This window comes from Phocaeicola coprocola DSM 17136 (genome assembly GCF_000154845.1).
Lineage (GTDB): Bacteria > Bacteroidota > Bacteroidia > Bacteroidales > Bacteroidaceae > Phocaeicola > Phocaeicola coprocola.
The window spans coordinates 1-43,078 of the sequence record NZ_DS981473.1 but is presented as its reverse complement, the minus strand read 5'-3'; the positions used below and the strand labels follow the sequence as shown (position 1 = coordinate 43,078).

Annotated in this window: 35 protein-coding genes, 1 tRNA gene and 3 pseudogenes; 13 read left to right on the top strand and 26 right to left on the bottom strand. The window is 39.3% G+C overall.

Translation table 11 applies throughout. The features are described from left to right. A pseudogene (locus tag BACCOP_RS08950) lies at positions 1 to 441 on the top strand (transposase); the annotation flags it as partial. Between the two features lie 83 nt (positions 442 to 524). Here BACCOP_RS08950 and BACCOP_RS08945 read toward each other — a convergent pair. Beyond that, positions 525 to 1,688, bottom strand: a complete 1,164-nt coding sequence (locus BACCOP_RS08945; RefSeq protein WP_007568430.1) for an IS4 family transposase — start codon at positions 1,686 to 1,688, stop codon at positions 525 to 527. A 105-nt stretch (positions 1,689 to 1,793) separates the two neighbouring features. Here BACCOP_RS08945 and BACCOP_RS08940 point away from each other — a divergent pair, with 105 nt between their 5' ends. Beyond that, entirely contained in the window at positions 1,794 to 2,177 is a 384-nt protein-coding gene (locus BACCOP_RS08940; RefSeq protein ID WP_040311970.1) for a VanZ family protein, read from the top strand. A gap of 83 nt (positions 2,178 to 2,260) precedes the next feature. Here the strand turns inward: BACCOP_RS08940 and BACCOP_RS08935 are convergent, their stop codons facing one another. From BACCOP_RS08935 to BACCOP_RS08920, 5 genes are all read right to left on the bottom strand, one after another. Next, on the bottom strand, positions 2,261 to 2,764 hold the full coding sequence (locus tag BACCOP_RS08935) for an RNA polymerase sigma factor (RefSeq protein ID WP_007568428.1): 504 nt from the start codon (positions 2,762 to 2,764) through the stop codon (positions 2,261 to 2,263). Positions 2,765 to 2,951: 187 nt separating this feature from the next. Beyond that, a complete protein-coding gene (locus tag BACCOP_RS08930) occupies positions 2,952 to 3,428 on the bottom strand; it encodes a CYTH domain-containing protein (protein WP_007568427.1) in 477 nt (158 codons plus the stop codon). Between the two features lie 15 nt (positions 3,429 to 3,443). Continuing rightward, positions 3,444 to 3,581: a hypothetical protein gene (locus BACCOP_RS20655; protein WP_007568426.1), complete on the bottom strand. Its 138-nt coding sequence runs from the start codon at positions 3,579 to 3,581 to the stop codon at positions 3,444 to 3,446. A gap of 70 nt (positions 3,582 to 3,651) precedes the next feature. Further along, on the bottom strand, positions 3,652 to 4,767 hold the full coding sequence (gene prfB, locus BACCOP_RS08925) for a peptide chain release factor 2 (RefSeq protein ID WP_007568425.1): 1,116 nt from the start codon (positions 4,765 to 4,767) through the stop codon (positions 3,652 to 3,654). A 122-nt stretch (positions 4,768 to 4,889) separates the two neighbouring features. Next, positions 4,890 to 6,695: an AMP-dependent synthetase/ligase gene (locus BACCOP_RS08920; RefSeq protein WP_007568424.1), complete on the bottom strand. Its 1,806-nt coding sequence runs from the start codon at positions 6,693 to 6,695 to the stop codon at positions 4,890 to 4,892. 96 nt (positions 6,696 to 6,791) lie between these two features. Between BACCOP_RS08920 and BACCOP_RS08915 the strand changes: the two genes are divergently transcribed. The 3 genes from BACCOP_RS08915 to BACCOP_RS08905 are packed head-to-tail and all read left to right on the top strand — an operon-like array spanning position 6,792 to position 9,334. Then, the gene (locus BACCOP_RS08915) at positions 6,792 to 7,856 is read left to right on the top strand and encodes a M20 family metallo-hydrolase (protein WP_007568422.1); all 1,065 of its coding nucleotides are present in this window, start codon (positions 6,792 to 6,794) and stop codon (positions 7,854 to 7,856) included. Between the two features lie 24 nt (positions 7,857 to 7,880). Next, a complete protein-coding gene (locus BACCOP_RS08910) occupies positions 7,881 to 8,909 on the top strand; it encodes a M20 family metallopeptidase (protein WP_007568420.1) in 1,029 nt (342 codons plus the stop codon). Beyond that, the gene (locus tag BACCOP_RS08905) at positions 8,906 to 9,334 is read left to right on the top strand and encodes a SufE family protein (RefSeq protein WP_007568418.1); all 429 of its coding nucleotides are present in this window, start codon (positions 8,906 to 8,908) and stop codon (positions 9,332 to 9,334) included. The genes BACCOP_RS08910 and BACCOP_RS08905 overlap by 4 nt, the downstream gene beginning before the upstream one ends. A gap of 69 nt (positions 9,335 to 9,403) precedes the next feature. Here BACCOP_RS08905 and BACCOP_RS08900 read toward each other — a convergent pair whose 3' ends face one another. Continuing rightward, positions 9,404 to 10,624, bottom strand: a complete 1,221-nt coding sequence (locus BACCOP_RS08900) for a class I SAM-dependent methyltransferase (RefSeq protein ID WP_007568416.1) — start codon at positions 10,622 to 10,624, stop codon at positions 9,404 to 9,406. A gap of 44 nt (positions 10,625 to 10,668) precedes the next feature. Between BACCOP_RS08900 and BACCOP_RS21075 the strand changes: the two genes are divergently transcribed. Further along, entirely contained in the window at positions 10,669 to 11,160 is a 492-nt protein-coding gene (locus tag BACCOP_RS21075; protein WP_083779568.1) for a hypothetical protein, read from the top strand. 271 nt (positions 11,161 to 11,431) lie between these two features. Here BACCOP_RS21075 and BACCOP_RS08895 read toward each other — a convergent pair whose 3' ends face one another. From BACCOP_RS08895 to BACCOP_RS08865, 7 genes and pseudogenes are all read right to left on the bottom strand, one after another. Further along, positions 11,432 to 11,653: a DUF2795 domain-containing protein gene (locus BACCOP_RS08895; RefSeq protein ID WP_007568411.1), complete on the bottom strand. Its 222-nt coding sequence runs from the start codon at positions 11,651 to 11,653 to the stop codon at positions 11,432 to 11,434. Between the two features lie 63 nt (positions 11,654 to 11,716). Then, positions 11,717 to 12,286 carry a cob(I)yrinic acid a,c-diamide adenosyltransferase gene (locus BACCOP_RS08890; RefSeq protein WP_007568409.1) on the bottom strand — a complete coding sequence of 190 codons (570 nt, stop codon included), beginning with the start codon at positions 12,284 to 12,286 and terminating at the stop codon, positions 11,717 to 11,719. A gap of 15 nt (positions 12,287 to 12,301) precedes the next feature. Further along, positions 12,302 to 12,982 (bottom strand): O-methyltransferase, encoded by a 681-nt coding sequence (locus BACCOP_RS20265; protein ID WP_040311969.1) that lies wholly within the window; start codon positions 12,980 to 12,982, stop codon positions 12,302 to 12,304. A 107-nt stretch (positions 12,983 to 13,089) separates the two neighbouring features. Further along, positions 13,090 to 13,575 carry a ferritin gene (locus tag BACCOP_RS08880; protein ID WP_007568407.1) on the bottom strand — a complete coding sequence of 162 codons (486 nt, stop codon included), beginning with the start codon at positions 13,573 to 13,575 and terminating at the stop codon, positions 13,090 to 13,092. A gap of 254 nt (positions 13,576 to 13,829) precedes the next feature. Beyond that, positions 13,830 to 15,214 (bottom strand): annotated as a pseudogene (locus BACCOP_RS08875) (cytochrome-c peroxidase). Between the two features lie 52 nt (positions 15,215 to 15,266). Continuing rightward, positions 15,267 to 16,049: a cytochrome c biogenesis protein gene (locus tag BACCOP_RS08870; protein ID WP_007568404.1), complete on the bottom strand. Its 783-nt coding sequence runs from the start codon at positions 16,047 to 16,049 to the stop codon at positions 15,267 to 15,269. A 33-nt stretch (positions 16,050 to 16,082) separates the two neighbouring features. Next, positions 16,083 to 16,982: a cytochrome c biogenesis protein ResB gene (locus BACCOP_RS08865; protein ID WP_007568403.1), complete on the bottom strand. Its 900-nt coding sequence runs from the start codon at positions 16,980 to 16,982 to the stop codon at positions 16,083 to 16,085. A 395-nt stretch (positions 16,983 to 17,377) separates the two neighbouring features. On the opposite strand from BACCOP_RS08865, the gene BACCOP_RS08860 reads away from it, so the two are divergent. The 5 genes from BACCOP_RS08860 (at position 17,378) to BACCOP_RS08840 (ending at position 22,905) form a co-directional block, all read left to right on the top strand. Continuing rightward, positions 17,378 to 17,617: a hypothetical protein gene (locus tag BACCOP_RS08860; protein ID WP_007568402.1), complete on the top strand. Its 240-nt coding sequence runs from the start codon at positions 17,378 to 17,380 to the stop codon at positions 17,615 to 17,617. A gap of 261 nt (positions 17,618 to 17,878) precedes the next feature. After that, positions 17,879 to 19,204, top strand: coding sequence for a TolC family protein (locus BACCOP_RS08855; protein WP_040311975.1), 1,326 nt, complete (start codon positions 17,879 to 17,881; stop codon positions 19,202 to 19,204). A 51-nt stretch (positions 19,205 to 19,255) separates the two neighbouring features. Then, positions 19,256 to 20,350 carry an HlyD family secretion protein gene (locus BACCOP_RS08850; RefSeq protein WP_007568398.1) on the top strand — a complete coding sequence of 365 codons (1,095 nt, stop codon included), beginning with the start codon at positions 19,256 to 19,258 and terminating at the stop codon, positions 20,348 to 20,350. Positions 20,351 to 20,354: 4 nt separating this feature from the next. Continuing rightward, positions 20,355 to 21,995, top strand: coding sequence for an MFS transporter (locus BACCOP_RS08845; protein WP_007568396.1), 1,641 nt, complete (start codon positions 20,355 to 20,357; stop codon positions 21,993 to 21,995). 37 nt (positions 21,996 to 22,032) lie between these two features. Continuing rightward, a complete protein-coding gene (locus tag BACCOP_RS08840) occupies positions 22,033 to 22,905 on the top strand; it encodes a helix-turn-helix domain-containing protein (RefSeq protein WP_007568394.1) in 873 nt (290 codons plus the stop codon). Between the two features lie 131 nt (positions 22,906 to 23,036). Here BACCOP_RS08840 and BACCOP_RS08835 read toward each other — a convergent pair whose 3' ends face one another. Together BACCOP_RS08835 and BACCOP_RS08830 are read right to left on the bottom strand one after the other, a co-directional pair. After that, positions 23,037 to 23,846 (bottom strand): Fic family protein, encoded by an 810-nt coding sequence (locus tag BACCOP_RS08835; protein ID WP_007568392.1) that lies wholly within the window; start codon positions 23,844 to 23,846, stop codon positions 23,037 to 23,039. A gap of 175 nt (positions 23,847 to 24,021) precedes the next feature. Further along, a tRNA-Leu gene (locus BACCOP_RS08830) sits at positions 24,022 to 24,105 on the bottom strand. 183 nt (positions 24,106 to 24,288) lie between these two features. On the opposite strand from BACCOP_RS08830, the gene BACCOP_RS08825 reads away from it, so the two are divergent. After that, positions 24,289 to 25,332 (top strand): mannose-1-phosphate guanylyltransferase, encoded by a 1,044-nt coding sequence (locus BACCOP_RS08825; RefSeq protein WP_040311968.1) that lies wholly within the window; start codon positions 24,289 to 24,291, stop codon positions 25,330 to 25,332. Positions 25,333 to 25,576: 244 nt separating this feature from the next. Here the strand turns inward: BACCOP_RS08825 and BACCOP_RS08820 are convergent, their stop codons facing one another. The 4 genes from BACCOP_RS08820 to BACCOP_RS08805 all read right to left on the bottom strand — a co-directional run bounded on the left by BACCOP_RS08820 (position 25,577) and on the right by BACCOP_RS08805 (position 30,295). Then, on the bottom strand, positions 25,577 to 27,946 hold the full coding sequence (locus BACCOP_RS08820; RefSeq protein WP_040311974.1) for a TonB-dependent receptor: 2,370 nt from the start codon (positions 27,944 to 27,946) through the stop codon (positions 25,577 to 25,579). A 98-nt stretch (positions 27,947 to 28,044) separates the two neighbouring features. Then, positions 28,045 to 28,449, bottom strand: a complete 405-nt coding sequence (locus BACCOP_RS08815) for an HIT family protein (RefSeq protein ID WP_007568387.1) — start codon at positions 28,447 to 28,449, stop codon at positions 28,045 to 28,047. 53 nt (positions 28,450 to 28,502) lie between these two features. Next, the gene (gene greA / locus BACCOP_RS08810; protein WP_040311973.1) at positions 28,503 to 28,967 is read right to left on the bottom strand and encodes a transcription elongation factor GreA; all 465 of its coding nucleotides are present in this window, start codon (positions 28,965 to 28,967) and stop codon (positions 28,503 to 28,505) included. 182 nt (positions 28,968 to 29,149) lie between these two features. Continuing rightward, positions 29,150 to 30,295, bottom strand: coding sequence for a DUF4369 domain-containing protein (locus tag BACCOP_RS08805; RefSeq protein ID WP_007568385.1), 1,146 nt, complete (start codon positions 30,293 to 30,295; stop codon positions 29,150 to 29,152). 261 nt (positions 30,296 to 30,556) lie between these two features. Here BACCOP_RS08805 and pnp point away from each other — a divergent pair, with 261 nt between their 5' ends. Continuing rightward, positions 30,557 to 32,740, top strand: a complete 2,184-nt coding sequence (gene pnp / locus BACCOP_RS08800) for a polyribonucleotide nucleotidyltransferase (RefSeq protein ID WP_007568384.1) — start codon at positions 30,557 to 30,559, stop codon at positions 32,738 to 32,740. 71 nt (positions 32,741 to 32,811) lie between these two features. Here pnp and BACCOP_RS08795 read toward each other — a convergent pair whose 3' ends face one another. From BACCOP_RS08795 to BACCOP_RS08770, 6 genes and pseudogenes are all read right to left on the bottom strand, one after another. Beyond that, complete coding sequence (locus BACCOP_RS08795) at positions 32,812 to 36,849, bottom strand: hybrid sensor histidine kinase/response regulator transcription factor (RefSeq protein WP_007568383.1); 4,038 nt, start codon at positions 36,847 to 36,849, stop codon at positions 32,812 to 32,814. A 273-nt stretch (positions 36,850 to 37,122) separates the two neighbouring features. Then, positions 37,123 to 37,968 (bottom strand): alpha/beta hydrolase, encoded by an 846-nt coding sequence (locus BACCOP_RS08790; protein WP_007568382.1) that lies wholly within the window; start codon positions 37,966 to 37,968, stop codon positions 37,123 to 37,125. Between the two features lie 20 nt (positions 37,969 to 37,988). After that, a pseudogene (locus BACCOP_RS08785) lies at positions 37,989 to 40,119 on the bottom strand (TIM-barrel domain-containing protein). 173 nt (positions 40,120 to 40,292) lie between these two features. After that, positions 40,293 to 40,733, bottom strand: a complete 441-nt coding sequence (locus tag BACCOP_RS08780; RefSeq protein WP_235776956.1) for a glycoside hydrolase family 76 protein — start codon at positions 40,731 to 40,733, stop codon at positions 40,293 to 40,295. A 226-nt stretch (positions 40,734 to 40,959) separates the two neighbouring features. Then, positions 40,960 to 42,246 carry an IS1380-like element IS615 family transposase gene (locus BACCOP_RS08775; RefSeq protein ID WP_007567149.1) on the bottom strand — a complete coding sequence of 429 codons (1,287 nt, stop codon included), beginning with the start codon at positions 42,244 to 42,246 and terminating at the stop codon, positions 40,960 to 40,962. 113 nt (positions 42,247 to 42,359) lie between these two features. Next, on the bottom strand, positions 42,360 to 43,078 hold a 719-nt coding region (locus tag BACCOP_RS08770; RefSeq protein ID WP_007568377.1), incomplete at its 5' end, for a glycoside hydrolase family 76 protein.

Here is a 43,078-nt window from a genome sequence, read left to right as displayed (position 1 = left end):
GAGGGTATATGCAAAAGCTCTCAAAGGTATGTTACCTTAGCCGTCTGGTATCCGATGGACGGGAGGACAGACAAGTGGCAGCTTTACTTCTCTACAGACGATTCCATGGATGGACGTGAGGTGCTGGATTATTACAGAACCAGGTTCCAACTGGAATTTTGCTTTAGAGATGGCAAGCAGCATGCAGGAATCACCAACTGCCAGTCAACCGACTTCAGGAAGTTGGATTTTCACTTCAATGCATCGCTCGCAGCTGTCAACTTGGCCAAAGCGGCATGTAAGAGGCTCGGAATAGCCTATTCCATATCCTCTTGCAAGTCATTCATACACAATGCTTATATGCTTGAACGATTTATTTGCGTGTTCGGGATTAACCCAGACATGCAAGTTATTGACAAACTTTTCAAAGAACTCATTTTATTTACTGCCAGAGCCGCTTAGGCTTGGCGAATTTTTAACGAACTATTAATGTATTACATAAGGACTTATCCTCTATCACTACTGTCCACTAAAAATGGACAAGGTTAAAAATTAAATAAATTCGGTTCACTTGAATCATATCGGTCTTTGACATTTTTGAAATTCGATTTGTCAAACAAGTCACTGAGATGTGTTTTGTCGGTCAGAGAGATTCCGAGTATTTGGAGAATTTCATAGACGCTACGTTCTAATTTCATATCGTGTTGGACTATTGCTACTAAGCAGTAAGTGATTATCGCACAATAGATTTGCATGCGTACAGCGTTTTCCGATGTTCCCCAGAACTTCTTAATCCTGAGGTGGTGTTTTATCCATTTGAAGAACAGTTCAACACTCCATCTGTTTCTATAAAGCGATGATATAAACTCTGCAGATGCGTCAAGATTATTTGTCAGGAAGATGTATCGTGTACCGTCTTCAGGATTTTCAATGATGAGTTTTCTAAGTTCCTCAGGGTAATCCTTAGAACTTTTATAAACCGTAAAGCATCCGATTACATCCGATACTACACCTTCTGGCAATCTTCGTTTCCAGGTTTTAGGCTTGATCCGTACATTTGTTTTGGCTCGTACAAGGAAGAAAGCACCTATACGATTTATTGTATTAAGGTTGCTGAAATCGTTATACCCTCGGTCGAATATATAATGCGCTCCTGATTCATATGGAATCTCAGGCATAGCCTTTGAATCGTGAATATTGGCAGGTGTAATATGCACAAATGCAGGTACTTCCGCTTCAATATCGTAGAGCGTATGCAACTTTATTCCGCCTTTATGTTTGCGAAATTTAGCCCATTCAAACACTGACAGGCACAGATCAATCGTTGTAGAGTCAAATGCATAAACATGACCGTCAAGTTCGAATATTTTATTGATTCTACGCTTGCGGGCCTCGGCAATCATGAATGTTGCGTACTCTTCGAAGATGCGGTAGTTACGTTGCTCATTAGCCTTACTAAGATTGCTCCGAGTTACAGACTTCCCGATTCCGAGATGGTAAAGTTTTCCAGCATGAGCTTCCATAGCCACAATCAAATCTCTAAGACTATCTCGATTGGATAGCTGACCGAACATCATCGTAAGCAGCTGATTCCAACAGGTATAGCTCTTGATATACTTATCGCCTTCATACTTTGTAACGATACGATTGAATTTACTTCGGTCAAGGAACTTAACTAATTGGGCAAAAATATATGGGTCTTTATGCATAACGGTCTGAAAATTACCACAAAAGTAAATTCAAATCCGTTCTCCCAAAAATCTCCTATAACAAATTGAATTTCAATAATTTCAAAGAACTTCTATGATTTTTTAGTGGACACTAATGATCCTCTATCAATAATAACAATCACCGTAATCTGTTATTTATCTTTCTTTACTCCTCCTCAAACAGAATTAAACAACGTTCCGTTTATTGATAAAATAGTGCATATTTGTATGTATGGAGGCCTGACCATGGTCATTTGGTTCGAATACCTAAGACTGCATAAGTTCATCGTATGGAAAAAACTAATCACAGGAGGTATTATATTGCCAATCTTCATGAGTGGATGTATTGAACTGTTACAAGCTGCATGCACAGACAACCGAAGTGGTGACTGGCTAGATTTTCTAGCCAATAGCCTGGGAGTAGGATTAGCATTGCCAGTCAGCTATTATATACTCCGCCCTATAATAAAGAGATTCCTGCAAAAATGAGAAACTCCGGGAACTTCACAGCCCCCGGAGTCAATGAAAAACGTTATTAATTATTTTTAAAGATAGAGAGTTTTTTCACAATTTCAACGGAAGTCCTTCAGTTCTTCCTGCAACTTTTGCCGGGTAAAATAAATACGGCTCTTTACAGTACCAAGTGGAAGCCCCAGCTTATCTGCTATCTCACGATACTTGAACCCTGATACGTACATAGAAAATGGAATGCGATATTCCTTAGGCAAAGCATTAACTATGCGACGCATTTCCTTCAAATCATAAGAACCTTCAGTTGAATCACCTTCAATGTCTATATTCTGATTCAAATAAAATTGATTATCGGTCTGGTCTACATAAGTCTGATCGCGTAAAGCCTTACGATAATTATTAATAAAGATATTACGCATGATGGTATAGATCCATCCCTTGAAATTTGTTTCAGCTGTATATTTATCTTCATTGTCTAAAGCCTTCAATGAAGTTTCCTGAAGGAGGTCATTTGCTTCTTCGCGATCTGCTGTCAACTTATAAGCAAAATTCAATAATTCTGTCTGAACGCTCAACAGATCCTGAGCAAAATTAGCAGTTCTCATAATTTTATAATTGGTGTTTGAGATTAATATTCTTGTTTCGTTTGGTACTGCAATATTAGCTCATAAACGGACAACCAATTTCATAAAATCAGATTATACACAGGGGAATATCTATCATATAACAGTTTTTACCCCCTTCTGTAACAGTTTACAGGTGGTTTTTGAAGGTTTCAGAAAAAATAAACTGTTATTTTTTCCATGTAGAGTATGGTTCTTTCATCAGAAAAGAATTGTAATATCTCACCTGCCCTGTCACTTCTTCTCCAAGAAAAGCAGGAGATGAAAATGTTTCTTCCGCGGTAGAGAGTTCTACTTCGGCAACAACGAGTCCATCATTTTCGCCATAAAACTCATCTACCTCGAAAGTATGATTATCAAAGTTTACCAAATAACGTGTCTTATCGATAAGTCCAGGCTCGCAAAGTTTCATCAATTCTTCTACTTCGTGAAGCGGAATCTGACGTTCCCACTCATAGCGACTTAACCCCGACTCATCCGAGGGCCCTTTTATTGTAAGAAAACCTTCCTTATCGCGGATACGTACTCTCACAGTTCTCCCACGAGCACTACAAATATAACCTTGCTTTATCCGGCTTTTACTGTCAGCCAGCTGACGATAGGAATCATCCTTCACCAAAAACTTACGTTCTATTTCCTGTGCCATCGTGGTTATCGTTTTTTAAGACAATGAATAAAGGGTCATAATCAAGACAGCCAAAATAATTAAAGCTACACACAAATACTTTATCAAACGATTTGCTTTTTCTTCTTCACGCTTGCTGTAATCTTGCTTCTTGTTATGTTTTTTATTTCCCATAGCTAGTATATTTAGATTAAACTTTAAATTTGAATGTGCGACATATTATATCAAAAAGAATCTATTCTTCTTATGCCTCGCTATCGGAGAATTCCATCAGATATGCCTTGATGAAACCATCAATTTTACCATCCATGACTCCATTCACATCGGATGTCTGGTAATTAGTACGATGATCTTTTACACGACGGTCGTCAAATACATAACTGCGAATCTGTGATCCCCATTCGATCTTTTTCTTTCCGGCCTCAACCTTTGCCTGTTCTTCCATACGATGCTGCAATTCTTTATCGTACAAAATAGAACGCAACTGACGCATTGCATTTTCTTTATTCTTAGGCTGGTCGCGAGTTTCGGTATTTTCAATCAAAATTTCTTCTTCCTCACCAGTATAAGGATCTTTATACTGATAACGCAAACGTACTCCTGATTCTACCTTATTGACGTTCTGTCCACCGGCACCTCCACTTCGGAAAGTATCCCATGACAAACGAGCAGGTTCTACAACTACTTCAATGGAGTCATCTACCAATGGAGTAACAAATACCGATGCAAAAGAAGTCATTCGCTTACCCTGAGCATTATAAGGTGAAACACGAACCAAACGATGCACACCATTCTCTCCTTTCAGATAGCCATAAGCATATGCACCTTCTATATTCATGGTAACAGTCTTAATTCCAGCTTCATCACCTTCCTGTAAGTTTGCTACCGAAAGCTTGTAGCCGTTACTTTCAGCCCAACGCATATACATACGCATCAGCATAGACGACCAGTCCTGACTTTCTGTACCGCCAGCTCCTGAATTGATTTTCAATACACAATCCATCTGATCGGCCTCAGAACGAAGCATATTTTTCAATTCCAATTCTTCAAGAGCCTGTAAAGATTTAGCATAAGCCTCATCAACTTCCTCTTCAGTCACTAATTCATCTTTATAAAAATCGAAAGCCAGTTCCAGTTCATCTGTCAATGTCTTTACTGCATTATAGCCTTCAATCCATCCCTGCAAGCTCTTCACCTTTTTCATCTGTGCTTCTGCTTTCTTAGCATCATCCCAAAATCCTGGAGCTTGCGTACGAAGTTGTTCTTCTTCTACCTGTACCTTTTTATTTTCTATATCCAAATAACGATAAAGGGCTTCAGTACGTGTCTTTACATCTTTTAGCTGTTCTATTGTTATCATATTGAATCTCTTGTCTTTTATTCGAATTGCAAAATTACATATTTCGTCTGTTAAGTAAAAACAGAAGATAAAGATTTTGGCAGCCCTAAAAACAAACCGGTTTTATTGCAGCCTTACATCCTTTACTCTTCGTACATTTTTTCTATTTCCTTAGCATAATTTTTCATCAATACCGGACGCTTTATTTTCAGCGTATTAGTAAGTTCACCCTTTTCCATACTGAAAGGTTCTGGCAGCAGAGTGAAACGTTTTATCTGCTCGTAGTGGGCGAACTCCTGTTGCAATGTATCAATACGCAAACGGAACAGATCCAGTATTTCCTGCTTCTGCAACAAATCTTTCATATCAGTATACGCTATATGATGTTCTTCCGCATACTTCTTTACTTGCCCATATTCAGGTACAATCAAAGCCGAAACAAATTTACGCTGGTCGGCTATAATAGATATCTGATCTATATAACGATCTACGACCAATTTTGTTTCGATGGCCTGGGGGGCAATATACTTTCCGTTAGAGGTTTTAAACAAATCTTTAATACGTTCTGTCAAAAATAAGAAGCCGTCTTCTATATAACCGGCATCCCCTGTATGAAACCATCCATCTTCAGTCAACACTTGACGTGTCATTGCTTCTTTCCGATAATAACCTTTTGTTATTGTCTCGCCCCGAAGAAGAATCTCATTGTTTTCCCCTATCTTTATTTCCAGATTTGGCATGACACGACCTACAGAACCAATACGGAAACTATCAAACCAGCAACAAGATACTGTAGCCGTAGTTTCTGTAAGTCCATAACCTGCAATCATATTTATGCCTACTGAATGAACGAATTCTTCCACCGCACGCGGAATGGCAGCTCCTGCAGTCGGGAAGAAATTTCCATTCTCAATACCAATTGTCTTTTTCAGTAAGCTATAAATTGTTTTTTCATAGAACTTATATTTCATATGCAACAATGGAGGAGGAGTCTTACCATTCATCAGATAAGTTATATTATGCTCTTTTCCCACCTTTAAGGCATCAAGCATTAAACTCTTCTTCAACCCTGTTGTCTCATTTATTTTTTCCTGAACTCCTGCATATACTTTCTCCCAAAAACGAGGAACACTGCACATTGCAGTAGGACGAATCTCCTTAATAGTTTTCTGTATATCCTGCGGACGTAGATTAATACAAAGTAAACATCCCTTATTTATACAATAATAACTCCAAGCACGTTCGAAAATATGAGTAAAAGGAAGAAAATTCATAACGACATCCGATTCTCCTAAGGTCGTCAACCGACCATCATGTGCCGCAAAAGCAGCTTCATAACACGAATGATGCAACATGACTCCCTTCGACTCTCCTGTTGTTCCAGAAGTATAAAGGATATTGACCAAATCTCCGTTTCCCGACTCAGAGGTGCGTTTGTCTACTTCTGCCTGGAACTTTCTCTCCATTCCTAACTTCAGGAAATCCGAATAATATATAGAATTTGTATCAGAAGCAGAGCGCTTTACCTTCGGATCGAATATAATAATCTGTTTCAGTGTTTTACATAAATTCTGCACACGACAGGCTACGTCATACTGGTATTGTTCTCCCACAAATAAAAAACGGATTCCAGCATCCTGCAATATATAGTGTACCTGTGCTTCCGAACTCGTAGCATATAATGGAATGGTAACAATCCGACTTCCGAACGCACCAAAATCCGTATACAAGCATTCCGGCATATTCTGAGAAAAAACGCCGATATTTTCCTGAACTTCTGCCCCCAATGCAATCAAAGCATTCGAAACCCAATTTACCTTTTCAGCAAACTGATTCCATGAAACAGATATCCAGCTTTCAGTTTCATAGTCACGATATTTTAAGGCTATACGGTCACCATATTTTTTTGCCTGCCGGCAAATCAAAGTAGATAAATAAGAATTACTCATTTAAAATTTAGTTATTTTATTATCGCTAAATGCAAAGATAGAGTTTAATTTGGAATAAATGAAGTATCTTTGCTGCACAAAACAGAATCTTTTTTTATGTTAGACATTGGTTACTACACATCTGAAGCATTAACATTACTTCAAGCTCTAATCGGTATCCCTTCTATCAGCAGGGAAGAAGAAGCTGCTGCCGATTTTTTACAAAACTATATAGAAGAAACCGGTATCATGACCGGCAGATCAGGAAATAATATCTGGTGTATCAGCCCGATGTTCAATACTCAACGCCCAACTATATTGCTTAACTCGCATATAGATACCGTAAAACCAGTTAACGGCTGGCGCAAACAACCTTTTACTCCTAAAATGGAAAACGGTAAGCTCTACGGCCTAGGAAGCAACGATGCAGGCGCCAGTCTGGTATCTTTATTTCAAGCATACCGGTACTTGTGTGCGACTGAGCAAAATTACAATCTCATCTTCCTTGCTTCATGCGAAGAAGAGGTTTCCGGCAAAAACGGAATAGAAAGTGTTTTACCACAATTACCTCCTATTACATTGGGAGTCGTTGGCGAACCGACAGAAATGAATCCTGCTATTGCAGAAAAGGGGTTGATGGTACTTGATGTTACTGCACGTGGAAAAGCCGGTCATGCAGCACGCGAAGAAGGCGATAATGCAATATATAAAGTACTGAGCGATATAGAATGGTTTCGCACGTTCCGCTTCCCGAAAGAATCTTCTTTACTGGGACCTGTCAAAATGAGTGTTACACAGATTAATGCAGGTACACAACATAACGTTGTGCCAGACATATGTACTTTCGTTGTTGATATCCGAAGTAATGAATTCTATTCTAATGAGGAACTGTTCAAGGAAATCACTTCTCATATCAGCTGCGAGGCAAAAGCACGTTCATTCCGTCTCAACTCCTCACGTATAGACATTAATCATCCGTTTGTACAACGGGCTGTTGAACTTGGAAAGACGCCTTTCGGATCTCCTACACTTTCCGATCAGGCGCTTATGCCTTTCCCTTCGGTAAAAATAGGTCCGGGCAAATCTTCACGTTCGCACACTGCTGATGAATATATCATGGTAGCCGAAATAGAAGAAGCTATCGGCAACTATATCTCAATATTGGACGGACTAAAATTATAAACCACTCATTTAAAAAAGAAAACTATGCAATTACTCCGAAAGATATTCAATTTGTTTTATCTGTTGTTGGCAGGAATACTCCTTCTTACAGCTTGTGGCAGCAGTAACAATAAGAATAGCCAAGAAAACGAAAACAACAGTACGCCTTTAGTCAAAGCTCCTGACTTCAATGCTGACAGTGCCTACATCTATGTAAAAAAACAAGTAGATTTTGGTCCCCGTGTTCCAAACACGGAAGCCCATCGTGCCTGTGGTGATTATTTGGCTAAACAATTGGAGAGTTTCGGAGCTAAGGTTTACAGCCAATACGCCGACCTTATGGCCTACAACGGCACAATATTGAAATCACGTAATATTATTGGAGCGTATAATCCTGATACTAAAAAGCGTGTTCTGTTATTTGCACACTGGGACACTCGCCCGTATGCAGATGCTGGCGAAGAGAAACATCACCATACTCCTATCGATGGAGCAAACGATGGAGCCAGCGGCGTTGGTGTTTTACTGGAAATAGCACGCCACTTACAACAGCAGGCTCCAGCTATCGGAATCGATATCATATTTTTTGATTCGGAAGATTACGGCACTCCAGATTTCTATGACGGTCCTTATAAAGCAGACACATGGTGTCTGGGATCCCAATATTGGGGACGCATTCCACATACTCCCGACTATAAGGCACGCTTCGGTATATTGCTTGACATGGTAGGAGGGAAAAATGCGACATTCTATTACGAAGGATATTCCAAACGTACAGCCAGCCAGCCAATGCAAAAGATTTGGGATATAGCCCACAACCTAGGATACTCCAAACATTTCATCAAAAATGACGGTGGAGAAGTAACCGATGACCATGTATATGTAAATCGTTTCAGACAGATACCATGCGTAGATATCATTGACTTCAATCCTAATAATGGAGAAGGTTTTAATCCTACCTGGCACACCATAAACGACAACATGGATAATATTGACAAAGCAACTTTACAAGCTGTTGGTCAGACTGTCATGACAGTAATATATAACGAAAATAATAACAAGAATAAAGTATGAAAACAATCAACGAACTTCAAGACGAGGTAATCGAAGAATTCAGTGACTTCGACGACTGGATGGATAAATACCAGTTACTTATCGACTTGGGAAATGAACAAGAACCACTCGATGAAAAATATAAAACAGAGCAAAATCTGATAGATGGCTGTCAAAGCCGTGTATGGCTTCAGGCTGATATGGAAGATGGAAATGTAGTCTTTCAGGCAGAAAGCGATGCCTTAATAGTAAAAGGTATCATTGCTTTATTAATCAAAGTTGTATCAGGACATACCCCCGATGAAATTTTAAATTCCGATCTCTATTTTATTGAAAAGATCGGGTTAAAAGAACATTTGTCACCAACTCGTAGCAATGGCTTACTGGCTATGGTAAAACAAATGCGTATGTATGCTCTGGCCTTCAAAGCAAAACAAGCTGAATAAATATAATCAATCTTCAAGACAATAAAAATGCCGCTTTTCATTTTAGATAGAAAAGCGGCATTTTTATTGTCAGCTAATATTCTTTTCAGAGTTAAGTTTCTCACATTTAATCAATACTTTATCTCCATTGGCAAGAGTTGTGGCAAATAGATAAACATCCCCACCCTCTTTTAGCTTCAGCTTCTTACGGAGCTCGGCCACCGTAGAAGGGAAATTACGTACTGTCAGATTTGCCTTCTCTACACCTTGCAAAAAACTTTTCAATTCCTTTTTCCCAAATCCCGATACAGCCAATACCCGGAAACAACGACCGGGAAAATCTACTTCCACATCCGAAGTATACAAATGACTATTAGCGTGAAGTTTTTTCACACCATATCTCTCTGACAAAATACGGTAAGCTCCTGCTTTCAATAAAGCGGCTCCCGGTTCATAAAGATAGCTCTCTACCTTTTCAGCCAACGTACATACAGCTTTCTTCTCCTCCGAAATCGTAAAATCGAGGTGTTGATGAACGAAGTTATTAACAACCTGTTTACAACTTATAACAACCTCATTATCAATACCCTTACCCTCACTTTCCCCTTTATCAAGAATAATTATCAACTCTTTACACTCGTTATTAACAGCTACAATATGTATTTCACTCACATACTTCAGTTCGTTTAATGCCGAAGCCATATCAAGCATTGGGGAAAGCTTTATCATTACCGTATGCGCTCGTTCAACCAACAAATCCTCGAGTGCACATACATCCGGTTCACAATCAGCAATCAAAACAGTCTTACCACCATTACTGTCGCGACGAGCTGGATCAAGAAACAAACAATCTACTGGTTTCATTGTTTTAAGAAACTCAGTTCCATCTGCTTGATGTATCCTCACATGGTTCAGACCTAACAACGGAAAATTATGCTGTGCCAGCTCACACAATACTTCCTGTCGTTCTACATAGTCTGCCTGATTAAAGTTACGAGCTATAAACGAAAAATCTACTCCTAAGCCTGCTGTTAAATCTGCAAAGCTATCTCCTTTTACTAATGAAGCCTTATATCGTGCAGTAACTTCCGATGAACATTGTTCCATAGACAAATGCTGCGGATAACGTACCCCTTCGGTCTGCGCCCATAGAGGAATCTTCTTTTCAGCAATCTGCCATCCCGCTATCTGTACAACAGCCTCAGCCATATTTACATCTGGATACTTTGAGGCTTGTAAAGCAAGTTGCCGTACATCTTCATGACGATTTTTACAAATAAAACAGGATGTTTCAGGAGATATTTCTTTCATTTGATTTTATGTTTTCAGAGAAATAAAACAACTTCACTTTTCCAATAAAAGTAACAAATAAACGAGTAGGAGGAAAACGAAGTAGTTTTCTTCCTACTTTCGTTTTCCGACCTCTCACACCACCGTACGTGCCGTTCGGCATACGGCGGTTCTTTACTATGGATGCCTTTCGTATTCTTCGAAAGACACTTCCACGACATCTTCTTCAACCATCCATTTGTAGGTCTGCGCTCCTTTATACCCTTCGGATTCCGTCCTATCTCTTTAAAGGTAGCCCAATACTTCTGTTTTGGTTTTATGCATTCGTTCCAACAAACGGTAGTTTTCAGTTATGCCGTTTAAATAAAGTTTGGTCCTTCCCTATAGGCATACATGCCTTGGGTACTACGACCTCTGCTGACTTCTCACGGCAAGCTTTACTCCATCATGGTACTTCGAATCATTCATCCTCACCATATGTCCGTGAGACCTCCTCGGATAAGGGTATTAACTTTCAATCTTATGTCTGCTCCATTTACACTAACCGTCCCGAATAGCTATAGGGCTTTAGTTTGTTTCGCAACCTTACCCACGGTCATATGCCTTATATGAAGTTTCTGTTCGTCAGACCAGATGTTTGCCGCCAGCTTCTTTCAGATTCCAACTCGCGATGGACACCCTTGCTTTTGGCTGTATGATTCCCGCTATTAGGGCTCATTGGGGACTTGCACCCGTTAGCTAATACTCATGCCGAGCATACAAAAAATATCCCACTAAAAATAATTTTTAGCGGGATATATAAAAACAGGAACGGAAGTATACACTTCCTTAATATTCTTCCTCGTTGAAGAAAAAATCTTCTTTACTCGGATAATCCGGCCAAATATCTTCTATGCTTTCATAAATTTCGTCTTCATCTTCCATCTCCTGCAAGTTTTCAATAACTTCCAGCGGTGCTCCTGAACGCATAGCGTAGTCGATTAACTCATCTTTTGTAGCAGGCCATGGTGCATCTTCCAGCTTTGAGGCCAATTCCAATGTCCAATACATAGTATCTTAGTTTTAAAAAGTTTTACATTCTATTATTGAGCCACAAAAGTATAACAAATTCTTTCATTTGCAACTCTTATCCCAATAAATTTCATCATGCTGTGTTAATTGATTTAACTTTCTGGAAAGAATAAACAAATAATCAGACAATCTGTTCACAAATTGCTTTATTTCAGGATCAATTATACAATTTTCATGTTCTTCCAGTGCCAATATTCTACGCTCAGCACGGCGACATACCGTACGGCAAACATGACACAACGATGCAGAGAATGCTCCTCCCGGAAGAACAAATGCCTTCAATGGGGGCAAAGAGTTATCCAGTTCGTCAATAGCAGTCTCCAAACGCTTTATTGCTTCAGCAGAAATCTGACTTTCTACATGCAGTTCAGTCACAGACTGGTCTGTTGCCAAATAGGCCCCGAGTGAAAAAAGCTTGTGCTGGATATATAAAAGAAAGTCACAAATCGCAACATCCTCTACACAGGTTGCTAAAACACCAATATTAGCATTCAGCTCATCCACTGTACCATATGCTTCCAAACGTATATGTGTTTTAGGAACTCTCATTCCTCCAACCAGCGAAGTTGTTCCACCATCTCCCGTCCGGGTATAAATTACACTCTTTTTCATAGTACAAATATGTTATTAAAGGAAATTCACAATGCGATGTTCTTTTATCCTTTTTTTATCAAAAAAGACCAAGCCCACATCATACAAGTCGAACGTCACTCCAGTTCTTGAATCAGCTACAACCTGCTTCCACCATTGACGTTTTTCTTTAGTTGCATAAGGCGAGCCTATAAAAAAACAAGTCCTTGAAGTAACATAAGGAAGAAGCATGTCAAATGCTTCCTTATAATAAGGAGTAAAAGCAATATGCACGATATCCGGACAAGACTGTCCCTCTACACGACTTCTCAACAGAGAGAGGACATTTCCGCAACGATAATCTACCTCAGGAGCATCTTTCAGCAAAGATATAACTTCTTCGTGTTCTTTCCCTTCATCAAATGTATACAAAGGCACATGCTTCGCTTCACTCATATACCTAGCCGATAAACCACTACCGGTTCCTACTTCAAGCATATTCCGAGGCTGCAAATGATTCACCAAACGAAATAACAACCGATCCGTTTTTTCACGATAATGAGGCAAGTTTTCAACTTGTTTTCTTTTGGCATGCAACAAATTATAGGCATAAAATGCCAAACGCTCATAAACGACAAAAGTTATCAGAAAAAAATCGGAAGGAGAATGTACTCCATATCCACACCGATGGCGGAAACGACAGCACCAATTCCATCCACGTAAAAACAGGTTCGGCATAAATTATCTTCTTTAGTACGGTGAACAAAGATAGAAAAAATATTGCCATCCGAAAATTATCGGATGGCAATATATCAATAGACTAAAAAAAACAATCTACATCTTTTTTACTTGCGTGAGCCCAGTTTATCATCCAGATACAAAATACCTGCATGATCACCGCATTTCTTCAGCTTTTCAACGATACCCTGAGCTGTAGCTTCTTCTTCTACCTGTTCACGAACATATCCCCACAAGAAATCTTGAGAAGCCTTATCTTTAACCTCAGAAGCTACATTTACCAAATTGTCAATCAATTCAGAAACGTGGCATTCATGTTTGTAAACATGTTCGAACACTTCGAGTACGCTACCCCATCCTTGTGGAACAACATCGATTTTATCAACCAACGCAACTCCACCACGTTTTGCTACGTAATCAGCAAGATCATAAGCGTGTTGCAGCTCTTCCTGAGACTGTAGCTTCATCCAATGTGCAAAGCCATCAAAACCTTCTTTCTTCAAATAGAAAGACATAGACAAATAAAGATTAGACGACCACATTTCAGCTGTAATCTGATCGTTGATTGCTTTTTGTAATTTTTCTGAGATCATAATATCTTTAATTTTAAAAGTAGTAATCTTACACTACTTTATAAACAAATGAAATGCCAACAATCTTTCTCTACAGTAAGTTTTTATGAAATATTAAGTCACCAAGGTTATCTTTGAACAATTCTGCCAAGTTGTCACAGTTCAATCTGAAACAAAGATAACAGAGGTTTGACAAAAAGGCACGGCAGAGAAAGACAAACAGAGAAGAAATATCCCATCATCAAATGACAGGATATTTCAAGATACAAATAGTCTTAGTGCACGTCATTGTCATTAACCAGCAACTTACCTTGATATTCACCGGTTAATGTATGCAGGAATGCAACAAGCTGCTTAACTTCCTGATCATTCAAATCGACACCTATTTCATATTTAGCCATTGCCTTGACGGTTTCATCAAGAGTAGCCTGTGTTCCATCATGGAAATAAGGAGCAGTCAGAGCTACATTACGCAAGCCAGGTACTTTGAAACGATGTCTGTCTCTTTCATTTTTTGTTTCCTTAAAACGTCCATTATCCTCAATGGTCAACTCAGTACCTCTGTCTGCGAAATAGTCATGCTTAATACCCAACAATTCATACGATTGTCCTCCCATATTTTCTCCAACATGACAAGTGGCACAGTTATATTTCTTGAACAAATCGTAGCCAGCCAGTTCATCTGCAGTCATAGCTGTTTCATCTCCTTTCAGGTATTTATCGAAACGAGAGTTAGGAGTAAGCAATGTTCTTTCAAATTCCTGAATAGCATCGGTAATATTCGCCTGATTAAAGCCGTCAGGATATACTTCCTTAAAAGCTTTCGAGAAGTCAGCATCTGCATTCAATTTTTCACAAATCTCATCAAACGAAGTACTTGCCATTTCCACAGGATTCAAAGGAGGACCAGCCGCCTGATCAGCCAAAGTTGCTGCACGTCCATCCCAAAACTGCACAAAATTATAATGTGCATTATATACCGAAGGAGCATTTACACCACCAAATTGTCCACCAACTCCTTCAGAATATTGCTTATTATCCACTCCTCCGGTATTCAGACCATGACAAGAAGAACAAGAAACCGTATTGTCTGAAGACAAACGTACATCATGGAAAAGCAAATTTCCTAATATAACCTTACGAACGTCGACAGCCACTGAATTCTGAATCGGGCGAATGGTTTCATTATTCCATTTCGCATCAGCAAGTAAATTCGGATAAAAAGCAGCACGCTGTTCTTTCGCCCAATTTAATGCCATCTGCTTTTCAGTATCACTCAGTGAAGCTCCCCAATGTATCAAATAATATTTGACCATAGGCATAGACCCATCAAGAATTACTTTTTCCACCTTTGCCAAATCTACTTCACTGATTTTTTCCCTTTCTTCAGCGCTTCCATCATTGGATCCATGTCAAAAGAACGATACGCCAACCGAATATCTTCCTTTACCAATTTACCGGCAAAAGGGAAGTTCGCATAAAACGGGAGTTGAGGATTTGCTGTATGACATGCCATACACCCACTGCTCTCAATGATTTCCGCCATCTGAGCATTACTGTCCAAACTGGTTGAAGGAGCCTTATTCACAATCCGGTATGTACCGAAAAGTACTACAGCCACCACCAACACTGACAGAATAATCTTAGAACTTTTCTTCATAATTTGTTAGTTAGAGTTAAACAACTTGGTCTATTTATCACTATTTTAATATTCAGGAACGGTTATATAAATGTATGCTTTGCTGGGCAGAAGGAAGATAATTCACACCATACCAGCACATTTGAAGAGAAAGAAAAGAAACAATCAGGACCCAATACAATGTACGTGGAGACGAACGTCGGAATAGCCGCAAATGTATATACAACAAATATCCCGCCCAGGTAAAAGCAGCCCAAGTTTCTTTGGGATCCCAACTCCAGTAATGCCCCCACGCAGCTTTTGCCCAAATAGCTCCGGTAAGCATACCGATAGTAAAAAAAGCAACCCCGGTATACACCAGGTTATCAGCAGCCTCCAGATAATTTTCCCGATGACGGTAAAGCCCCATACAAGAAAGAATAAAAGCACATCCCAATACGGAATAAGAAAACATATAGACTGTGACATGGGGTACAAACCAAAAGCTTTGCAAAGCAGGCATCAACGACTGGTCATGAATTTCAGGCTTCAAAATATTAAGTAAAACAAACACAGTTCCTACTATTGTAGAAAAAGCCAAAATCCAACGGTACTTCCACCGAAGATAAGTAAGCAGTCCAGACACTCCCATAAAAAAAGAATACCAAAGCCGTGTTTCTCCCATGGTACGTAGCGGAGGGCGCTGTAAACTAATCCAGAAGCCAGCTATAAAAACGCTCAAAGTTATTGTGCCCAACACACTCAATATGACTGCCATACGACTTTTTACGTTGGAAAACAAAGCAAATCCAGCTCCCAATATCCATAAAGCCACAGCAACGATAGCAAACAAATAGAAATTATCCCAGGTTATCATTTCCAAAATCGGTTAACTTAAATAAACAGACAACTAATTTTGCTTTTCAGCAGAAGATGCATCACTTCTCTTCGGTCCTTCCAGAAACAAAAGAAATCCTCCCACCAGCATCATTATAATTCCGGCCAACATGACATATTTTAGCGGTTCACGCACTATTTGTACTACGCAATATGCTGGTTCAGGCGAATGCATATCATACGATGTAAGGTAATAATCCTCTCCCCAACCTGCACTATATGGATGGTTTACCTCCAAACGAATTACTTGTTCATCAACAATAATATCTGCAAAAAAATGCCGTGGAGTGCCATTAGCATAATGTTCGACTGCAAACTCTTTCAGTTGAAACGGTTTATCTAAAAAAACGGTTCTTCCCTGAGAAGTAAATGCTTCATTATTGGGCTTATCACGAAAAACAGGAAGACGCAATGTTTGTTCACTGGCACTTCCCACAAAACCGGCAAACAAAGCCAGCCATAATCCAGCATGATTCAGAATAAAACGCCAATGTTTTTTTCCAGACAGCAGATAACGACGAACGGTAATCATTCCCAAATGGGTAAGCAAACTAAAAAGTCCGGCTACAAATATCCAGGATGACATAAAATTATAACACCCCAACATTGCAAATGGCCCTTGTTTTCTGGTAGCATCTTCAGGCGACAACTGTGGAAATAAACCAATCACCAGACATCCGGCCAAAAACCAACCTAATGTCCATCGTGTAGCAGAGGAAGAAAGTAAAATACGGACTATAACCCAATTGCGCAATTCTTTATAGCCATACCATATCAGAACTATCCATAATAATGCTATTACAGCATTCAATGGAAAAGCAAAAAACTCAAATGAAAAATTTCCAAATATGCACTGTAATACTACCGATAGCAGAAACAGCAATGAAAATAATAGGCTAGTCGTTAAGTTCATTCATCTTTGGTTGGTGAAATAAACACAAAGATAATACATATTTGCTATTATTACATTTTTAATATAAAAAATAATACAGACTCTTTTAAATAAAATGCATCTGGCTCAAACCAATTAACATATATACTAAAACAAGAATCTCTCGGCTCTCTTTGAAGAAAGCATTTCTATCTATGATGGATTTCAAAAAGGCTGGTTAAGTTACCAACCCCTATCATTCTATATTTTCCAATTAATTGATTGGATTGCTCCTATAGGACTTATATTATTCATTTTTAATTTTAAAAAAAGACTCAGATAATGGACGAAGTAAAAACGCACTGGGACTCAATGAGAATTCCCCCAAAAATGAAATATCTAATGCCCATTCAACACAACCCAATACATCATCATCCTTGGGCGATAATTCGGCAGAATCAATTCTCACATTCTTCTCCTATGCAGTATTAGTTTTAGGACTTATAGGTTCTATCATTATTGGCATTGTTGTAGGTGATGACAATGAAGCATTAGGCTGGGGCTGTTTCTTCGGTGGAGTAGTTTCTGTAATCATTACTTGGGCTGTATGTATGGTGATTATTAACATTTCCAATAACATACGGCAAATAAAAAAACATCTTCAAGGAAGAATTTGACAGATAGGATTGAGCGCATCAACCGCCATACCAATTAACCAATAAACAAAGTTCATATGAACATCAAGCAATGCATCTATTTATTTGCCGCAATTGCATTTTCACTCTCATCTTGTAGCGATGACAGCGGCATGGAAAATGATTTTGAGCCTAAGACTCATCTCTAGAAAAAAGGCAAAAATGAATATTATCTTCTTAAAAGTGAATATTGCCCTATTTGGAAACCCCTCTATCTTTGCAGTTGATTATGAAAGTATTGATATGAAACAACTAATATTCATTTTTACCGTTGCATGGGGTGCTGTAGCAGGCAGCCGTGCGCAAGAGGTGCTTACTTTGGATGATTGTCTTCGTTGGGGTATTGAAAATAACCTTTCTCTCCGGGGACAGCGCAATGAGATTCAAAAAAGCAAATATGCTATTTCTGAAAACCGTGCCAAGTTATTACCGCAAATTAATGGAGTGGCTAATTTTAACGACAACTTCGATCCTCCAGTGTCCGTAACAGACGGTTCTGCTTATGACAAACCTTATAATGTAACCCAGACGCTGCAGTATAATGCCGCAGCCGGATTGCAGCTTCAAATGCCACTCTATAATCAGACGGTTTATACCGCTCTTTCCATTTCGAAGGTATTGGATGAAATCAGCCGTCTGTCTTATGAAAAAGCGCGCGAGGACTTGATGATGCAGATTGCTAAGATGTACTATCTGGGACAGGCCACGGCCGAGCAGATAACGCTGGTTAAAGCCAATATTGCGCGTCTGGAGGAATTGCGTGACATTACGGTGGCTTTCTATGACAATGGCATGGCTATGGAGGTGGATGTGAAGCGTGTCAATATAAACCTGGAAAACTTGCAGGTACAGTATGACAATGCACAGGCCATGCTGGCTCAACAGCTGAATATGCTGAAATATGTGATGGATTATCCGGCAGAGAAAGATATAACGCTGGAACCGGTGAATGCTGAAACTATTGCTCCGATTGAATTGACCGGCTTGTCAGAAAATCTGTATGAGCTTCAGTTGCTTCAGTCGAAGAGCGACTTGGCAGAACGGCAGAAAAAGATGATTTCCCATGGATACATTCCTTCACTTACATTGACGGGCAACTGGATGTATACGGCTTATACGGATAAGCTTCATCATTGGTTTCATTCCGGCCCCTCCAATCATTGGTATCGTTCTTATGGTTTAGGCTTGGCACTGCGTGTCCCTATTTTTGATGGATTAGATAAGAGGTATAAAATTCGCAAGGCGAAAATTGATCTGGAGAATATTCGTTTGGCGCAAGAGAATACGCGGAAGAATCTGGAGACACAATATATCAACGCTACGAACGATTTGATGAATAACCAACGCAATTTCAAGAAACAAAAGGATAATTATCTTTTGGCGGAGGATGTCTATGAGGTAACATCTGACCGCTATCGGGAGGGTATTGCCTCCATGACAGAGGTTTTACAGGATGAAATGCGTATGAGTGAAGCGCAGAACAACTATATCAGTGCGCATTATAACTATCGTGTAACTCACCTTTCTTTGCTGAAGTTGACTGGACGTGTAGAAAGTCTGCTGAAGTAAGTTCTCAATTATTTTATTCATAGTCAATGATCAGCTATCAATTTTAAACATATGGAAACAACAGATAAAAACAGTGCTGCAATGAGCACACATCACGAACAGGCTAAGAAATTGAGAAAATTGCGCACCCGCCAGCGTGTGGTAAGCCTGATTGGTATAGCTATTTTAGTTTGGGGGATTATTCAGGTTACTTTCTTGTTTCTGGATTATAAAAATACAGAATCCAGTAATGATGCTCAAATAGAGCAATATATCTCGCCGGTTAATCTGCGTGCTTCAGGTTATATCAAGAAAATCTATTTCACCGAACATCAGGAAGTGCACAAAGGTGATACGCTGTTGGTGCTGGATGACCGTGAATACAAGATCCGTGTGATGGAAACTGAGGCTGCCTTGAAGGATGCATTGGCCGGAGCTACTGTAATTGGCGCCACACTTCAGACGACACAAACCACAGCTTCGGTGTATGATGCTTCTATTTCTGAAATTGAAATTCGTCTGGCAAAATTGGAAAAAGACCGTCAGCGTTATGAAAATCTGGTGAAACGTAATGCTGCTACGCCCATACAGCTGGAGCAGATTGAAACTGAATATTCTGCTCTACAACGCAAACTGGAAGCTACGAAACGTCAGCGCAGTGCAGCCTTGTCCGGTGTGAATGAAGTTTCGCATCGTCGTGAAAATGTGGAAGCCGGTATTCAGCGTGCCACAGCGGCGTTGGAGATGGCCAAATTGAATCTGTCTTATACTGTAGTCGTGGCTCCGTGTGACGGTAAGCTGGGACGTCGGGCTTTAGAGGAAGGTCAATACATTACTGCCGGGCAGACCATTACATATATCTTGCCGGATACTCAGAAGTGGGTGATTGCCAATTACAAAGAGACTCAAGTGGAAAATCTGGCTATCGGTCAGGAAGTAAGGATAAAGGTGGATGCAGTAAGTAATAAAGAGTTTACGGGTAAGATTACTGCTATTTCCGGTGCAACTGGAGCCAAGTATTCTTTAGTTCCTACTGATAATTCTGCCGGTAATTTTGTAAAAATTCAACAGCGTATTCCGGTTCGCATTGATTTTATCAATCTTTCTGAAGAAGACAATGATCGCCTGGCTGCAGGTATGATGGTGGTTGTGAAAGCTAAACTCTGATGTTATGCCCTCTTATCCAAGAAATTATCCGTTCTACAATTGGGTGCCCAAGTGGTTGGGCATTCTGATATTGGTGTTGATGTTCATCCCCATTCTTACTGTGGGTGGTGTGTATTCTGTGAACAGTACTGAGATGATGAGCGGGCTGGGTATCATCTCAGAACATATCACTTTTACCAATTTTGCCACCTCCATCGGGATGGCTGCTTTTTGTCCGTTTTTATACCGGCTGGTGGTGATTCGAAGAGAAAAAATGATGTGTCTGGCCGGTTTTTCCATGATGTATGTGCTCAGCTATATTTGTGCCGAAACCGACAGTATCTTTTTGTTGGCTCTCTGTAGTGTGTTGATGGGCTTCCTTCGCATGGTACTGATGATGGTCAACCTGTTCACCTTAATCCTTTATGCAGGGCGCATTGAGGCCTATTTGAAAATTAAGCCGGGGCTGGAGCCGGTAGACGGTGAGGGCTGGGATAAGCTTGATATTGAACGAAGCATAGCGCAGCCTGGCATTTATCTGTTCTTTATGATATTAGGACAGCTGGGAACATCGCTGACTGCCTGGCTGGCTTATGAATATGAATGGCAGTATGTGTATTACTATATGATGGGGATGCTGTTGGTATGTATCCTGGTTATTTTCGTAACCATGCCATACCATCGCTTCCAGAACAAGCGTTTCCCCATTAATTTCCGTCAGTTTGGCAATGCTACCTTGTTCTGCATTCCGCTGGTGTGTTTTACATATGTCATGGTGTATGGAAAGGTGCTGGACTGGTGGGATGATCCTACTATCCGCATGGCCGCGATTACTGCAGTTCTTACGGGTGCTTTATTCTTTTATATGGAATCCACACACCGCAGTCCGTATTATCAGGTGGGCGTGCTGAAGTTGCGCACCATTCGTATGGGAGTATTGTTCTATTTTTTGCTAATGTTTCTCAATTCCAGCGCCATGTTTGTCAATGTGTTTGCCGGCATTGGCATGAAACTGGATAACTGGCAGAATGCTTCGCTGGGCAACTGGACCATGTTGGGCTATTTCATCGGGGGGATGATTACCATCTTTCTCAGCATGAAGAAGGTGCATTTCAAATATATCTTTGCAGGCGGATTTGTCATGTTGGGCTTGGCTGCTCTTTTTATGTATTTTGAGGTGCAGACGGATGGTCTGTATGAACGGATGAAATATCCGGTTATTATCCGTTCCACAGGCATGATGATGCTCTATTCGCTCATTCCCACTTATGCCACTCAGCGGATGCCTTATAAATTTCTGTCATCATGGATTTGTACCATGATTACCATCCGTATGGTCATTGCTCCCAGTTTGGGCGCGGCAGTATATACCAATGCCCTGCAGGAGCGTCAGCAGAACTATGTTACCCGTTATGCACAAGATATTGATTTGCTACATCCTGACGCTTCCGCTTCTTTTATGAGTACCGTACGTGGCATGAGTTATCAGGGAAAAAGTAAGGCTGAAGCAGTGAACATGGCAGCCATGTCCGTCAAGGGACGTGTTCAGGTACAGGCCACTTTGGTTGCAGTCAAGGAAATGGCAGGCTGGACACTCTATGCCTGTCTGGCATGTGCAATATTTGTGCTGGTTGTGCCTTATTCTAAGAGAAAATTAGTATCTTAGTCGCTTGAAAGTGCCTAATGCACACGGACAAGCATGTATGAAGACAGTTCAAGAACGTATTACATTATTAGGAAAGGCTTTGTTTAGGCGAGATGACATATGCAGTTCGGAAGGAAGTATTTCCTCCTTCCCAATTCTCTTTCACACCCCATTTTTGGTCAGTGGGGTGGGAATAGTGATTTGTATGCAAGGGTTTTTTACTTTTGCCCTGAATCGTTGTGTGATGCGAGCATCTGCCGGAGAAACCTTGTTTATTCCTGATGGAGCGGAGTTTCGGGTTATGGAAGAGTCTTCTGATTTGGATGTGCATTTCCTGCTGTATCAGGTTGAACCTATCCGTGATATTTTAGGGAATCAGGTCGTATCTATGTACCTTTATTCTCAGTTAGTGCCCAAACCTTGTTATGTTTGGCAGACTGGCGAAGAGGATGAGTTACTCCGTTATATGATGCAGCTTGATGCTACCCTTCTTCAAAATGATACTTTCCGTCAGTATGAGCAGAAACTGTTGCTGCTGGCACTGACCCATCGGCTCTGTTCGCTCTATAATCGTAAGTTGATGAACAATCAGAATGCGATGGGACATCGTAATGAGGTGTTCTTAAAGCTTATTTCGCTGATTGAACAGTATTATATGCAGGAACGTGGAGTGGAGTTTTATGCCGATAAATTATGTCTCTCACCTAAATACCTTTCTGTCATATGCAAATCAATATGCGGATATACAGTAAAGGATTTGGTGTCTAAGTCCATTATACGGAAGAGTATTTCTCTTTTAAAAAATACACAGAAAAACATACAAGAAATTGCAGATATGTTCAATTTTCCTAATGCCTCTTTTTTTGGAACTTTCTTCAAAAAGCAAATGGGCATGTCTCCTGGACAATATCGCAAGAACATCACTTTTTAATTCGCCTTCATTATGGCTAAGATCTGTATAAAAAAAGCAACTACTAAGTGCGAAATGGATGATTTCGTACGACTTCACCGCAAGTTATATGAGACAGCCTCTTTCTATATTAACTAACAACACGATCACAACTAAAACATAAAACTAAAAATTTTCTTTTGAGAAGTCTTAAATCGTTCAATTTCCAAAGAGAGCGATTTCTTTAATTGAACAGCCATAAAGCCCAGAAAAGGCAGATTTGTTTCTTCTTCCTGTGATTGACGTAAGGCAGAAATATACTCTTCCCTATCTTCCTTAAATATCTTAGTCGGAAAAAGGTTGTAGCAGAACTGAATATAATTCATCAGTAGGCGGGCGGTTCTTCCGTTGCCATCGACCCACGGATGAATGGTCACTAAGTTAAGATGGGCATTGAAACTTAGTTCGTATTGTTCCCGAAATGTTCCCACTGCCTTCTGTTTTTCCTGTAATAAAGCGCAAAGTTCCTCTACTTTGGCAGGGACTTTCTGATAACTCATATAAGAACGTCCATCAATACCAGCCGTCACGCCACACAAGCGAAATTCACCTTTGGAAGAATCAAAAGAGCCACCCATAACGTTATAAATACTGCCTGTCGTACGCATCAATGTCGAATTCAACTTTTGCAAGAATGCTGAATTAATTGGTTTCTTACTTTTGGCTTCCTCTTTGGCAAGCTCATATGCCTTCTTTAAGTCCTCATTCATCAAATGATACACCAAAGGTTTCCCTTTAGCTGTCAATCCCTCATCGAAAAGCATTTGTGCCTCCGCTTCGGTGAGTGTAGAACCCTCAATTGCTGTAGAATGGGTAATAAGAGAATAGAGGTAGTACTTTTCATAGTCCACCGCTTCACTAATACCAAGTTGCTGAAACTTTTGGTATAACCGTTCAATCTCTTGCCAAACACCTTGTTCCATTGACTTTTATTTAATTGGATTTATCTCTTTTCAAAGGTAGTGTATTTGTATTGCGTAGCCAAAGAAAATAATGACTTACTACTATATTTTTGCGCCTGTGGGGAAAATGTGGGGAAAAATCAGGCAAACAAAAAGGCTAAGCGATTAATTGTTAATCGCTTAGCCTTTCATTCAGTACCCAGACCCGGGGTCGAACCGGGATGGATGTTACTCCACTGGTGTTTGAGACCAGCGCGTCTACCGATTCCGCCATCTGGGCAACTAAATCAGGGAATATGTATTTCCTTAATTGCGGTGCAAAGGTAGTCAAATATTTTGAAACCACAAGCATTTCACGCAAAAAAGTGAAAATAATTTTCATCTAACACTATTTAGAACTCTTTCCGGACATTGTTCGAAAAATAAAGGCTATCTTAGCATAAACTTTTAAAGCTACGCCGATATCATGAATAACAACTACTATTGTATCATCATGGCTGGAGGAATGGGACGCCGTTTCTGGCCTTACAGTCGCAAAGCATTGCCTAAACAGTTTCTTGATTTCTTTGGAACAGGACAGACTTTATTACAACAAACTTTCGACAGATACAAAAAAATAATTCCAACAAACAACATTTACATTACAACTCATAAAGATTATAAACAAATCGTTCTTGATCTGCTACCAGAAATAACTGAAGGACAGCTGATTATTGAAGAAGAAAGACGTAATACAGCCCCTTCCATCGCTTACGCATCGCACATTATTCAGAAAATAAATCCAGACGCAACCATCGTCGTAGCCCCGTCCGACCATCTGATACTGAAAGTGGAAGAATTTAAAGAAGCTATTTTGAAAGGACTGGAATTTGCATCGAAAAATGACAAGCTGGTTACATTGGGAATAAAGCCTAAACGCCCAGAAACAGGATATGGATACATTCAGATAGACGAAGAAAAAAAAGGAGATTTTTATAAAGTAAAAACTTTCATAGAAAAGCCGGCTCGTGAATTTGCAGAAATATTCGTGCAAAGCAATGAATTTTATTGGAACTCTGGCATTTTTGTATGGCATGTCAATACTATACTGAAAGCTTTTCACGAAATGATGTCAGAAATCTGCCCACGAGTAGAATGTGATGTACCCGACTTCACTTCGTGTCCGAACATTTCGATAGATTACAGTATTATGGAAAAAGCCGACAATGTATACGTGCAGTTATGCGATTTCGGCTGGGCCGATCTGGGTACTTGGGATGCACTTTATGATGCTTCGCCCAAAGACACGAACCACAACGTAATAATTAACAGTAATACTGTACTTTACAATTGCAAAGACAGTATCATATTAGTACCGGAAGGACAACTTGCCGTAGTTCAAGATTTAGACGGCTATCTGGTTGCATCACGTGACAACGTACTCCTTATCTGTAAAAAAGATGACCACGATGCAATCCGCAAGTTTGTAAATGATGTAGAAATGAAGTTCGGAGAAAAATACTCCTGATCTTATTATATATAAAATCAAGAAAAACAAAGATTTACAGATATTATACACGATAGAGAAGGAGCTTCCCCACTACTTTAATTCCTTCTGCATGTATCTGTAACATAGAGGCGATAAAATCCCTCGATTTTTTCGTACAAAAAAGAAAAAAACTTCTCGATATTTTTATAAAAACATGCCCATATTTTTTCCAAAATATGGGCATGTTTTTTTCGATAGCAATTATGATTGGTTTCTTGACACTTTAATATTCAAAAGTGATGCCAAGAGTAGGCAGCAAGGTTCCACTTTCCTGTTTTATAGACTTCATTACGTAACGTCGTTCCGAAAGAGGAGCCGTTGGATTTTCAATCTGCCCGGTACTCATCAGCACATCAGGCTGACGAAGTTTACTAGCCGTAATATCCTGGATATCAAGATAAACACCAAACATACATTTCTTCCAATAAAACATTTTATCAACACGGATATCCAGCTGTCCAAAAGCCGGCAGACGCTCTGTATTATACCGATCGTAATCATAATATGCTTTACCCTGTGCATTCCATGCTTCTACCAAGGATGACTTTTCTACATCATACGGTGTATAAGGCGAACCTCCGATGCAGCTTATTTTCATACCCACACTCCAGTTTTTGGGAAAGTTATAAGTTCCACTTACATTGAATATAAAGCGATTATCCCATGCAGAGGGCACATAATCACCTTCTTTCCCATCACGGAATTCACTTTTGAAAATTGTTAATGAGGATGATAAGTTCAACCGTTGAACTAACAGCCACTTAAACATCATTTCTATTCCGTATGAACGTCCCTCAGCTGTAGATATCAGCTGTTCGTTACCTATTACCCCGTAGTCATTTCCCTTACAAGCCAAAGGTATGCCGTCAGACACGGACAAAGGCATATCGCGATAGAATTTATAAAATCCCTCAGCCGATATTTCCATATTCTCATTAGGCTGCCAAGAAAGCCCAACACTTTCCTGAGATACGGAAATATAATCCAGATTACGGTTCAGGTAACTGCCATCATTTCCTTTAAAACCGAGCGCTGTATAAGGTGGAAGCTGATAATACAGTCCCATGTGACCACTTAAGAACAGACGGTCAATCAATCTGTACGATACAGACAGACGAGGAGAAAGCTGCCTCCACAGCTCTTTCATCTTGTCGTTATAATTATTCCCATCTGTACGAACTCCAAGTGATGCAGTAAAACGCTCGTCTGGAGCTGAATAATCCATTGAAGCAAAAAGTCCCCAACGGAATATATCCAGATTTGTACGGTAATCGAAAATTTGTACTTCATCTGTAAAAACTCTCTGGTAAGTTGTATTGGAATATTGGGAATAATTCAATTCCACACCAGCATTCAGCTTCCAAAGGTTCCAGGTAGAAGTGTTTTCCATCCGCAATTTCGTTTCTTGCTCTACTGACCGAAGACGCAACGTCAGATTATCCTCCGAGCTTTCATCATTGTCGTGATATTTCAGGTTACGGTTATTTAAATAGCTATGGCTTAACGTCACCGACTGAACATGCGGACCGGCATAATGCCGATATACACCTCCCAAAGTAAAAGTTTCCTGATTTATCTTAGGCAAATAACCTAATATATATTCAGCATCCTCTCCTTCTATATCAAAGTTCAGTTTCATCCGGTCAATACCGCCCAATCCAAGCAACGTCAGTTCATTACGTGCATCAAAACGCGTTTTCAGTTTAAACGAAGCATCCGTATAAGCAGGAAGCAAAGGCAATCCCAAAACTTTAAACAACATTTGCAAATAAGATTGTCGTACTGATACCAGATAAGAAGTCTTATCTCCCAGATGTCCGTTAGAAGTAAGCGAAACTTCCGACGCTCCTAACGTAGCTTTCAGTGAGTTATGCTCCATATCTCCGTCGCGCAGACTAAAATCGAGCACTGAGCTCAAGGCATTTCCCCTATTGGCAGGAAAAGCACCGCTATAAAACTTCACATTACGTATCAGATCGGCATCAATCAGTCCTACCGGACCTCCTGAAGCCCCCTGCGTACTGAAATGATTGATATTCGGTATTTCTACCCCATCAAGGTAAAAACGGTTTTCCGATGGTCCACCACCACGTACAATCAAATCATTCCGGTAGCCGATGGGAGAAAAAACAACTCCCGGATAGTTTTGTACCACACGGGATATGTCACGATTGGCACCGGGTGCTTTTTCTATCTCCTGCAAACCAATTACACGAAGGCTGACCGGACTTTCTGCTACTTTTTGAAAAGGAGAAGCCGTAACAGTTACTCCTTCCAGTTGCGTTCCCTCCTCTTCCATTTCAATCTGAATATGAGGAGTACGGTGATTTACACGATACTCGGATGTAAAGACTGTTTTGTACCCCAACATGGAAGCCTGCAAACGGTAGATTCCAGGCGGAACCTGTTCGACGCTAAAATGCCCTTCGGCATCTGTAGAAGAGCCTATTCCTAAGCCAACAACCAGTACATTGACAAATTCCAGTGGTTTACGACTTGTTTTATCTATTACAGTTCCTTCTATGCGGTATGTTTGTCCATAAGCCAGCATACAAAAGGCCAGCAACATCGACAAGAATATCACTTTCTTCATCATAATAAATACTTTAAATCACTGTATAAATCAAAAAAGCCATCCTGCGAGATGAAGGATGGCTTTCATTCTTGTAATATTGTGGTAGAAAGGAGGTATCAAGCTTTGCCTTCCCAGGCGTTATGAATACGTTCTGCGATGGACTTAAACTCTTCATCGCTCAGCTTCAGTTTCGGATTAGAAAACAGCATATCCGATTCATTCTGAATAGGGATCAGATGAATATGAGCATGAGGTACTTCAAGACCAATTACTGCTTCTCCAACCTTGCGGCAAGGGAAAGCTTTCTGAATAGCCAGCGCCACATGTTTTGCAAATACATGCATAGCAGCCAATTCTTCATCGCTCAGATCGTAGATATAATCGACTTCTTTTTTAGGGACAACCAGTGTATGTCCCTTTACCAACGGATTTATATCCAAAAAAGCATAGAACTTATCGTCCTCTGCAACCTTATAACTGGGAATTTCCCCCGCAACGATTTTACTGAATATTGTTGCCATAATATGATATATAAAAAAAGGCAAGTCCGCAACAAAGCAGACCCGCCTTATAGTTAAAACGATATTCCTGTTACTTCCAGACTGATTTTACCCTGTGGAATAGTAATTTCTGCAATATCACCCACTTTCTTACCCAACAAACCCTGAGCAATCGGTGTATTTACAGAAATCTTACCCAGTTTCAGGTTAGCTTCAGTTTCCGACACGATAGTATATGCCATCTTCATGCCAGTCTTTACATTCTTCAGTTCTACACGAGTAAGAATCTGAACTGTATCAGCTTTCAATTTAGATGTATCTATAATCTTCGCATCACCAATTGTTGCTTTCAACTGATTTATTTTCATTTCCAGCATGCCTTGAGCTTCCTTAGCTGCATCATATTCTGCATTCTCAGACAAGTCACCCTTGTCGCGAGCTTCAGCAATAGCAGCTACAATCTTCGGACGCTCTACAGATTCCAGATGCTTTAATTCTGCTACCAATTTCTGATAGCCTTCTTCTGACATATAAGCCATAGTTTTTTCCTCCTTATTATATTCGTTATTAATTAAATTGTTCTTGCTTATAAAACAAAAAAGAATCCCGATACACAAACATGTATCGGAACCCTTCTCTGTTATGACTTTGGCAAAGATACGCCTTTTATTGATACCAGTCAAGTACCAAAGCGCACTATTTTCACATGCTTTTCAACATGTTATAATAATTTCTTAATCGCTTCTTCCAAATCTGTTTTCGGACCAATTCTCATATTCAGTTCATTGTTCCGGCCTACCAAAAATGCTGTCGGCAACTGAGTCACACCATACAATCTGACATAAGTAGAATATGGTCCTTGAGGATCGCGAACGCAAATCCAAGGCAGATTATCAGCTGCGGTTTTCCAGAAATGCTCATCGGTATCTAATGAAACCTGATAGATTTCCAATCCCTGTGAAGCATACTTATCATATATTTCACGCAACAGCAAATTACGTGCTCCTGATTCTGCACTTCCATATGCGGTAAAGTCTATCAGCACTACCTTACCTTTTAAATCTGTAAGATGACGGACTGTACCTTTTATATCCATCAATGGAATATCAATAATAGAAGCTTCCTGTATTTTATCTGCTGGAATATCCAAAGGTTTCACCTGCGGGGCACGGGTATTTTTCATACCCTTGATAACCATATTATACAGATTACGTGAACGGTCAGCATGTGGATACAAATTGTTCATACTTGTAGCCACAGCAGCAAAACATTTCACATCTTCCTTATTATTCAACGGATCGAAAATCATATATCCATTTAAGACCTGGAATAAAGCAAAATACGCATAAGGTTTATTGGGAGCAACGAATATATAATTCCGCTTCACTTCATCCTTATATGCATCTACCATACGTGTCAGACTGTCTTGAGCAATACCAACAGGTATTCCCGACTGAGCCATACGATTCACACGTTCCTGCAAATCAGTCTGCAATAAAACCAGTTCTTTGATTTTCTGATTATTTTCAGAGCCTTGAATATTGTACTCCGTTGCAAAATTTTTATAATCAGCCTTTACTTCAACAGTTTCAGTAGAATCAACCGAGAAGTTTATCACTTTATTATCAATACGCAATCGGTAAAAATCAGGCGCTTCGGGACGAGCGGCAGCAAAGCTGAAAGCTCCATCACTTCCTAATTCCACTGAATCCAGCGCAACAATACCATCTAATCCTGTCTGCTCCAGATATAACATTTTATCGGCAGCATCGGTCACTTCTCCCTGCACCTTAAAAGCAGGCTCGTTGTTGCAGGCCGTAAAACCTGCGAACAACAGAGCTGCAGCGATATAAGCATTTCTTTTCATTAGCGATTATTATTCATTTCGGGATGCAAAGATACGGCTTTTTATGAGTTCACAAAGTTTTTATCCAAGTTCTTATAAAATGACATATTTTTTTTAGCCTGATCCAAGTGCCGATATTATAAACCTCAAATGTAAAATGGAATAAGAATTATATAAAAATACGTACAGACTAAACTTTTATCTCATTTACACCCGATTAGTATAATAATATTTGTATCTTTGCGCGAACTTTAAGAAGACTTTTATATTAAAACATTTTTTATGATCAATCCTATTGTTAAGACGATCGAGCTAGGTGATGGAAGAACCATTACACTCGAAACGGGAAAGCTGGCAAAACAGGCAGATGGTGCTGTTATGCTACGCATGGGTAATACCATGTTGCTGGCTACTGTTTGTGCAGCAAAAGATGCAGTTCCCGGTACAGATTTTATGCCGCTCCAGGTAGAGTATAAAGAAAAATATTCAGCATTCGGACGTTTCCCGGGTGGCTTTACCAAACGCGAAGGCAAAGCTTCTGATTATGAAATTCTGACTTGCCGCTTGGTAGACCGCGCTTTGCGTCCATTGTTCCCCGACAATTTCCACGCAGAAGTTTACGTAAACATCATTTTGTATTCAGCAGACGGTGTAGATATGCCTGATGCTTTGGCAGGTTTGGCTGCTTCTGCAGCACTGACCGTATCCGACATTCCTTTCGGCGGTCCGATTTCAGAAGTACGTGTAGCACGCATTGACGGTCAATTCGTTATCAATCCTACATTCGAACAGCTTGAAAAAGCCGATATGGATCTGATGGTAGCTGCCACTTATGAAAACATCATGATGGTAGAAGGTGAAATGAACGAAGTGAGCGAACAAGATTTGTTAGAAGCTCTAAAAGCTGCTCACGAAGCAATCAAGATACACTGTAAGGCACAGATGGAACTGATGGAAGAAGTTGGTTCTACTGTTAAACGTGAATATTGCCACGAAGAAAATGATGAAGACTTACGCAAAGCCGTTCATGACGCTTGTTATGAAAAAGCTTATGCAATAGCTGCATCAGGAAACCGCAATAAACACGAACGTCAGGATGCATTTGATGCAATCTGTGAAGAATTCAAAGCTCAGTTTACAGAAGAAGAGCTTGAAGAAAAAGCAGGAATGATAGACCGTTACTACCATGACGTAGAAAAAGAAGCTATGCGTCGCTGCATCCTTGATGAAGGAAAACGTCTGGACGGTCGTAAGACAACAGAAATTCGTCCTATCTGGTGCGAAGTAGGCCCATTGCCTTATCCACATGGTTCTTCTATCTTTACCCGTGGAGAAACACAGTCTTTGAGTACCGTTACATTGGGAACCAAACTTGATGAAAAGATTGTGGATGATGTACTTGATCAGCATAAAGAACGTTTCTTATTGCATTATAATTTCCCTCCATTCTCTACAGGTGAAGCAAAAGCACAACGTGGAGTAGGACGTCGTGAGATTGGTCACGGTCACTTGGCATGGCGTGCTCTGAAAGGTCAGATTCCAGCAGATTATCCATATTGCGTACGTGTTGTTTCGGATATTCTGGAATCTAACGGTTCTTCTTCAATGGCAACTGTATGTGCCGGTACTTTAGCACTGATGGACGCAGGTGTACCTATTAAGAATCCGGTATCAGGTATTGCAATGGGATTGATCAAAAATGCCGGAGAAGAAAAATATGCCGTTCTGTCTGATATCTTAGGTGATGAAGATCACTTGGGAGATATGGACTTCAAAGTTACAGGTACTAAAAATGGTATTACTGCAACTCAAATGGATATTAAGTGTGACGGACTGACATACGATATTCTTGAAAAAGCATTGTTACAAGCTAAAGAAGGTCGTGAATACATCCTGAACAAATTGACAGAATGTATCGGTAAGCCTAGACAAGACTTGAAACCCAATGCTCCACGTATCGAAACAATGATTATCCCTAAAGAATTCATTGGAGCTGTAATCGGCCCGGGTGGAAAGATTATCCAGGGTATGCAGGAAGAGACAGGTGCAACTATTACAATTGAAGAAATTAATGGTGTTGGCCGTATCGAAATTGCAGGAAACAATAAAAAGATGATTGATGATGCAATGCGTCTGATAAAAGGTATCGTTGCTGTTCCTGAAATTGGTGAAGTATATCAAGGAAAAGTTCGTTCAATCATGCCTTACGGTGCATTTGTAGAATTCCTTCCTGGTAAAGACGGATTACTCCATATTTCAGAAATCGATTGGAAGCGTCTGGAAACTATCGAAGAAGCAGGCTTAAAAGAAGGTGATGATATTGAAGTTAAGTTACTGGATATTGATTCTAAAACTGGAAAATTCAAACTGTCACATAAGGTCTTATTACCTAAACCAGAAGGAATGGGAGAAGGTAACCACGCAAAACGCGAACGTAAGCCTCAACAAAATAAAGAACAGAAATAATAAACATTCTTTATAACAAAAACAGTCCGAGATCTCATTTGAAATCTCGGACTGTTTTTGTTATATACACATTATATAGCTTCAGTTTCCTTCTTATTATACTTATTCCGATAATCTTTAGGAGTTACCTGAAAATGTTTAGAGAATTCTTTATAGAAATGAGAGCGATTAGCAAATCCCGTTTTATACATAATTTCTTGAACAGTCAGAGAAGTTGTCCGTAATAGTTTTGCAGCTAGATTTATTCGATATTCCTTTATGTAATCTTTAGGAGATTCTAAATCCATTTCTTTAAAACGACGATACAAAGTTCGCACACTCACTTGCATATACTCAGCCACCTCTTCCAAAGAAAGGTTTTCTGAGTCCACATATTTCTCTATATATTCTGTTATTTTCGATAGAAATTCCTTATCTTCAGCCTTAACCAGATGTCCATGAGAAAAATCATACGCACAAGCAGAAGTATTATAAAAATCTTTCATCTTACTACGATTCTCTATTAAACGTTCAACCACAGCCTTCAGATAGTCTATATTAAAAGGTTTTCCTATATAAGCATCCGCTCCAGCATCCAGCCCTGCAATCTTTTCCTGACTAGAATTTTTTGCTGATAATATAACTACAGGTACAGACATAGTATGCTTATTCTGCTTCAATCTTCTCGTCAGTTCAAAACCGTCTATACCCGGCATCATCACATCTGTAACAATCAACATAGGTATATCATTCTTTACTTCCTTCAATGCTTGCTCAGCATCATGTGCAACAACAACCCTAAATTTGTCAGAAAATGCTTCTTGTAACAACATTAACATTTCAGTATTATCATCAACTATTAGAATCTTATGTTTTGATGAAGCCAGATCTGTAGAGTTTTCAGAAATTTGTTCTAGCTGATCAGATTTCATTATTGGCAAAACGTTATTAATGTTGAGCATAGCATTATCATTAACATCTACCTTTTCTGATGTCAGTTCCAACATTGGAAGCAGAACGATAAATTCAGCATAACTGCCATATTCACTCTGAATTTGTATTTCTCCTTTTAGCAACTCAACCATGCTATGACAAATAGCGAGTCCTAAACCATTTCGAGAAGTCATTCCCTTTATAGTAGAAGCTTCCACACCATCCAGCACTTTATATCTGTTAAAAATCAAAGGAATATCCTCCTGACGAATACCTTTTCCCGTATTATACACCTTAATACGCAAACTTTGGTTATCAACTACATCTACCGTTACACGAATACGTCCCCCTACAGAGGTATATTTAAAAGCATTCGAGATTAAATTATTCAAAATTTTCGTCAAACTTTTACTGTCGGTATTCCAAAAAATATTTTCTGACACTACATTTTCAAATTGAATCATGTTTTGCTCTGCCAACTCCGAAAACGAATGAATAATATCATTACATAAAGCTGAAACATCTATCTGTTGGATACATTGAATCTGATGCCCTGTGTCCAGTCTTCTAAAATCAATAATCTCCTGAATCAAAGCATTTAACCTCTCTGCATTTGCTTTTATCAATGAGACATATTTATGTACATACTCCGAATGGTCATATTTCAACAAGCGCTCACAAGGGCCATATATAAGTGTAAGCGGAGTAGAAAACTCATGAGTTATATTAGTAAAGAAACGTAGCTTTTCCTCATATAAATCTTCTTTATGTTGTTGCTCCATTTTTTCCAGCACTAATAGCTTTTTACGCTGTTGCTTTAATAAAAACCAGCGAATACACAACAACACAGCCAACAAAAGCAATAGAACATAAATAACAACAGCTAACGTACTTAAATACCAGGGGGAAGCAATAGTTATATGCACAGAATAAACAGGACTAAACTCCCCTGTTGTCTGATTCTTATAACGAACTTCAAGAAGATAATCTCCATAATTCATCTGAGTAAAAGAGATACTGTTATTCGTTCCATTATCTATCCATTCCGTTTTCTCATTCAAACGATACTGATAACTATAGTTAGTTGGATTTACATAATCTAACGCAAGAAAAGATATCGCAAAATTGTTCTGATCAGACTCTAATGACAGAGAAGGTTTATCTCCCCAACTCTGTACATCAACACACATACCCTGTTCACCTAAAATATCAATGTTTGTAAAGCGTAATGGAGGTTTTACAGCTGCCTTATCAGAAACATACATTTCGTTATTAGTTATAGTAATAAAACCATTAATACCTCCAAAAAATAAGGTATTGTCTTGACAGAATGAAGCTCCGTCACTAAATTCTAGTATTTCCAGCCCACTACCTTTTCCATAATTCTGAAATTTATTATTCAGCACATTAAAGCTGATAAGTCCTCCATTGGTTGCAATCCATAATCTTTTATTTTCGTCTAGAAGCATTGAATGAATTGTACTATTAATAAATCCATCCTGCTGATTAAAATACATTTCTTCATCATGTAACTTTTTAATCAGTCCTGCTCCTGTACCAAGCCAGAAAATATCTTCGTCACGAATTATCGAAAAGATATCATTCACAACTCTACTTGAATATTCATTTTTTAAAGGCATGGCAGCTAAACTATCGCCTTCTATATGAAAGAGTCCATATCCTCGATTACCAAACCAAATATTATCATGACTACTATCAGCAAATAGAGTAAAGAAATAATTTGAAGAAAAATTTCCACTATCAATGGTATAGCGTTTTAAAGAATGAATATATGGAACGCCAGATCTGTCTTCAATACGTGCACGAATAACTCCTGTCCCAACGGTAGCTATCCAAAGAATCGAATCATTCTCTTCATATATGGCATGCACGTAATTGATCTTTTCTGGCGAATAAACACTCCTGATTTTTCTATCGCGATATGAATAATAACTGAGACCAGCATCATGTCCTATCCAAAACATAGGTCTGCAACTTTTTGCAAATGCATATACAGAATTATTTATTAATCCACCTTCTTGAGAATTTATCAGTTCTGTCCTATAGTTCATATTATGCTTCAGAGGAGAAAAATCATAAATTTTAAGAATTCCCTCCCCTTTAGTACCTAACCATAATGTACCTTCATTATCCCAAAAAATAGACCGAACCGGCTTACCTATACTTTGATTTAGATCTTGATAGGTTACCGATGAAATTGAATACTTCCCCTCAGAATAAATATATACGCCTTGACCGTCTGTCGCAATCCACACAATATCTTGAAAACGATCTTTTAAGATCCGAAATACTCCAGACTTTATGCCTAAATCATCTACCGTATACTTATCATTTGCCTGCAAAGAAATCTTCAATAAACCATTTGTTTGAAATGCAACAAAAAAAGATGTTCCATCACGAAGTATATCTACAATGGTTCCTCTTCCATCCAATGCCTCTTTCCAGTTACAAATAAGCTTTTTTACAGGCTTATCCAAACTATATCCAAATAAATTATAATCTTTATCTAACCAATAAACCTGATTTTTATCTCCAAAGCCATAACGTACCTCTGTTTTTTCACTAGTGTTTATTGTAGAGAGGGTATATTCTCCTTCCGGAGAATGTTTCATTTGATAATATATAATCTCGTTTTTTAGGAAAATAATTAGATAATGTTCATTCACATAAAGATTAACAATATCTTCCCTATCCAAAGTTCCTATAGGAAGTCTATAAAACTCTTGTTTTTTTTCATTAAAAGCGTATAACAAATTACTACTTGAGAAGAAGAACAGATTCCCTAGTTCATTCTTGACCATCATATAACTACCCTTAAACTGGGGATAATCAACAACAAGGCGTTTTTCTTTATCAACTTTACTCAAACCATAGTTTGTCTGTACCCAAATTACTCCATCATGAGTTTCTAATATTTCTTCTATGATGTACCCAGATAAGTTCAATTGCCCCCAACCATTCCAACTATATGCTTTTGTGCCATCATATATATTCACTCCATCACAAGTCCCCATCCATAAAAAGCCATTACTATCTTGCAGTAAAGAAAGTACAGCACTACTGGTAAGACCTTCTGAATTAGTAACCTGCCTTAAATTATAAGCTGATAATGAATTTATTACACATACCAGAAAAAAAAACAATCCTCCTATAAATTTCATAACAGCATTTATCATAGTATATTTTTTAATCAATATTCAGGTACAAAGGTATAGAAAATAACAAATTGCATTGAAAGAGATATATAATATTTGCATTCATATCAAATAAAATTAATTCAGATCATCCACTTCAGTTTTTTATCTTTCAGTAATCATTTATCTGCAATTTATCATGTGAAAAAGATTAGTGAATCAAACTATTTTGATCTTTCCCTTATTCTTCTATAGAATACATAATACAATAGGTATGGAGTAATGTAACTATTGAGACACTCCATACCTACCAATCTATTTATCTACTTCCTTTTCTCTGTTACGAATATACTCTAATAATATAGAATGAGCAGGGTGTGACATCGTTCCATGGTCAAACCCCTGTAGTTCATAAAGATATGCAGCTGGATGACCTATAATCTTAAGCATACGCCACATATAAGCATTTTCTTCATAACGTCCCAGCATCTCCCGTTCACGGTCACCACATATCAGCAAGATAGGGGGACAATCTTTACGTACATAGTATAACGGAGCATGCTCATCAATTAAAGGCTGATAATCAGAAATTCCCCTATCACGTCTATTCTGGAAATGAGTAATAGCTTGTCCGCTAAAAGGAATAAGAGCAGCAAAGCTATCAGCATCTACTCCATATTTAGCCAACCGACTTTTATCCAGTCCAATCATACTGACTAAATAACCTCCCGCAGAATGTCCTGCTAAATATATTTTCGAAGGATTTCCTCCATAACGGGCTATATTCTTTACTACCCATGCAGTGGCTGCAGCTGCATCATCTACCGCATCATCAGTTGTTACATCAGCATTAATTGCCTTAGGATCTTTATTCCCGGCACATAAGCGATAACTCACACCCACAACAGCAATTCCTTGCTCACGCAATTCACGTGGAATTTCACGGTCTCCGCCGGTCAATCCTCCACCATGAAACCAAACAACGGTGGGAAAATCCTTCTTATCAGTCGGATAATATACATCAAGCAAACATTTTTGCTTCATATATGCATTTTGCTTCCCTTCACGGTAAGAAATAGCTTTTTCCCATTGATAACCTTGTGCATAAAGAGTAATGGAACATGCTAATAATACAAGTATGCAATAAAATCTAGTTTTCATAAAAATTGTTTTATTTGTTATTACAATTGTACTTCTATTCCTTCAACTAAATTACCACTAGCTTGATATATGCCTTTATCTGTAATAATCTTCACAATAGCCATATCATTGTTTTCTGTGATATACTTACCTTTCTTTTGGGTTATTTTAACTTGCACTTTATTATCAGCAGTACGAATAGCGGTAAAATGCTGAAAGCTATAATTGCCATCTTTAAACGACCAATTATCCCCTTCATCCCAATAAAGAGTACCATGGGCTTCACCTTTTTCATCCAAGCAAACTAATAAAGTCAATGGATCAAGCGATTTTTCATTCGTATTCTGTATAATTTTTCCTGTCGGAATAATAGCGCCACCACGAATTTTTAATTTAGCCTGATATGAATCCTTATCATCACCTGGAATCAAAGACAGGTTTCTCCAAATACCTTTAGGTAAAGCTGGATTCTGAGCCCATTCTGGGACAACCAGTAAATTTTCTCCAATAAGAAATGCCTGTTCTTCTGCACGAAGTAAAGTATCCTTAGGATCTGCAAAAAAAACAGGACGCATAATAGGCATTCCAGTTTCTGAGGCCTCATGAAGCAACGTATAATAATAAGGCAACAAAACATAACGACGTTCTAACGCCATACGTGATACATCCTCTACTTTTTGTCCGAATGCCCAAGGCTCTTTATTAATAGTACCAGCACAAGCATGCCCTCGAGAAAAAGGATAAAAAGCTCCTAAAGCCATCCAACGACCAAACAAGTCTGCATCAGGATTAAACAAGAAGCCACCAACATCTGCCCCACTAAATGGCTGACCAGATAATCCTAAAGTAAGAATCATGGGAACAGACATAGTCATATGACTTACCCAGGAAGCATTATCTCCCGTCCAAGTAGCAGCAAATCGTTGTCCACCCAAAAAATTTGAACGCGTTAAAATAAAAGGACGATTTTGCGGACGCGCTTTCATAATCCCCTCCCGAGATGCCTTAACCATAAGATAACCGTACACATTATGATATTTCAAATGAGGTCCAGCCGGAATCTTGTCACCTCCTAAATGTTTGTTATCTTCAGGCATAGTTCCTGTAGGAGTATTACTTATCTGAGGTTCATTCACATCATTCCAAACTCCATCAACTCCCTTATCCAAAAAGTCCTTATATAAATCAGCCCACCAACGCACTGTTTTAGGCTGAGTAAAATCAGGAAAAGCGCATGCACCTGGCCAAGCATCTCCATGGAATTCCTTTCCTTGTGCTGTTTTAACCCATACATCATTTGCTGTTCCCGACTTATAGACAAAATAAGTAGAATCAACTTTAGCCCCCGGGTCTATCATCCATGCTGAATGAAATCCACGTATATGAAGATCTCTATTCAAAGCCGCTGGATCTGGAAATGTCTGAGGATTAAATGTAAAAATACGATAACCATCCATATAATCAATATCCATCCATATAATCAATATCCATCCATATCACATCACAAGGAATACGCTTAATACGGAAAGTATCTGCAACCTCAATTACACGACTGGCTGGTGTATAAGAGAATCGGCACTGCTGATATCCTAAAGCCCACCGTGGAACCATAGGCATAGTACCGATAAGTTCGGCCAAGCCTTTTATAACCGCCTGCGGAGACTCTCTGTCTATTACAAATATACGAAATAGTTCACCTTCTGTTTCGAAATTAATACGTTCATCGGTAGTTGTCAGTTTCGCTTTATAAGGTGTATCAAATAAAATTCCAAAAGAAGTTCCATCCGGACGAACTCCCATTACCCAAGGATGTGACTGATACAAGCGTTTTCCATTATCAACACTATATGCACCTGAATCTGTATTCCACAATTTGATACTTTGTCCGTTTCGCAACAACGGCCCTGTAACCTCACCGCCACCATAAAGACTAGTACCTTGAGGTACGTCCAAATAGGCACTAGCATGTCCTTTTTTCTTTTCCATTATAGGATAAAGCTGCCAATTTGAAGGTAACATACCTTTTTCCTGAGGCTCTGCTTTTAAGGCAAAAGAAGGCATTTGACTCAGATTGAAACCTTTTGGAACAAATTTAGCAATACCATCACCGACTATTACTTCCTTTTCCATTTTCACGTTATGGGCAGATAACCATCCCGTAAAACATAACATTCCTAAAACTCCAACTATCTTTAAATTTACCATATTACTATTGCTTACATCATTATGAATACTCATTTAAATGATAAATTAAATATCATGATTTCATCTAATTATAGGTATTCGTATAACAAACATTTAGGCAATATGAACTATACTGCCTAAACATTCCACTTTAAAGAAAATCATAAAGGTTGTAGGACACACATCGCTTCCATCAACATACATCCTGTTAAATGAGGAGTTAGCCCTACTTTTTCATTATCTGCAGGAGCCTTTCTCCAACGCCCTCCATATAACATGGTGTTGGGATTAATTCCTTGAGTAGCCATTACAGTGGCACAGCGAGTGATATACTCATGAAACTTCTTTCTATCTGAATAATCTACAGAGTGATCATTGATCAGCTTAACAAAATAACGGAAAAAGATTCCATGAAACAATCCTCCATCGCCACTTACAGCATCAGGCAACAAACCTTCATTTTGTGATAATTGTTCTACAACAAAATTGGCAGCCTTTACTGCGTCATCTAAATACTGCTTATCACCTGTTATTTTATAAAGCTCATGGGCAGCTCCTAAAAAGGTTCCAATGTTATAAGTAAATATCCAGTTTCTCTGAATTTCACCCTTTCCATTAATATTATCATAAACAGCTCCTGTTTTACGATCAAATAAGCCTTAAATCCGCAACTCCATTCCCGAAGTGCTACCTACATAAAGAGAAATGGACTTTTGATTCGTAAGATAACCATTAAGTCCTCGCGTCCGTTTCAATGCGCATACCATCCCCTTACCCCATAAAGCGACTTGAGGCAATACGCAATCAGTGGCCATCAAGTGATGTAAATCATCCGGAAGAAGTTTTGAAGGCTTCTGCATATGCATGGTTGTCGGTGTAGATATTCAGCACACATTGCCTTGCGGTCTTAATCCACTTGGCAGGTACTGAAATGAATTTGAAGACAAACGTCTTGATACGGCTGGTTTCCTTGAGCCCGAACTTCTTCACTTCAATCCTTTGCATGATGGCCTTGTAGAAATTGCGTATCAGTGCCGTCAGGAGCAGGAACACGGTATTTTCCGCCATGAAGGATTTAGGCAGTCTGTCCCATCCAAACCCATTGTTCATGTCATCAAAGACGCGTTCCTTGCCACCGCGCATGTTATAGAACTCCACGATGTCCCTCATGGATGATTCGTAATCGTTGGTCAGGATGCAGCGGTATGTATATTCCCCCTCCCACAGGTCCGGTCCACTGCCCATGCGTCTCTGTCTCTGGATTACCAGGCGATACGGTTTGCCCTTCCACTTCTCAACGAGAATGGAGTTCAACTCAAACACGATGCCGTTTATCTCTTCCTTCTTCCACCCTCTGAGCGCGAAGATGTCATCATAGAGCGAGCAGCAGCGGTTGGCGCGTATGTAGAATGTCCTGCAATGCTTCCTGACCTCATCCACAATGTCTTCAGAGCATGAGCCGCAGTCGGCCCTGAAGCGTTTGACTGTCAGCTTCTTCTCTTCAAGTCTCTCCAAAATCCTCTTTAGCGTGTCCTTCTGGTGAAAGCGTACATTGGTGTTGCCGTCGCTGTTCTCTATGCCGACAATCATGTCGCCGATAACGGCCACACCGGACCTGTAACCAAGAAATTTCTTGTACGTGGGCTTTGCATCGTACTTCTCCGCCTCAATGAACTGGTGGTCAAAGTCAACGTCATACTCCCCGCCCTCTTTCAACTGCCCTGTGGACAACAGGCAATTCAGGAGCAATGTGTTGAGTGTGTCTGCCGTATTGAAATCATAGGACTTTCCGGCATCAGACGTGTATGAGATGTTTTCCCGGGTCAGTTCGTTTATTGCCCTAAGGATGGTGTCGGCGCTACAGGTGCGGAGTGTGGGGTGAAGGGAAAGATGACTCATTAAGTGGGCGGTGACATCCTCAACGCAAGAACCGCCGCAGAAGTAAACGCATAGGAGGGAGCGGATGATTTCGCTGTATTGATAACCATAGAGTTTGCATCTCAACCCAAGTGTTGAGTCAATTGTAGAGGAGAGAAGGGAGGTAAATTGCTCCATGATTGGAAATATGCCTCCAAAAGGAGTGAGTCTTTCGGATTTTATTGCTACCTTTGCCATGCCTGTTGCGGTTTTCTTTGTCTTTGGATTCGCAACACTAAGGTAAGTGAAAACGCTGACATGGCAAAAACCTGGGCAACAAAATGTTGCTCAGGAACTTATAAAAATAATTATCAATTATGTTGCGGAATTAAGGATAAGTAGTTTTTCTCCCAAATATAAATTTTGATAGCTTCATTTAAGTAGGCATTTTTAATCTTGCCATCGCTAAATTGAGCCTGATCGTAAAAAGAGTAAAGACGAGCAGCAATTAATGCAGCCGGTCCATTAGAGCAAGCATTCTTTGATTTTGCGACATCCGTCTTCCAAGTAATTCCACCAAACCAGGGAGCTTCATCTTCCGGTCCCCATGTAGGCCAAATCCAATCATCATATACTTGCCTCGCTTTCTCTATATATTTTTTCTCCCCTGTACTTTCAAACATTCTTATTTGTGCTAATACGATCCATTCCATATCATCAACAAAAACATTCCACCAAGGATCTTTGGGATTCATTTTTCCGGCAAAATTATATTTGGGCATACCTTCCCACCACAAAGGAAAAAGTTCTTTATAATACGATTTACCAGTACGCATATACGCATCCACCAGAACATCCATTGCATGTGCCTGTGGCCAATAGTTATTTGTTGACATATCAGAAAGATCGCTACCATAATTAAAATAATAGCGTTTTTCGTAGCCCTCAAAACTAGCTCCCCAAAAATGTTTGATAAGTGCTTCTGAAGTACCATTAGCCATTTTATTCCAATAAGTTATATCTTTCTGAGCAAATACTCCAAAGACACAACATAACATAAACAGAATCGTTAAAGTTTTTTTCATAACTA

Excerpts from the sequence above, each read along its gene's own strand:
- BACCOP_RS08945 (WP_007568430.1), bottom strand. The coding sequence starts at position 1,688 with ATGCATAAAGACCCATATATTTTTGCCCAATTAGTTAAGTTCCTTGAC.
- BACCOP_RS08935 (WP_007568428.1), bottom strand. The coding sequence starts at position 2,764 with ATGAGAACTGCTAATTTTGCTCAGGATCTGTTGAGCGTTCAGACAGAA.
- BACCOP_RS08930 (WP_007568427.1), bottom strand. The coding sequence starts at position 3,428 with ATGGCACAGGAAATAGAACGTAAGTTTTTGGTGAAGGATGATTCCTAT.
- BACCOP_RS20655 (WP_007568426.1), bottom strand. The coding sequence starts at position 3,581 with ATGGGAAATAAAAAACATAACAAGAAGCAAGATTACAGCAAGCGTGAA.
- prfB (WP_007568425.1), bottom strand. The coding sequence starts at position 4,767 with ATGATAACAATAGAACAGCTAAAAGATGTAAAGACACGTACTGAAGCC.
- BACCOP_RS08920 (WP_007568424.1), bottom strand. The coding sequence starts at position 6,695 with ATGAGTAATTCTTATTTATCTACTTTGATTTGCCGGCAGGCAAAAAAA.
- BACCOP_RS08915 (WP_007568422.1), top strand. The coding sequence starts at position 6,792 with ATGTTAGACATTGGTTACTACACATCTGAAGCATTAACATTACTTCAA.
- BACCOP_RS08910 (WP_007568420.1), top strand. The coding sequence starts at position 7,881 with ATGCAATTACTCCGAAAGATATTCAATTTGTTTTATCTGTTGTTGGCA.
- BACCOP_RS08905 (WP_007568418.1), top strand. The coding sequence starts at position 8,906 with ATGAAAACAATCAACGAACTTCAAGACGAGGTAATCGAAGAATTCAGT.
- BACCOP_RS08900 (WP_007568416.1), bottom strand. The coding sequence starts at position 10,624 with ATGAAAGAAATATCTCCTGAAACATCCTGTTTTATTTGTAAAAATCGT.
- BACCOP_RS08895 (WP_007568411.1), bottom strand. The coding sequence starts at position 11,653 with ATGTATTGGACATTGGAATTGGCCTCAAAGCTGGAAGATGCACCATGG.
- BACCOP_RS08890 (WP_007568409.1), bottom strand. The coding sequence starts at position 12,286 with ATGAAAAAGAGTGTAATTTATACCCGGACGGGAGATGGTGGAACAACT.
- BACCOP_RS20265 (WP_040311969.1), bottom strand. The coding sequence starts at position 12,982 with ATGCCGAACCTGTTTTTACGTGGATGGAATTGGTGCTGTCGTTTCCGC.
- BACCOP_RS08880 (WP_007568407.1), bottom strand. The coding sequence starts at position 13,575 with ATGATCTCAGAAAAATTACAAAAAGCAATCAACGATCAGATTACAGCT.
- BACCOP_RS08870 (WP_007568404.1), bottom strand. The coding sequence starts at position 16,049 with ATGATAACCTGGGATAATTTCTATTTGTTTGCTATCGTTGCTGTGGCT.
- BACCOP_RS08865 (WP_007568403.1), bottom strand. The coding sequence starts at position 16,982 with ATGAACTTAACGACTAGCCTATTATTTTCATTGCTGTTTCTGCTATCG.
- BACCOP_RS08855 (WP_040311975.1), top strand. The coding sequence starts at position 17,879 with ATGAAACAACTAATATTCATTTTTACCGTTGCATGGGGTGCTGTAGCA.
- BACCOP_RS08850 (WP_007568398.1), top strand. The coding sequence starts at position 19,256 with ATGGAAACAACAGATAAAAACAGTGCTGCAATGAGCACACATCACGAA.
- BACCOP_RS08845 (WP_007568396.1), top strand. The coding sequence starts at position 20,355 with ATGCCCTCTTATCCAAGAAATTATCCGTTCTACAATTGGGTGCCCAAG.
- BACCOP_RS08840 (WP_007568394.1), top strand. The coding sequence starts at position 22,033 with ATGAAGACAGTTCAAGAACGTATTACATTATTAGGAAAGGCTTTGTTT.
- BACCOP_RS08835 (WP_007568392.1), bottom strand. The coding sequence starts at position 23,846 with ATGGAACAAGGTGTTTGGCAAGAGATTGAACGGTTATACCAAAAGTTT.
- BACCOP_RS08820 (WP_040311974.1), bottom strand. The coding sequence starts at position 27,946 with ATGAAGAAAGTGATATTCTTGTCGATGTTGCTGGCCTTTTGTATGCTG.
- BACCOP_RS08815 (WP_007568387.1), bottom strand. The coding sequence starts at position 28,449 with ATGGCAACAATATTCAGTAAAATCGTTGCGGGGGAAATTCCCAGTTAT.
- greA (WP_040311973.1), bottom strand. The coding sequence starts at position 28,967 with ATGGCTTATATGTCAGAAGAAGGCTATCAGAAATTGGTAGCAGAATTA.
- BACCOP_RS08805 (WP_007568385.1), bottom strand. The coding sequence starts at position 30,295 with ATGAAAAGAAATGCTTATATCGCTGCAGCTCTGTTGTTCGCAGGTTTT.
- pnp (WP_007568384.1), top strand. The coding sequence starts at position 30,557 with ATGATCAATCCTATTGTTAAGACGATCGAGCTAGGTGATGGAAGAACC.
- BACCOP_RS08795 (WP_007568383.1), bottom strand. The coding sequence starts at position 36,849 with ATGATAAATGCTGTTATGAAATTTATAGGAGGATTGTTTTTTTTTCTG.
- BACCOP_RS08790 (WP_007568382.1), bottom strand. The coding sequence starts at position 37,968 with ATGAAAACTAGATTTTATTGCATACTTGTATTATTAGCATGTTCCATT.
- BACCOP_RS08775 (WP_007567149.1), bottom strand. The coding sequence starts at position 42,246 with ATGGCAAAGGTAGCAATAAAATCCGAAAGACTCACTCCTTTTGGAGGC.